The organism is Capsulimonas sp. (assembly GCF_039929585.1).
In the GTDB taxonomy this organism is placed as follows: Bacteria; Armatimonadota; Armatimonadia; order Armatimonadales; family Capsulimonadaceae; genus Capsulimonas.
Genome location: NZ_JBDSQY010000068.1, coordinates 1 through 43056 on the forward strand (window position 1 = coordinate 1; position 43056 = coordinate 43056).

Here is a 43056-nt window from a genome sequence, read left to right on the forward strand (position 1 = left end):
CTGTCACTTCAAGGGAGAATTGCCTCTATGTATAGCCAGCCACAGCTCCAAGTCGTTCGGACGCCTGCGCCTGCGCGCGGCGTCATGTCACAGCTCATGCGCCGGGCGCGCAGCGCCTGGCGACAACGTTCGACAGGAGAATCCGTTGAAGCCAAGACCCGAACGCGGAGCGAAGCGACGCTCCGTCAACCCGCCGTGGTTCCCGTGTGTCCACTGCGGCCAGCCAGTCGTTCCCAATGCCTTCGGTACGGAACACCGTAACCACTGTTCTCTCTGCTTGTGGAGTAAGCACGTCGACAATGCTCCCGGAGACCGCGCCGCGGACTGCGGCGGCGCCATGGAGCCGGTCGCGGTGTGGGTGCGCAAGGGCGGCGAGTGGGCGATCATCCATCGCTGCGTTCGCTGCGGCGCGATGCACTCCAACCGTATCGCCGGCGACGACAGCGAGCTCGTCCTGATCTCGCTCGCCGTGCGCCCCCTCGGCCAGCCGCCGTTCCCGCTGGACCGACTGGGGAAGTGATCTGGTGAGGGACCTAGTCCCCCGCGCTTTAGCGCGCTGGGGGAATAGGTCTCATAGATCCCTACGGCAGTTCGCTCAGCATCCAGTAGTGATTGAGGGCGGCCATCGTTTCGATGAAGCTTGTCAGAGTTACGGGCTTGAGGATATAGCCTGCGACGTTCAGTTCGTAGGCGGCGACTTTGTCGCGGTCCTCGTCGGAGGTAGTCAGGACGACGACGGGGATCTTTTGCAGTTTGGGGTCCTTGCGCACTTCGCGCAGGAACTCGATGCCGTTCATCTTCGGCATATTGAGATCGAGCAGGATTAAACGACGCTCCTCGGGGATCGCGGGCTGCGCGCCGTCCACGCCGCGCAGCATGTCCAGCGCCTCTAAGCCGTTGCCGGCGATATAAAGCGGATTGACGACATTGTTGCGTTTGAAGGAGCGCTGGACGTTCATCACATCCACTTCGTCATCCTCCACCAGCAGAATATTCAGGATCTTATTCGACATTCGCGTGCGTTTCTTTCCGTGGCGATTTCGGCCAGGTAAATCGGAAGGTCGTCCCTTCCCCCGGGGAGGATTCGACGGTCACCCGGCCCCACTGCTCCTCGACGATTTTTTTGACGAGCGACAGTCCAATTCCCGTGTTCTCCATCTTGTCGCGCGCCAGCAGTGTTTGGAAGATCGTAAATATCTTCTCATGGTACTGCGGCTCGATGCCAGGACCATCGTCCGAGACGGAGAACTGAGACATTGTTCCCAAATCTTCCCAGCCGATCGTGATGCGCCCGTCCGGGCGATGATGATGTTTTACCCCATTGCCGATCAGATTTAAGAATACTTGCTGCAGGCGCAGACGCTCCGTCAGAAATGTAGGCATTCCCGAAGCGATCGCGAATTGAAACTCCGGAGGCGCCGACAGCAGGTCGATCGTTTCCCGGACCAGCGCCCCGGTATCCACCCTCTCTGGCTGAACGACGATGCGGCCGACCCGGGCGTATTGCAGCAGACCGTCGATCAATCCTTCCATGCGACTGACTCGGCCGCTAAGACGGCGCAGCTGGTTGGCGATCTCCGGCGTCAGCTGCGTCCCCAGGTCTTCCTGGATCCAATTGGCGATCGTCGCGATGCCGCGCAGCGGCGCCTTTAAGTCGTGGGATGCGACATAGGCGAACTGGTCTAGTTCCGCGTTGCGGCGCTCCAGCTCCGCGTTCTTCGCCTCTAAAGAGCGTCGCTGCTCGTCGAGGATCGTCAGCATGCTCGTGCGGTCCATGGCGTTCCGAACGGCGCGCGAGACTTCCTCGGGACCGGCCTGGCCCTTGATCAGATAGTCCTGCGCGCCGAGCTTCATCGCCGTGAGCGCGACGCTTTGACTGGAGATCCCGGTCAGCAGGACAATGGGGAATATGCCGAACGGCGACGCCTCGCGGAGCGCCTCCAGCAGCTCTACCCCATCCATATCCGGCATCTGGTAATCCAGCAGAACGCAGTCCGGCGCGTGCTCTAAGTATCGCTGAAGCCCTTCCTCGCCGTTTTCCGCTTCAATGAACGTATTGACGTACTCCGTCTCCAACTGCAAATAGCGCCGGAGGATCGCGCGGTCCTCCGGGGTATCGTCGATGATTAATATTTCGCGCGGCATACGGGATATCATTGGGTTTGCCTAAGACTTCGTTCGCGGTCCAGGCTGCTCCGTTCTAACGCGGCCGCGCCAGCGTAAAGTAAAACGTGGTTCCTGAGCCCACGGCGCTGTCGATCCAGATCCGGCCGCCGTGACGCTCGACGATGCGTTTGACGATAGTGAGGCCAGCGCCGCTGCCGCCGCCGTACTTGTCGCGCCCATGAAGCCTCCGGAAGATCTGAAACACGTCGTCCCAGCGCCGCTCCGGAATCCCGATCCCGTTATCCCGGACCCAGAGGACAATAGGAATCGTATCGCCGCCTTCCTCGCCGGGAGGCCGCACGGAGCCGTCGTCGGTGTATCCCAGCTCGATCCAGCCGCCTGCGCCATCGCGGTATTTGAGGGCGTTGCCGATCAGATTTTGGTAGACATGGCCGATGCGCACATGGTCGGCGGGAAGCGTGGGGAGCGGACGAGGAATGCGCAGCTCCATGCCGGGCTGCTCCAGCTGCGTGTGCAGGATCTGCCTGGTCTCGGCGGCGACCTTGTTCAGATCGATCGGCTCGAACTCCATCTCCACACGGCCGACGCGGGAGTATTCCAGGAGGGAATCGATCAATCCCTCCATGCGTCCCGTCAGCGCGGTGAGGGTGGTGAGCTGTTCTTGTCCTTCCTCGGTCAGCGCTTCGGCTTGATCCTCGGCGAGGATGGCCGCGTAGTTTCGGATGCCGCGCAGCGGCTCTTTCAGATCGTGCGAGACGATATAGGCGAAGGCGTCCAGCTCCGCGTTGCTCGATTTCAGTTCGCTGTTCAAACGGCTGACTTCGGCAAAGGCGCGGCGCAGGGAGGCCCCAAGCAGCGCGGCCCGCATCTCCGCCGCCGTCGTCAGGTCGGCGGAGCGCCAGGACAGCGAACGGTCTCGGACGGACTGCTTCCAGATCTCGAACGATTTGCGCGGGTGCAAAACCATCGAGTCGCCTTCCGGATCGACGGGCTTGTGCGGATCGCCGGCCCAATCGACGGTGCGGATAACTTCGGGACGGAACCACAGCAAGCAATCGCCGCGGCTTCGTTCGATAAACAGCGCGAGGATTCCGCTTGCCGTCTCCGCAGGAACCTCCAAGCCGGGCATGTCTCGCGCGAGCGATTCCGTCGCGTAAACTTCCTCTTCAGGCCTCATCTTGAGATGCTCGATGATCTTCTGGATCTCGGCGGCGGCCGGCGTTTGACCAATGGCGTCGATTTCACCGCCGATACAGATCGTGGCGCCCGAAGCGCCGAACAGTTCGAGCAGATCGCTTTCCAGCGCGTGTGGGAATTTGGCTTCCGTGCTCCAGTCGCGCAGGCCGTCCTGAAGCCGCATCCGAATGTCGCGCAGGCGCGCGATATACCCTTGCTCCTCGACATCCTCGCCGGCTGCGATCTGCACCGACAGGATCTGCCCCAGAAACTCGCAGGCGGCGCGTGTTTCGTAAGGGAGAAACCGCGCTGTCTCGTGGTGGCAGGCGATTAGCCCCCAGAGCTTGTCGTCGCGCATGATCGAGACGGACATGGAGGCGCCGACGCCCATGTTCTTGAGATATTGGATATGGATGGGGGAAACCGCGCGCAGGATCGAAAAGCTCAGGTCCAGCGGCGTTTGCGCCGTCTCTGGAGCGGCGAGGAGCGCCGCCGGTGTGCAGCCCACATCGAAGGCCATCCGCAGCCAGTTGCGCGTATAAAGGGCGCGCGCCTGACTGGGAATGTCCGACGCCGGGTAACGCAGTCCCAGCCACGATCCCATGTCCGCGCGCTTCGCCTCGGCGATGACCGCTCCGTTCCATTCTTCGTCGAACCGATATCCCATCACGCGGTCGAAACCCGTAATGCGGCGCACTTCCTCGGCGGCGAACTGGCAGAGGGCCTCCACGCCCGAGGTCCGCTGCAGCCGCGTCAGAGAATCGCGCACAGCGTGGTAGAAACTCAGAAACTCGACGCCGGCTCCTCCAAGCGACGGCTCCAGCTCCAGTATCAGCGCCTGATCGGTTTTATGCACGGCTCCCTCAAATCGCGATGGGCCGGAAGGCGTATTTACGGTGAGCTTGATTGGATATGCGCGGCTGGGGTCTGATGCGCTGAGGCAGGCGCGCAAATGCTGTATCCCTCGAATGCCGATCAATGCACCGCAGTCAGTTCCCAGCAAGGGGGCAGCGGGAATTCCGAAGAGGCTCTCGGTATTATCGCTAATGTGCGTGAGGCGCAGGCCAGGCGCGGAGAATGCGAGCAGCGCCCCGTGCGGCTGGATACGGCCCGGGATGTGGATCGGCTCGCGGTCGCAGTTCGTGAGATCGACGGCGATGTGGAGAGCAGGCGCTTCAGTCATTCATCTTCTTTCTGATTCTTATCTGAAGGCTCCGCGCAGAGCCATGTTTCGAGTGTACGGAACACGCGGCGCGCGGCGCTGGTCATGGCGTCCCGATCGTCGCCGGACAGATCGGCTCCGTCCACCGCCGCGCACAGATCGCGCCAGCGGCGTCCCGTCTGAGCGCCGTAGCCGTCGAAGAACGCCGTCGGCAGCGCGTCTGTTCCATAAGTTTCTTGGATCATGCGCCGGATGATCTGGCCGCCAAGGGTCGACCCCTCAGTCACGTACAGGCATCCCAGAGCTTCGGCGCGCGTCTTGGGGCGAGGCGCATCCGGGCACTCCGGCAGCCGCGAGCACTGGTCCTCCGATAGTCCCATCGCCCGCAGGTCCGAAGCCAGGCTGGGCAGACGTGTGCGCGCCGCCAAATCGATCAGGGGAGGAAGAAACCCCTCCGTCGATTTGAGCGCCGTTTCATAGGGACGATAGAAACCGTAAAAGCGCTCCAATAGCCGCCGGTAGGAATGGGGCGTCGCGCACTGCGCCCGAATGTCGAGCCGGTCTTCCATCTGCTGATGGTCCGGACGTGTCGCGAGGCGGAGAAGTTCGATGGACATATTGTATTTCCAGACGCCGCAAAGCGCCGCTAAGAACTATGTACCACAAAAGAAGTGGACATGAGCCAGGCGTTCGCAAAAAAATCATGACGATTGACCGAAAGATATGACGCCCAAACGCCGATAACTAAAGTGCGTGAGTATTTCTCCCTCCACAATCTGATGGGGAGAGACAGAAGAACGGATGTAGCTGTGGAAATTGCGACGACAATAGATCCGAACTGGGAAGCGGCGCGCTTGGAGCAGCTCCATGCGTATGGAATCCTTGATACTGAGGAAGAAGCGATCTTTGACGATCTGGTGAAGCTCGCCTCGCAAATCTGCGGCGTCCCCATCGCGCTCATTACTCTCGTGGATGAAGGCCGCCAATGGTTCAAGGCCAAAGTTGGAATGGATGCAATCGAGACGCCTCGCGGAACGGCGTTCTGCGCCCATACTATCTTACAAAACGACATTATGATCGTGCCGGACGCCACGCGTGATTTGAGATTTTCCGATAATCCCATGGTGACCGAAGAGCCCCATGTGCGTTTCTATGCCGGAGCCCCGCTGATCACGTCCGCCGGATATGCGCTGGGCACGATCTGCGTGGTCGATGTGCAGCCGCGTACTCTGGAGACGGCGCAGATCCAAGCGCTGAAGGCGCTGAGCCGCCAGGTGGTCACTCTGCTGGAAATGCGTCACGGGCTGCGTCTGGGCGATGCCGCGCTGACCCTGCGCGACGCCGCCGCCGCCGAGCTGCGCGGCGGCCATGCGCGTCAGGAAGCGATTTTCAATTCGGCTTTGGATTGTATCGTGACAGTCGATGTCGCTGGGGCTGTTCTTGATTTCAATCCCGCCGCCGAGCATACATTTGGCTATACGCGAGAGGAAGCAGTAGGGCGGGAAGTCACATCACTGATCTTTCCGGAGAGGCTTGGGGCCGCGTACCGCCAGAATCTGGCGGAATGTGCGGCGTCGGGAACCGGTTCGCTTGTTGGAAAGCGTGTGGAATTGGTCGCGCGACGTAAGGATGGGACGGAATTTCCCGCCGAGCTTTCGCTTTCCGCAATCGATAGTGCGGGAAAACGGGAGTTTTCGGCTTATCTGCGGGATCTTTCCGATCGTGTGGCAAGTTCCGAAGCGCTGCGCGACAGCGATATCCAGTTCCGCGCCGTCTTCGATTGCGCGCTGGATGCGATCCTGGTGTCCACCGGCGGAGAAGTGGTTTACGCCAACTCCTCCCTGCTCAAACTGTTCGGATTCCAGAACGAGGAAGACCTGACCAGCGTGCCTACCTGGAGCCTGATCGCCCCCGAGGATCGGGAGATGGTGGCGACGCGCGGGGCGATGCGCGCGAAAGGGCAGGACGTACTAGCGTCGTACGAGGTGCGATGCGTGCGCGCCGATGGCGGCCTGATCGATGTTGAGCTTTATGCGTCGGTTTATACCTATCAGGGACGCGTCTATTCCGTGGTCAGCCTGCGCGACATCACGGAGCGCAAGCGCATGGAGGAAGCGGTCGCCGAAAGCGAGGAGCGATACCGTCTGCTCGCGGAGTTCGGCTCGGATATCATTACGGTCATCGGTTTCGACGGCGTTATTCTCTACGAAAGCCCCTCCCTCACCCGGGTGCTCGGCTACGACCCGTCGGAGTTTGTCGGGACCGCCGACGCCAGCGTGATCCACCCCGAGGATTTGGAAACCGTCAATCTGGCCTTCCATGACGCCATGTGGAAGGGTGGGTTTTTCGAGCCGCTCACATTCCGTACCCGTCATAAAAACGGTTCCTGGCGGTATTTGGAAATGACCGGCAACACCCTCACCGGACATCCGACGATGGAAGGACTGATCGTCCACTCTCGCGACGTCACCGATCGGCGCATAGCGCAGCTGGAGCTGGAGCGGGCGCACGAATATTTGGAAGCGCGCGTTGAAGAGCGTACGGCGGCCGTGGAGGAGGCGAACGCCAGCCTCCAGGGAGAAATCGCGGAGCGCATGGAGATAGAGCGCGTCCTGCGCGCGACCGAGGAGAAGTACCGAGGCATCTTCGAGAACGCCAGCGAAGGCATTTTTCAGACCACTCCCGATGGGAAATATCTCAGCGCTAATCCCGCGCTTGCGCGGATTTACGGCTATGAAGACGCCGTGCAGCTGGTTGCGGGGCAGCAGGATATTGCGGACGATCTTTATGTGCTCTCGGAACGACGGAGTGAGTTTGTGTCTTTGATCTCGCGGAATGGCTCGATCTCGAACTTCGAATCGCAGGTGATTCGCGTGGACGGAGAAATCGTATGGATTTCGGAGAACGCGCGCGCCGTTCTGGGCGACGATGGCTCCGTTCTCTATTATGAGGGCACGGTCGAGGATATTACTCGGCGCAAAATGCTCGAGGCCGAGCGGGAGGACATGCTGCGCGAGGCGATCGCGCGCGCCGACCATGATCCGCTGACCGGGCTGCTCAATCACCGCGCCTTCCACAAGCGATGGAACGAAGAGGCCGACCGCGCCCAGCGCGACGGTGTGACGCTGGGCGTCGCCATTTTGGACCTGGACAACTTCGCGTTTTTCAATGATGCTTACGGTCACGCCGTCGGCGACGAAGTGCTGCGCCGGGTCGCCCAGACTTTGACCTCATGCTGCCGTGGCTACGATATTCTGGGCCGGTACGGCGGCGACGAGTTCATCATGATCCTGCCCGGTATGGATGTCGATGAGATGTCCGTGCTGGAGGAGCGCCTCAATGACGGTCTGGCGCGCACGGGGTTCCGGCCTCCCGGCGCCGACAACCTGATCCCGCTGACGGTTTCGATCGGATCGGCGGTCTTTCCCGTCGACGGCGCCGGCCGCACCGACGTGCTTGCCTGCGCGGCTGAGCGTCTGGCGCGCGCCAAATCCGGCGAAGGAAGCGCTTCGGAGGCGGTGCTCGCCGCGCTGACGCGCACGGTTGAAGGCTTCCCCATGCTGACGGCCCTTGTCAGCGCCGTGGACAACAAAGACCGCTACACGCGCCGGCATTCGGAAGATGTGCTGATCTACTGTCTGGAAATCGCCGAGGAATTGGGAATGGGCGAAGCCGCGAAGCAGCGGCTGGGGATCGCCGCTCTGCTGCACGATGTCGGCAAGATCGGCGTGCCGGATCATATCCTGCGCAAGCCGGGCAAATTGACCGAAGACGAATTCGAGGCGGTCCGTCAGCATCCCACGATCGGCGCCATCATTGTGGGAGCCGTGCCGGGTCTTGCAGATACACTGGACGCCGTGCGGCATCATCACGAGCGATGGGACGGGGGCGGTTACCCGAGCGGCCTGAGCGGTCAGGAGATTCCCCTGACGGCGCGCGTGATGGCGGTCGCCGACGCCTTCAGCGCCATGACGACCCATCGGCCTTACCGTAAGGGCATGCCGGAGGAGAAGGCGCTCGCCATTCTGACGGACGGCGCCGGGACGCAATGGGATTCTACCTGCGTCCAGGCGTTCCTTAAGGCGCGCCGGCCCAAGGCGCAAGAGGAACCCGGCGTCAATCACTCGGAATAAGGCGTTCGTCTCCAGTTTGCCCGTATTTTCGCCGATAATCAATCTATCCGAAACGTTGCTAGTCAGCACATATTGATGTGCGAGGATCTGTTCTTTGGCCACCACAATCGAAACAAAACTCAAGCAAGAGCGTTTGCTGCGCATTATTGAGGACGAGCTGCAAGACTTGCCGCCGCTGCCTGCCGTCGTCGTGCGCGTCATGCAGACGATCAACGATCCAACGACATCGGCCTCCGATCTCAATCGATTGATCTCCAGCGATCAGGCGATCGCCAGTAAAGTGCTGCGTCTTGTTAACTCTTCGTATTATGGATTTCCGCGCCGGATTACCACGATCACGCATGCTGTCGTCATTCTCGGCTTCAACACCGTGCGCAATCTGGTGACGTCGCTGGGAGTTTTCAACAGCTTCGACGGAAACGGAGCGCCGACCGCCCTGGACCGCCAGATGTTCTGGTCGCACTCCATTGGGGTCGCTGTCGCCGCCGGGGTCATTGCGAAGCGCAAGTCGATCCCGACCAAGCTCGCCGAGGAAGTGTTTGTCGGCGGCCTGCTGCACGACATCGGCAAATTGTTTCTCGACCAGTACTTTCCCGATCAGTACGCCATTGCGATCAAGCTGGCGCGCGCCGCGAAGATTTCCATTTGGGAATCCGAAAAAACAGCGCTGGGGGTAGGGCATCCGCTCGTCGGCAAGCGAATCGCGGAGAAGTGGAACCTGCCGCCTTCGCTCACCTCCATGATTACTCTCCACCATCAGCCGGCGTTCGCGAAAGACCATTTTGAGATTACGGCGATTGTTCACGCCGCCGACCGGATCGCCCACAAATTGAAGCTGGGCTTTGCCGGAGACGATATCGCGCCGACTCTCGCTCCGGAAGTCCAGCAGTGGCTGGCGCTGCCGCCCGCCGTCTGGGAGAGTATTGAAGCAGAGACGCTGCAGAAGTTTGAAAGCGCGAAAGAATTCTTGAAGATGGCCGCAGGCTCCTAACGCCCGGCCAGAGCGCCATGATACGAAGGTGGAACACGGGATATGGCTACGACAATCGAAACCAAGCTCAAACAAGAGGCGCTGCTTGCGGTTATCGCCAATGAGCTGCAGGATTTGCCGCCGCTGCCGGCTGTCGTCGTACGCGTTATGCAGACGATCAACGATCCCCGGACCTCCGCGCAGGACCTCAACCGGCTGATTTCCGCCGACCAGGCGATCGCCTCCAAGATCCTGCGTCTGGTGAACTCCTCCTATTACGGATTCCCGCGTAAGGTCACCACGGTGACCGACGCCGTCGTGATTCTGGGCTTCAACACGGTCCGCGATCTGACGACTTCCATCGGCGCTTTCAACGCCTTCCGCGCCCGGCGCGGCTCTACGGCGCTGGACCGGGAAGCGTTTTGGGCCCACTCAATCGCGGTCGGCGTCGCCGCCGGCGTGATCGGCCGTCAGAAAAAGCTGTCCCCCAAAGCGCAGGAAGAACTGTTCGTCGGCGGTCTGCTGCATGATATGGGCAAACTATTTCTGGACCAGTTCTTTCCGGACCAGTACGCCATTGTGCTGAAGCTGGCGATGGCGGCCAACATTTCGATCTGGGAATCCGAGAAAAAAGCCCTTGGGGTAGGACACGCGCTGGTCAGCAAGCGCATCGCGGAGAAATGGAACCTGCCGCCCGCGCTCACCGCGATGATGGCGCTGCATCACCAGCCGATTACCGCCGGCGAGCATGTCCAGGTCACCGCCGTAATTCACGCCGCTGATATCGTCGCCCGTCGCCTTTCTCTGGGCAATGGCGGCGACCGCATGATCCCCGCGATGTCTCCAGAAGTCGAAAAATGGCTCGGTTTCGGTCCAGACAACTGGAAAGCGATCGATCACGAGACGAAGCGAAAGTTTATGGACTGCCAGGAATTCCTCAAGATGGCGACGGGATAAGCGACACGCGATCATTTTGAGAAGCTCTCAAAAAGCATGAAAATATCCTTCGCTTCATGTTGTCTTCATGATCCCTTGGTAAAATAGAACTCAGCTGAGTAGCCAATCTGCCAAGCGTACTCTATTTTAAACCCAGAGGTCTCCTTCATGAAAGTCAACAAAACCCGCTCTCACTATACCGCGTTAGGTTTTACTCTCATCGAACTACTCGTTGTGATCGCTATTATCGCGATTCTCGCCGCTATACTCTTCCCCGTCTTCGCCAAAGCCCGCGAGAAGGCCCGCCAGATTAGCTGCAACAGCAACCTGCGCCAGATCGGTCTAGGGTTTGCCCAGTATGTGCAGGACAACGACGAGATGTTTCCCGCCATTAACGGCACAAATAATAATATTAATGCCGGCGCATTGCAATATTGGCCTTACGCCATCTACCCTTACGTCAAAAGCGCTGGTGTCTATCGTTGCCCTGACGACATTCAGCCAAACGCTAGTAGTTATGTCGCTAATAATTACTCGTCGCTTCAGTCACTAGCGGCTATTCCTGCTCCATCGGTAACAATATTGGCGGCGGACGGGAGCACCAGTGGAACCGACGCCAACAAAGCGCCAACAAACGCTACGACAGGTAATGGATTGAATGCAGATTATTCCTTGTGGTGTGAAGGATGGCGATTGGTGAACTCAGATCATGGCATTTCTCGCCATACGGGGCGTGCGAATTTTCTGTATTTCGATGGTCATGTGAAGATTAGCCCAGTTCTTCCTGTCCCGGCGAGTGGGGCCGCTCCAACACCAGCCCAAATGGATCAAGCGTTGCCCATCACACCGAATATTGTCCCCGAAGGTCAGTCGATGAGTGGATGCACTGTCTGGGTTCCTTAACACCCCAATACCTTACGTACCAAAGCCCCCTGAAGACTTCATGGAAGTCCTCGGGGGGCTTTGCTTTGCATTGGTCTAGCGCTCCGCGCCCCATTCGTTCTTGGCTTCGGCTCCGCCTGCGAAAAGTTCTTCAATTGCTGCTGTGTCGCTGTTCGCAATCGCCTTCTCCAGCGCGTCCAGCTCTCCACGGAAACTTGCAATCGCGGCCAGGATGGCGTCGCGGTTGGTGAGGCAGATGTCGCGCCAGATGGGGGCGGGGGAGGCGGAGACGCGGGTCATGTCGGCGAAGCTGCCGGCGGAGAGGCGTGGGGTTTGGGGTAGGGTTTGGGTTGCGAGGGCGGCGCTGCGCATGAGGGAGGTGGCCAGGACGTGAGGGAGGTGGCTGGTGACCGCCACCATGGCGTCGTGGGACTTGGGATCAAGTAAGAGCGTCGTCGCGCCAATTTCCTGGGCTAAGGCTGTGACAATGCGCAGGGCGGCGGGATCGGTCGTGTCGGTAGGAGTAATGGCCCAAGTGGCTTCCTGGTAGAGCAGGGCGGTGGCGGCTTCGACGCCGCCGCGCTCGGAGCCGGCCATCGGGTGTCCGCCGACAAAATTTGGGAAGGCTGCGGCGGCTTCGACGATCGTCGTCTTGGTGCTGCCGACATCGGTGACGACGGCGCCGGGCTTGATAGCGCTGAGCACGCCGGGCAGGACTTCGAGGATGTGGCCGATGGTGGAGCAGAGGACGACAACGTCGGCGTCTTCGACGCCCACGGCGATGTCGGTTTGAAAGCTATCGATGGCGCCGAGGGCGACGGCGTGCGAGAGGCGGGCGGCGTCGCGGCCGATACCGATCACCCGATGCGCGAGGCGGCGCTGACGGAGAGCCAGACCGAGGGAGCCGCCCATCAGGCCGACCCCCACGATCGCCACGGTTCCGAAACGGGTGGGAAAGCTTCCTTCTCCACTCATAGGCTTAGAGGCTGCGTCCGACGGCGGCGCAAATCGGAGCGAGATCGGCCATCAGCTTCTCGAATGCGGTCGGCAGCAGCGACTGCGCGCCGTCCTTCAGCGCCTTCTCCGGGTTGTGATGGACTTCGATGATCAGGCCGTCCGCGCCGGCGGCGACCGCCGCGCGGGAGACCGCGCTGACCAGGCTCGCCTTGCCGGTCGCATGCGATGGGTCGGCGATCACGGGCAGGTGCGAAAGCTCTTTCAATGCGGGGATCGCGTTGATGTCGAAGGTGTTGCGCGTGTAGGTCTCGAACGTCCGGATGCCGCGCTCGCAGAGCATGATATTCTTGTTGCCCTGGTTCGCGATGTATTCGGCGGCCTGGAGCCACTCTTCGATCGTCGCCGCCATGCCGCGCTTCAGCATGACCGGGGTCTGGGTCTTGCCGACTTCGTTCAGCAGGCTGAAGTTCGCCATGTTGCGCGTGCCGATCTGGAGAATGTCGGCGTACTGGCAAACCATCTCGACATCGCGAACGTCCATGACTTCCGTGATGATCGGCATGTTCAGCTCTTCGCGCGCCGCCGCCAGCATCTTCAGGGCCGCCTCGCCATGTCCATGGAACGAGTAGGGACTGGTGCTCGGCTTGAACGCGCCGCCGCGCAGGATCGTGGCGCCGGCGGCCTTGACGGCGCGCGCGGCGACCATGAGCTGGTCTTCGGTTTCGACGGTGCACGGACCGGCCATCATGATAATTGCCGTCGGATCGCCGATCTTGATGCCGCGAACATCAATGATCGTGGGTTCTGGATGGAACGCCTTGTTGACGACTTTATACGGCTTGGAGACAGAAACGACTTTCTCGACATAGGCCAGGGCTTCAAACTGCTCCATGACCGCCGCCTTCTGCGTGGGGTCGGCGGGAACGCCGACCGCGCCGACAATGGTGCGCTCGACGCCTTCCGAAAGATGCACGGCGTAGCCGCGATCTTCGAGCATCTGCATTACGTGTGAAAGATTGTCTTTCGTCGCCTGTGACGAGAGGATGATGATCATGGAGTTCCGCCCTGGACAAGATATTAGCGGAAAGTATACCTGTTTTTCGGGGTGGGAGTCAAGATTGGGTGTGAAGCGGGCGGGCGGTATAATTGGTTGAAAGCCTGGATTAGAACCCGGGTATAAAACCCAGGCCTTGGGAGCGCTGCGCGCTAGCCATCCGTTCCGGACGGAAGAGATTATGGCGTTGGCGTTTGTGATTGGAGCGGAGTGGATTGATGGCGTATGTGAAACGTAATACAGTAAACGTTTATTTGCATCTGGTTTGGGCGACCTATCAGAGAAATCCGTTGATCTTGGATACGATGGAGCCTGATATTTATCGCTGCATCGAAGATGTCTGTCAAAAAATGAATTGCCAGGTTTTAGCGATCGGTGGTATGTCGGATCATATGCATTTGGCTATTTCGTTTCCCACGACGATATCTATCGCGCAACTCATGCAGCAAGTAAAAGGCGTTTCCTCGACACTGGTGCGCAATCGTATCGATGAGGGTGAATTCTTTGGATGGCAGGAAGGTTATGGTGTTTTTAGCTTCAGTCAAAAACAATGCGCAAGAGTTATCGGCTATATTCAAAATCAGAAGATGCATCATTCTGCAAACAAACTATGGGCTTCTGTCGAGAACATTGAGGCCCTGTCCCACAATCCTCCGTCCGGAACGGACGGCTAGCGGCGAAGCCGCTCCCAAGGCCCGGGTTTTATACCCGGGTTCTAATCCGGGCATGATAAACGGCGCTATCGTGCATTTTTAATAATGGTCTATTTTAGGATTGCCGTTATTGTAGCGTTGCGAGGGCTGCATTATGTGCGTTCTGTACGCCGCAAAATCCCCCCTCAGCACCCCCGGCACAGAATCGCATAGAGCGCCGCTGGCCCGTGCACCCCGATACTCAGGTCATTCTCAATATCCGACGACCGACTAGGTCCCGTAATAAAATGCACCGACGACGGCACATCGCCATGCGCGAGCGCGGTCACTTTGGCGAGCGCTTCGCCCATGCGATCCACGATCTGCGATTCGCGGACAATCGCGATGTGTGCGGTTGGCAATAAGCTGACGCTGCGGGCGTGCTTTGGGGTGGTCCAGAGCACGAGGGTGCCGGTGTTGGCGATGGCGGCGTCGGTGAGGGTTACGCCGATGTCGGCGCGCTCGGCGGCCTCCGCCAGAGAGGCTTCTTCGGTCTTGGGATTTTCTGCGACCCAGGAACGGGCGTGGCGCTCGTCCCAGAGCCATTCCAAATCGAAGTCGGCGAAATCCTGACGCTCCCAGGTGATAATCGTGTCCGGGGTCAGTTCATCCAGCAGATTTTTGAGCGCCTGGGATGCGGCGGCCGGAGTGTCGACGATCGTGGCGTGCCCGCCGAGGGCGTCGAGCTCGGAGGCAAATCGGGTCACACGATCCACGGTCCCGGCGTCGGCGCCGTAAGGAGCGTTTGCGTAGGTCTCGGAGACGCCGCGCACTTCACGGACGGGCGGCGCGGCGGGCATCGGCCGGCCGAGGCGGTCGGCGATGCGCTGGAAAAGCTGGTCTCGCTCCATTTACTCGGTCTCTTTCTTCGGCTTTTGTCCGCGCGGGGCCTGCGGCGGCTCGGCGGCGAGGTCGGCCCAGCGGTCCCGGAAGGCCTTCTTGGTCGGCTCGGGCAGCGTGCGGTACTTGGTCCAGCCGTGCATCGGTGTGTTCTTCGCCAGGACGGACTCTTCTTTTTCATCGCCCATCATGGTCAATTGCACCCAGCGCGCGGACTTGCCCGCCAGCTTGTATGCGCCCGCGCTCTTGAACCCGGCGGCGAAGCCTTTGTACGCCATGCGTTCGGTGAGCGGCGTGAACCCTGCCTCCACGTAGCGTCGGCGTAGATGTACGAGCATGTCGTGCAGGGGGATTTTGACGGGACAGGCTTCGTGACATGCGCCGCAAAGGCTGGAGGCGTAGGCCAGCTCGCCCCACTGTTTTTTATCTTCCATCAGAAGCGGCGTGATGACCGCGCCGATCGGCCCGCTGTACGTGCCGCCATAGGTATGCCCGCCGACCTGGCGATATACGGGGCAGACGTTGAGACAGGCGCCGCATCGAATACAGTTCAGCACTTCCTGGAACTCGTCGTCGCCCAAAATTGCCGAGCGCCCGTTGTCCAGAATGATAATGTGGACATCCTCGGGACCGTCCACTTCTCCGGCGCGGCGTGGCCCCGAAAGAGCGGTCATGTAGACGGTGATCTTCTGGCCCGTGGCGCTGCGCGGCAGGAGATTGGCCATCACTTCCAAATCTTCCCAGGACGGGATGATCCGCTCCATGCCCATCATCACGATGTGGGTTTTGGGGAGCGTCGTCACCATACGCGCGTTGCCCTCGTTGCTGAAGAGCACGACGGACCCGCTTTCGGCGAGGGCGAAGTTACATCCCGTCAGGCCGATCTCCGCTTCGGCGAAGCGCTGCCGGAGCTTACGCCGCGCGTATCCCGCGAGAACTTTCGTATCGGACGAAAGCTTCTCACCGCTTTCCTTCTCGAACAGCTCTTGAACTTGGAAACGGTTCTTATGGATGGCAGGGATGATAATATGCGACGGCGTTTCATGCGCGAGCTGCACGATCCACTCGCCCAGGTCCGTCTCCAGGCATTCGATGCCCTGTTCTTCGAAGTGGTGATTGAGATGGATCTCTTCCGACACCATGCTCTTGGACTTGGCGACCAGCTTGGTGTTCTTGTCCTTAGCGATCTTCAACGAGATCGCAATCGCCTCTTCCGTGTTCTTCGCGAAATGGACGTGGATCCCGCGCTTCTCGGCGTTTCGGATAAACTGATCCAGATAGTAGTCTAAGTTTTCAATGACGTGCGAGCGGATGGCGCGGCCGCGCTCGCGCCACTCTTCCCAGTCGCCCAGCGCCCCGGTGCTGTCCGCCTTGCGTCCACGCAGGCGGTCGGCGGTGAAGCGCACGGCTTTGCGCAGGAAGTCATCCTGGAAGGCGACGTTCGCTCGCTGTTTGAGTGTGGATTTTGTTTGCGCCATGGTGTATTCCTTGCTATGCGCTGGATGTTGGGACGCCAATGGCGTCGAAAACGAATTAAAACTAAGGCAAGGCGCCTTTGATCTAACTGCTAAACCGATACAAAAACTCCGCCAGGTGCAGCGGCTCCGTTTTCAGTCCCCGCTTCTTCATCTGGCCGCCCATGTTCATCAGGCATCCCATATCGCCGCTCACCAAAAAGTCCGCGTCGGCCTCGCCAATGTGATCGACTTTTTCGTTCACCATCGCGCCGGAGATGTCGCCGAGCTTCACGGAGAAGGCGCCGCCGAAGCCGCAGCAGTCCTCAGCTTTGGCGAGAGGGAGCAGAGTAATCCCCTCGACGTTTTGCAGAAGCGCCATCGGTTCGTTTTTGATCCCGAGAATCCGTGAGCCGTGGCAGGCAGGATGATAAGTGACGGTGTGCGGGCAGACGGCGCCGACGTCGGTAACGCCGAGGACGTTCACCAGGAACTGGGAGAACTCGTAGGTCTTGGCCGCGAGCGCGTCGGCGCGGGCGGACAGCTTGGGATCGTCGGCGAAGAGCTCGTGATAGTAGTGGTGGATCATGCCGCTGCATGAGCCCGAGGGTGAGACGACGTATTCGGCGCCCTCGAAGGCGTTCAGCTGATTCGTCGCCACTTCGCGCGCTTCGCGGACGTAGCCGCTGTTGAACGCGGGCTGCCCGCAGCAGGTTTGCGATTGTGGGAATTCGACTTCGCAGCCATAGCGGCGCAGCAGGCGGACCATACTGACGCCGACATTGGGGTAGAACTGGTCCACCAGACAGGTAATAAACAGAGTGACGCGCATAATACTACTCTACTATTTCGCCGCAGTCACGGTCACGCCCAGCGCGGTGATTTCCTGCACGGTCGCCGGTTCGACGCCCGTGTTCGTGATCACCTCGTCGACATCGCCGAGGCCGCCAAATCGTTTCAGCGCCTTGACGCCGAATTTGCTCTTATCGACCAGCAGATAGGAACGGTCCGCGATCGACATCATCTTTTGCTTTAATGTCGCCTGCGCCTCGTTGACGTCGCTGAGCCCATGTTCGAGATCGACGCCCGTGCACGAGAAGAACAGACGGTTGACGTGATACTCTGCCAGCGCCAGTTCGGCGCGTGCGCCGGTGAACGAAAGCGAGGGCGCGCTCAGCGATCCTCCGGTGCAGATGACCCGAATACGCGGCCGGTTGGCGAGTTCAATACAGACCTGCATCGCGTTGGTCACCACGGTCAGCGGCATATCTGGAAGCAGCTTGGTCATCTGCCACGCGGTCGTGCTGGCGTCGATGATGATTGTGTCGCCCTCTTCGATCAGGCGCACGGCCTCGCGAGCGATTGCCGACTTCTCCGACGCAAAGCTCACCTCACGCTCGGAATACGACGCCTCGCGCCCTCCGCTCCGAATGGACACGGCGCCGCCGTGACTGCGCAGCAGGACACCTTCGGCCTCCAGCTTCTCCAAATCCCGCCGAATAGTTTCTTCGGTGACTTGGAACAGTTTGGCGAGTCCCGCAACGCGGACACTTTTTTCTTTATCGACCAGCGCGATAATCTCGCGATGACGTTCGGCGACTAGCATAGTGGTGTTATGATACCTGATCGTATACGATTGGTTCGGTCCTCGACTACTGGGTGGCATGCCGGCGGCTCTGCGCAGGCATGTATTGCGTACGAAGTGGAACGTTGCGTTTCTTCTCGATCGACGAACATGCCTGCGCAAAGCCGCCGGCATGCCACCTGGTGACGTTTAGGAAGCGGGGTGGATCGTATAACTCTTCCCCGCCTTGGCGGCGAACTCGATCACGCCGTCGCCCAGCGGCTTGGCCTCGACATTGCGACCGTCACACGTCACCGTCACCGGCTGCGCGGTGCGCAGTTGTGTGACGCGATTGGTGTGGCTCTTCAGTGATGCGCTTTGAAGCTTGCCGCCAGCCCAGGTCAGATCGACTTCGTAGCCGCCGCGCGCTTTCAATCCTGTCACCGAGCCTGTCGGCCATACCGAGGGAAGGGCAGGTAGAAGGTCGATCACGCCCGTTTGGCTTTGCAGCAGCATCTCGGCGATGCCGGCGGGGCCGCCGAAGTTGCCGTCGATCTGGAAAGGTGGGTGGGCGTCGAACATGTTCGGATATGTGCCGCCGCCTTCCATATAGTCCATGCCCTGTGAGCCGGCGAGCGTCAATTGGTTGTGCAGCAGCTTGTAGGCGTGGTCGCCATCGAGCAGGCGCGCCCACAGGTTGATGCGCCAGGCCATCGCCCAGCCGGTGCTTTCGTCGCCGCGTCCATTGAGCGAGACTTTTGCGGCTTCGGCCAAGGCGGGCGTCGTGCGCGGCGAGAACTGGTTGCCAGGGTACAGGCCGACCAGATGCGAGACGTGGCGGTGCTTGTCGGTCGGATCGTCGCGGTCCACCATCCACTCCTGAAGCTGACCCCACTTGCCGATTTTGGGGACCAGCAGCTTGTCGCGCATGCCCTGGATCTTGGCGCGATAATCGGCGTCCACGTTCAAATCTTTGCTGGCGGCGACATAGTTATTGAAAACGTCCCAGACCAACTCTTGATCGAAGGAGACGCCGTCTTCATTCGGGCCGTGCTCTGGCGACCAGCCGTTGGGGATGACGAGCGTTCCGTCGGGCTGCGCTTTCAGACGGTCTTCCCAGTAATTGCAAACTTCTTTCAGGATCGGATAGAGCTTCGCAAGATAGGCTTTGTCTTGTGTATAAGCGTAGTGATCCCAAAGGTTCTGGCAAAGCCAGGCATTGGCGGCAGGGATCCAGGACCAGGTCGAGCCGCCGAAGACGCCGTTTTCGGCGCGCGTGGTCCAGCCGCGCACATGATACTCTTCTTGTGTCTGCTTGGTGCGAACGCCGCGTGTGCTGTCCACCCACTGGAACATCGGATCGAAGCTTTCGGACAGATTGGCCAGGTCCGTGAACCAATAATTCATCTGGACGTTGATGTCCGCATGATAATCCGAGCGCCACGGCGGATTATTGCTGTCGTTCCAGATGCCCTGAAGGTTGGTCGGCAGTCCGCCGGGGCGCGACGACGAGATCATCAGATAGCGGCCGTACTGGAAGAACAGCGACTCTAATTCCGGATCGTGTCCTTTGGAGTAGGCGGCGAGACGGGCCGCCGTATCCTGAGCGGCGACGCTCGTGTCCGAAGCGCCCAGATCAATCGTCATTTTCTGGAAAAGCTTCTCATAGTTGGCGATATGCGCCTTGCGCAGAGAATCAAAACTTATCTTTGCCGCCGAATCGACTTGAGCGGCAACGCGCGCATGAGGATCGTCGCCGCGCCAGCCCTTGCCGGCGTTTTGCAGGAAGTCCGTGCCGGCGCCTAAAATAATCGTGACGCTGTCCGCGTGATCCACATGGATCCCCGCCGCGTCTTCGCGCACCGCGCCGCCCTTATTTTGGACAAGCGCCTGCGCCTCGTACTTCATATGGTTGTCGAGCGCGCCGACATCGGTCAGACGACTTGCCGTTGCGGTGATCTTGCCGCTGTGCATGTCTGTCATACGGATCAGGCCAGTGTACTGGCCGGGCTTGCTTGCCGTGAAGCGCACGACGAGCACTTCGGCGGGATGGCTGGAAAAAGCTTCGCGGGTGTAGTGCACGCCGTTCAAGTCATAGCTGACCTTGTGAACGGCGTGCGCAATGTCTAACTCGCGGCGATAGTTCGTCGCGGCGTCGTGTCCGAGATCGAAGAACAGATCGCCAAATGCTTGATACGCGCCCGTCTCGTGCTCATCGCCGGTCCAGAGGCTGTCCTCGTTGAACTGGATGTGTTCGCTGTCCAGACCGCCGAACAGCATGCCGCCGAGGCGGCCGTTGCCGATCGGCAGGGCTTCAGTCATCCAGACCTTGGCCGGCTGTGGATACCAAAGGGTGAGCGGCTTGGCGTCGGGTTTCCGACGCGCGGCCTCGCATCCCGTGGTTAGCAGCGTGGCGCAGAGCGCCCCGAAAACAGCGATGAGTACGGTACGGGTCATATCAGCATTTAACCTCACTGTTAGTGCGTCGATATCTCAGACTAGATTACCGTGAGAATGCGGCGGGGACGCCGCCGTCTACTGTAATGAAGCAGCCTGTGGTCTTTGCGGCCTGCGAGCCGGCCAGGAAGGCGATCGAGTTTGCGATATCTTCCGGCAGAATGTTCACCAGAAGCGTGGTGCGCTTGCGGTAGTACTCTTCCAGCTGATCCGGGTTGATGTTGTAGGCGGCGGCGCGCTCGTTGCGCCATCCGGAGTTCCAGATCGCCGAGCCCGAAAGGACGGCGTCGGGAAGGACCGTGTTCACCCGGATGCCGAACTCGCCGCCCTCGGCGGCGATGCAGCGGGCCAGGTGCAGCTCGGCGGCCTTTGCGGTGCTGTAAGCGGCCGCGTTCTTACCGGCGTAGACGCTGTTCTTGGAGCCGACGAACACCATCGATCCGCCCGTGGCCTGCGCCTTCATAATCTTGAAGGCTTCGCGGGCCACCAGGAAGTAGCCGGTGCTCAGCACGTTGTTGTTCAGGTTCCACTCCTTGAGTGTTGTCTGATCGAACGGGCTGGAAGTCGCGAGGCCGGCGTTGTTGACGATGACGTCCACCCCGCCGTAGGCGAGAATGGCGTCTTGGTAAGCCTTCAGAACCTGCTCTTCGTCGGTGACGTCCAGCTTGACGGCGACCGCGCGGCCTGCGCCGGCCTTCTTGTTCAGCTCATCGGCGGCGGCCTGCGCCGTCTCCAGATTGATGTCGGCGAGCACGACGTGCGCGCCGCTCTTGACCAGCACACGCGCCGTGGCGCTGCCGATGCCGCCGCCGCCGCCCGTGATGAAGGCGATCTGGCGAGAGAACTCGACTTCCGCGGGCGCCAGGCTCATCTTGTAGAGCTCCAGCGGCCAGTACTCGACCGCGAAGGACTCAGCGGGCGAGAGGGAGATGAAGTTGCCGAGCGCGGTGCTGCCGGTCATGACGGCGATGGCGCGATTGTAAAGGGCGGTGCTGACTTCCGAAACGGCCTTCGTCTTGCCGGTGCTGACCAGACCGATGCCGGGGATCAAGATCACGCGCGGCGGCGGGGCCGACATCACGTCGCCTTCGATCTTGTTCGTATCGAAGTACGACTTGTAATCGATATTGTAAGCGGCAATGCCGGTCGCGAGAGCGGCTTTTAATGCTTCGACGTCGCCGGTGGCCGGGTTCCAGTCGACGAGCAGGGGAGTGCGTTTGGTGTGGACGAGGTGGTCTGGGCAGGCGGCGCCAATTTCGCCCAGCTTGCCGGCGTCCTGGCTGTTGACGAACTGGAGGACCTTCTCGTTGTCGTCGTAGTTTAGGATCATGCGGGCGTCTTTGCCGACTAAGCCGCGGATGACTGGGAAGACCTGCGCGGCGATCTCGCGGCGCTTGTCGGCGTCCAGCGCCTGATGCTTGGCGCCGCCGAACAGGCCGTCGCCCAATTTCGTGACGCGCTCGGCGATGTAGTCTTCAGCCTGCTGGATCGTCGCAATCGTCTTATGATACGCTTCTTCCGAAGTCTCGCCCCAGGTGACGAGGCCATGCTTCGCCATCAGGACCAGTTCGGCGTTCGGGTTATCTTTGACGCCCTGCGCGATTTGCTTGGACAAAGTAAAGCCAGGTCGGATATAATCGACCCAGACGAACTTGTCGCCCCAGATCTCCTTGGCAACTTCCTTGCCGTTGTCGGCGCAGCAGATGCTGATAATGGCGTCGGGATGCGCGTGATCCACATGGGGATAAGGGAGGAAGGCATGCAGCAGGGTTTCGATCGACATACGCGGATGCTTCGGATCGATCATGCACTGCGTGAGGTAAGCGACCATCTCTTCGTCGACCATCTCTTCACGCTCAAAGAGGGGCAGAACGTCGTCGAGGTCCAGCGCGGTGAAGTTCTTCGCGGTGGCGTCGGCCAGGTCCGAGCCGCTGCCCTTGACCCACATAATATTGACGGGACGGCCACGGAAGTCCGTGCCGGTCGTCTTGAAGGACGTGTTGCCGCCGCCCCAGTTGCAGACGGTCCGGTCTTGTCCCAAGAGATTCGAGCGATATCTGAGTTCTTCAACGCCCTGAAGCGGCTGCGCTACGGCGTTATCCCACCGGTTGATCGGCATACAAAATCCTCCAAAATCCCCACACTAATGTTTGGGTTTGTGTTTGATTATATCTGATTTTATATAAACTGTCAACAAACTATTCAAAAATCAAAAGGAAATTATGGATAAACGGGCGGAATGTATGACATAATAGGTTAGTGCATTCTGGATGACTTATGGACGACTAAGGAGCAATTGAGTGGCGTCTCAACGATTTTTGGCGGTGGATTTGGGGGCGGAGAGCGGGCGCGGGGTGGTGGCGGAGTTCGATGGAGAACGCGTGGCCCTCAGCGAGATCGGTCGCTTTGAGACGGGGCGCGGCCGCGAGGACCTGGGCCCGGACGGTGTGCGCCGCTGGGACTTTGCGCGCATCGGCGGTGAAGTTGAGGCTCTCTTGACCAAGGCGAGCGGTGACGGCGCTCTGCATGGCGTCGGCGTGGACAGCTGGGGCGTGGACCACGGCTTTCTGAACGCCGACGGCGTTTTGCTGGCGCCGCCGGTCGCGTATCGCGATCTCTCCCACGCCGCCGCACATGAAGATGTCCTGTCGCGCATCACCCGCGAGGAGCTATGGGACGCCACCGGCATTCAGCCTCTTTCTTTTAATACCCTTTACCAGATTGCCGCGCGTCAGAAAGACAGCCCGGAAGTTTTGGACCGCGCGCGCCGGCTTCTTTTGATCCCCGATCTGCTGCACAACGTCCTGACCGGCAAGCGCTCCTTAGTCGTTGAGGGCACGAACGCCAGCACCACGCAGATGCAGCGCCCCGGCGTCGGCGGCTGGAACACGGATCTGTTGGATCGCCTCGGCCTTCCCTCACACTTTCTCGGCGAAGTCGTTTCTCCTGGATCGCGTGTCGGCGAGACGCTTGGTGGGATTCCTGTTTATGCGCCAGGCACGCACGACACCGCAAGCGCCGTCGCCGCCACGCCCGTGAAGTCGGGGGAGCGGTGGGCCTTTCTTTCCTCCGGCACCTGGTCTCTGCTTGGCGCCGAACTTCCCGCTCCGGTGCTGAGCCGCGAAGCCATGAAGCGGGGATTCAGCAATGAAGGCGGCGTTGCGGGAACGACACGTTTCCTGAAAAACATCATGGGGCTCTGGCTGGTGCAGGAATGTCGACGCTCGCTGGCGAAAACCACCGGACGACAATTTACTTATCCTGAGTTGGTCACGCTCGCGGAAGCCGCGCGCCCCGACGGTCCGCTCATCGACGCCGTCGCCCCGCGATTTCTGGCCCCCGCCGACATGGCGGAAGAGATTCGAGCCGCCTGCGCTGAAACCGGCCAAACGCTGCCGGCCGACGCCGGGGCTTTGATCCGCTGCTGCCTGGAAAGCCTGGCGATGGCGTATCGACTGTCCCTGCGCGATCTCGGACGCTTGCTCGGCGAGGAGTTCGACGTGCTCCATGTGATCGGCGGCGGTTCGCAGAATCTTTTGCTCAACCAATGGACCGCCGACGCCTGCGGCGTGACTGTCAAGTCAGGCCCGTCCGAAGCCACAGCGCTCGGCAACGCCCTCGGCCAGCTGGTGGCCTCCGGAGCCGTAACCGACTGGACACAGGCGCGCGAAGTCTCCCGCCGCTCGGCCGATGTCTCGACGTTTGTCCCTGACCCGGCGCGGCAGGCGCAGTGGGCGCAGCGGGAACGTGAGATTGTGAAGCTTTGGGCGAAGTAGTGAAGGGAATCGGATAGCCCCTCCGCCCCAATTCGTGTGGGTGTTTGGCCCCTCCGCCCCGGGAGAAGATGGCCCCTCCGCCCCAATTCTGGGGGACCAGATTTCGGAGAGTGGCATTTTCCGGCCCCCCAGAATTGGGGCGGAGGGGCTATCCTAAATCTGTGGGGCGGAGGGGCCAAACACCCACACGAATTGGGGGGAAGCTTCTCGCGAAGCGCGGGGATAGGTTACTTCGCCTCGCCGCTCCCCAGCGTCGGGTTCGGCGCGAATGGGTCTTTGAAGTCCTTTGCGATCCTTGCCGTGGCGTAGACCTGACCGGGGCTGGCGAACGGGGGCGAGAACGATGTACGACCGAGGAGCACGAACGCGGGGCCATTGAAGTTTTGTGACGTGGAGACTTCGGTCTTCGCGCTTTCGAAGGTGCGGCGAACGAGGATATTGGCGAATACCGAACCGCTGGCGTTGACGTGAGGACGGACCGTGACCAGCAAATCCCCGAACGTCGCCGAATGGTAAGTCGCGGAACCCAGCGCGTCTTCGGCGACTGTGACGCTCAGCGAAGCCCCCTTATCGCCTACACCGCCGGCCTTCGTCCCAGCAGATGTCTTCCCCACCCCGACCGAGGCGCTTGCCGCAGGCGCGCCCGTGATGCTCGGGGCCGGCGCGGCGCCGGCGTCCAATCTCCACTCGACATTGACCGTGATCAGACGCGCCCCAAAGGCGCTGACCGGCGACAGAGCAGAAGCCAGCAAACCAGCGAGGACCATGGAACGAAAGCAAGTATGGAAGCGCATATGATTGTTACTCCAGAAGCGAGACGCTCGTTTTTCCAAACAGCAGAGAGACGAATTGTATAGTCGGTCACAAAAAAGCGGACGTGAGGTAATAATACCTCCGTCCGCTTGCTTTTCGATTCCACAATTCAGTCGACTATTCGGAATTACCAGGCGTAGTCTTCCGGCGATGTCTTGTATCCTGGGAACAGCTCATTGAGTTTGCCGTTCGTCTCGTCGGAGATCTTGATCTCCAATGCGCGCAGAGAGCCGTCGAGCTGATCCAGCGTGCGCGGCCCAATGATCGGCGCGGTGATGACCGGGTTTTGCAGCATCCACGCCAGCGCCACGTCCGCCGGCTTTTCGCCCAGCTCCGCGCAGAGCGCTTCCCACTTCTCCAATTGCGGCCGCCGCGCTTCGATCTGTTTCTGCATATCTTCCGACGCGCGGCGCCCCTCGGTAATCTTTTGCAGCACCCCGCCCAGTAATCCGCCGCCAAGCGGCGACCACGGGATCACACCCAGGCCGTAGAACTCAGCCGCCGGAATGACCTCGCGCTCAATATCGCGCTGCACCAGGCTGTACTTGCTCTGCTCGGAGACCAAGCCCAGGAAATTGCGGCGCCGCGCCGCTTCGTTCGCCTGCGCGATATGCCATCCGGCGAAGTTGCTGCTGCCGAAGTAAAGCACCTTGCCTTGCTGGTAAGCCAGTTCAAAAGCCTCCCAGATCTCCTCCCAGCTCGAATCGCGCCAGACATGGTGCATTTGATACAAATCGATGTAGTCCGTCTGAAGGCGCTGCAGGCTCTTGTCGAGCGCCCGCCGAATATGCAGCTTGCTCAAACGCGACGTGTTCGGCCACTCGCCCATCCCCATCGATACATCGCCCATGTCTCCATAGACTTTCGTCGCGATCACCGTCTTCTCGCGGCGGCCTCCACCCTGCGCGAACCAGCGACCAATGATCTGCTCGGTCACGCCCTCGCCCTTCTTCCATCCGTACACATCGGCGGTATCGAAGAAGTTGATCCCGTGCTCCAGAGCGCGGTCCATAATGGCGAAGCTATCCGGCTCCGGAGTAACGGGGCCGAAGTTCATCGTGCCCAGACAAAGGCGGCTGACTTTCAGGCCCGTGCGGCCCAGGTTCGTATATTGCATTCTCAAATTCTCCTCATCGGCGTCACCGACCCAATTCGGCATACTCAGGCGGATTCCTGCCAACACCATTGACAATTGTCTGACGCTACTACATAATGTAAAATAAACACTAACAATGATCTGCCTTTGATACTTCTACTATGAGTAATTTTATGAGCGAGAAATTTACCCGTGGGTTCCTGCGTATCTGGATAACAGCGGCGACGATGAGCGCCAGCGCCTGGCTTTGGCGTCATTTCCCATTAGGTCTTCTCATGATCGCCACAACAGCGCTGTTGATCCGTCGAGCAATCTTGAAAGAACGACGGCGACGACAAAAGGAGGGGTATTGGCTGGAATTTCTTAGTCCCGGGGTCCTGAGAGGCGACGACGATGAGTTCGCCGTGGTGTATCATGAAGGCGGCAAGCAAAAGTTTTTCACCGGCAAAATACGGCAGCGCGAACAGGTTATGGAACGAGTTCGCCAATCGTCAATCACAAAACAGCGATGCAAGCATATCCCAAAACACGAACAAGCTTTCCCGCAGCCCAGGGCTGGATCGTTCTAAAGAACCACCACGCCGTTCCTATGTCAGTACTGATCGAACCCTGGGGCATGGGTTTAGAGCTATCTCCCGGCGAAAGCTGCCATGTGCTTCTTGGGGCAAACGGAGATCACGAGCCGTCGATTGAAATCACAGACAGTTTTTTCATCGTTCACGGCGGTGATGCAATTTACCAGCATGGAGAAGAAGTTTATGACTTCTCCAATCAGCATTGAACGCAGCGCCGTCACCAGTCACAAATTCGGATGTGGAGTAAATCCTATGAAAGTCATCGTTTCTTATTACTCGACGCGACACGCCCCACATGTCCCGTGATTAGCAGCCAGTTTTCCACTCGCTTATCGCCATGTGTGACAGCGAAGCACAAGCCAGAAGAAATGTCCTTCGTGTCTTCGAGTGTCACACGCACGATTACATCAGCTTGACCATGCGGCGGAATGGTAGGAGCGGAAACAGTGGCGGTCGTGCATTCGCATCCTGTCGTCACAATCGACAAGCCAACAGGAAAGCTGTGCGGATTGGTCAATTGAAACGTATGCATCAAAGGGCGGTCGCCGGGAATCGCTCCCGCGTCATAAATCAGTCCTCCCGCAACCTGCACATCAGGAGTTTCATTGCGTCTCATCTTGGTAGAAATCCCTAAGCCGAAAAGCAATAAAAGGACTGCAAGCAGCAGAATGGAAATTCGGATATTCATTATTTCACTCGTTCGATACTGACTGTCTCGCCATCGAAACGAGCGTAGAATTCGTTTCTCGGCATTAGCACATTACCGCGCTGCGGGTCTTCGATCAGAAAGTAGCCCCCCCACTCGCCCACGACCACGATCCAATGTCCTGCAGGACGCATTAAATGGACTATGACTGGTATGCCCGTGCGACTGACACGATCTAAAAGCTCATCTGGCGACAGCATGCTGGAGGCTACTGTCTCACCATGCGCCTTGAGCGCTCGGATCAATTCATCGCTCCCCGCGCCGCGGGCGTTTTCGGAGCCGAGTTCCCTCATAACCTCCGCTTCGGTCACGGGTTTGTTTTTATAATCCGAAAGCAACGCCGCCACGCATGCTTCTCCGCAGGAATAATCTGTTATCTGATGCGCCAAGGACTGTTGGAGCCAAGTACGGATGCGCGGGGGCAAGTTACGAGCCTCACGGATTTCCGCTGTGATTTGCTCTGCGCTTTTCGCAGGTGGCTCCTGGACGGGACGAGGCGCCGTGGGACGCGATCCTTTCACCTCAGAGTGAAAATGGGTCTGATGGTATTTGGGATCGTCCCTCCAATCCACGACAGCGTCAAAGTGACGATTGAGCATTAGCTCCAGCGGGGTGATCCGCGCCATCACCTTCGGATTACCGTGATCTTTCACACTCACTCGCGAGCCATTCGCAAATCGAAATCCGGAGATATCAATGGCCTGCCCATACGCATGGGCGGAAATGACCTTCGCTTCCTGGCGCGTGCTTCGGTCATTATAGACGCCCAAATGATCGATCCCCACCACATGCAGATGCTGATGCGCATCCTCCAGAAAGCCCGCCAATCTATTCTTCAATGAGAGGGATGCTTGAGCAATGGGCAGCGGCTCATTGGGATTCGCAAAGAAGTAAAGCTTAACGCCATGCCAATCGGCGGGGATTTGGCAGGTCGCCCCTCGATCCCAGGCGTCCTTATCTGGGTAGGTCAGCATATTCAGCGGATACCAGGAAGCCAGATCGCACTCTTCTTGAGTATATCGTTTCGGAAAAAAGTAGCGCATGCGACTAAGCGCCGTATGCTGCCCCGCGACAAGCCGCTGCGGATCGATATGTTCATGCATGGGGTCAGGGACGATCCCCACGAGAATTGCACTCTCCGCCAAAGTTAATTGAGCAGGCGTCTTATGGAAATAGTAGCTCGCCGCCGCCGTGATTCCGCGCTGCCCCATGCCGTAATCAATCGTGTTCAAGTAGAGCTCAAGAATGCGCGATTTTGGCAGCGTTCGTTCTAGCTCCGAGGTATAGGCCGCCTCTTCAATTTTGCGCCATATGGTTCGGTCATTCGTTAGGAACAGGTTCTTGGCGAGCTGCTGGGTGATTGTGCTGCCGCCTTCTTTAATCTGCCCCTCGCGCAGATCCGCACGCAGAGCATGGTGCATTGCGATCCAATCAAAGCCATGATGCCTATTGAACGCATGGTCTTCCATCGCGATCGTTGCGTCCTGCATCAACGGCGACACGCCTTGCAGAGAAACAAACTGGGAGGACCGCGAAGGAGCGCGATTGCCGCCATACGGCGCCACCGCCCTGCGGAGCAAGTAATCGCAGGAAACAAAAATCACTGTCACGACGAGAGCGGCGCCGATCAAAACGGATCGGGAATGTCGAGTATTCACAAGGGATCGAGAAGGCTGACGTCTCTGCTCCCGGGATACGGACTTCATGGGCGGCAAAGCGACGCCGCCCAGAATGGCGATGGACGAAAAGAATAACCACGTCTCCAGGAGACCATGGGCATTCAAAAGACGCACACCCGGGGCCGAAAAAAGGACGGCAAGTATGCAGGCGGGAACAAAGAAGAGCACACACTCCACAATCACCTGTTTCCGTGTACGCTGACACCGCAGACTCAATGACAAAGCCGCCACGCCAAGTATCAGCGCCAAGATCACCAAGACGCAAAGCAGCGGCGCGATACACCATCCGAACTCTTGCCCCAGTCTTGCGCCAAGGGGCAAGATAAGTGCGTAATCTGCCGTCCCCATTCCGTTTCCCAACCACATCCGCTCATCGGCGACGGGAGGCAGCGTGGACTGAAATCTTTGACAGCAGGCGATTGCGACCAAAACGGCCACAACCAATTCGACGGTCACTATAAAGACGACGCTATTCGGATACTTCTTTCTCTTGACATCTTCCTGTACAATCCCACTTCCCAGCAGGCTGCTTCGTAAGATTGGGAAAGCGCTGTACAGCCAGAAAGCGACAATAATTTCCGAGAAGACGCCCAAAAACACAGCGTAAGGATACGGAGCCGACGACGAAAACAGGAAATCCTTGGCCACGAACATCAGGCAGGCAAGAAAACAAGCCTCATATCCCTGACTGAGAACAGAGATCCATGGCCTCGCCCGTCCTGTTTTCGTATTTTCGCGATTTGAATGTTTGGTTTCTGTGCAGGACATTGATTTTTGCAAAAATGAACAAGCGCATTCCGATACTATTGCAGCGCCAATTTCACTGCGTCTTCCAGGGCGACATCCCCCTCACGATATCCAACTTGACCGGCGACGATCTTGCCCTCTGTATCGATAACATAAGCTGTAGGGATTGCGGACGCTTTATATAACTGAGAGGCGATGCTATCAAGTCGATTGGCGGCCGTATCTTTTAAAAACACAAGTGAGGAGTATTGTGGATGTTTGGAAACCCAATCCAGAAACGCATTTTTTTGATCCCAGACATTTACGCAAATGACAATTAGTCCTTGATTTTTATATTTCTCGGCCAGAAATTGTGTATGTGGCATCGCTTTTTGACAAGGAGCACACCATGTCGCCCAGAAATCCACCACCACCACCTTACCTCGATAGTCCGAGAGCTTCACGGCCTGTCCTTCTTTTGTGTAGGCGGTAAAATCCGGCGCGGGCGTTCCCTGGACCAGTAAGTTCGTATTTCTGGTCATCGCACTTGCTAAGTCGGTCTTCTTGTAATCACTCGGGATGCTAAAAAAACCATTCTCGATGGGAGTCGTGCTGATCGACCTTGCCATCATGGTCATATTGAGTTCAGCAGGCATATCCTTTCCCGAAATGACCATCTTAATCTTCAGAGGGATTCCTAAGACTGGCTGTGTGGGATTTTTAAATGTAGCCATATCCCGTGAGGAAAAATCCTGGGCAATATATTCATCCATTCTCATTACCGAGCCGCTATCTCGTGATGTTATTATGTAATGCCGGGTCTTATGCCCCAGAATAATCACCATTTCTTTTGTGTCAACGACTTTGTTATTGAGACTATTGATCTTGCCTTGTGCCGGTAAAACGTTGTACTTCCCACCACTAAATGGTATCTCGGAGTATGATTTCGACATATTATTGCATGCAAACATCTTCCCGGCTTTAATATCGAGGATAGAAGTCATAAGATATGTGTCGGTCCGAACTTTGTTATTACTGACATACACTTTATAATCCAGCATTTTCGCCATCTGCTCTTTTGTCTTGGCATCCATGGTTTTGTACTGCTGTTCCATGGCTCCGCCAGGAATAACATGCATGTCCAGCGTGACATCGGCCAGAACGCAAGCAGAGGCGGCGATGAAAGCCGTCACCGTGGTAAAGACGGTGAGATAAGTAGTTCGCATGATCCAAACTCCGTTTTCTTGTCTATATTCGACACCAGCAAGGTGTTTGCCGCCGAAGAACTCGAAATGAGCGTCAATCCAATAAGAAGCCCCACAAGCATATTCATTGTGTCGTGGTCTGCTGAGGGTACGCCAAACAGCGTGTCTGTGAAGCCTGCGGTTAACAAGGCCACCCATGCGGCGGAGATGCTGAGCGGAATAGGCTCACGACGCCGGCTCAGAGCCCGGAAGATCCCATATCCGAACCAGCACATCAATATCAATCCTATAGCGCCCATCTTGTCCAAAAAGAATAAAAACTGGTTGTATGGGTGATTTACCAATTTTATTGTCGGAAGATCAACATAGGGTATTTTTTTCTCTACGGGAAAGTTGATATCCGAGAGCAAGAGGCCAAATACAGGATGCTTTATAAAGGATGCAGCGCCCGCTCGAAACAATGTTTGACGGCTTGCTATGGAGCGCGTCGATGAGCTGCTGGAAACATGATCGTGAACGCGCACAAACATCACAACAGTGAGAAAGAGCAGCGTTGATAGGATCATAAAAAGACGTTTTCTTGCCGAAAATGGACATTGCGCAAACAGCCAAATCAATCCAGCGGCAATGCCGAGCGCCGCTCCGCGATACCACGTCATTGTAAAACCAATCACCAGGAAAAGGAGACAGGATAATCCCAGGATCCGAAGGGAGCGGACCTTCGACATACAAATCGATGCCGCCAAAGGAATAGTCACGACAAAAATGCCATACATTTCCGATAGATCAGAAAATGTTCCTGCGGACCGTATGACATTTCCAGAAACGATGACATGAACATGATGGAAGGAATAGTACACCATAAAGAGAGATTGAACGGCGCCTAATAAACATATGATCAGTATGACATTCGAAATGTTAAGAATGCGGCTCGCCAGAAGTCCAATGCAAAATGCGATCAGTAAAGACACTTCGCCAGTATTTAAACCTCCCGTGTATAGCTTGTAAACAGCCGCATAGATATACACGGCAAAAAAAGCGATGAGGCCGCAATAAAGCTGAATAGACGATGAGCCGATAGACTCACGAAGGATTCGCAGCATTAAAATTGCGGCGGCGGAGATGACAAGTATGGTAATTATCGTTTGAGAAACATAGAGGTAAGAATACCCAACTAAGAACTTGGCGGAGCAATTATAAAAATAAGTATTTGGTAAAAAATAGCCAATAATTAACCAGACACATAAAACAATATCCGTCAATTTCGCTAGCAATGGGTGAGTGAGACACTTATTCATTGAATTTTGGTGTACGGTAAAATTCCGTGACGCATTATCTGCGCCGATTCCATTCCAGCGCTAACACTGGCGTGATAAGAGTAAAGCCAGGGATCGTAAGGGCGACAATAGAAATGGCCGCGACGACGGAAAGATGTCCTGCGGACGAAATGACATACAACATGATGGACGTCAGCAGCAGCACGGCTAGCCAGACAGCTCCACCTCGCAACCCGGCGACCGAACTCAGCAATTTCCGACGTATCATCCCTATAAGAATCAGGCATAGAAAAGCCGCACGCAACGCCGCCAGTCCGACAATGCCCGATTGGGCTAACCGCAAAATGTCGTGGCTGCCTTTGGAAAACTGCATGACAACCAGGAGAATCAGAATGCAGACACAAAAAGAAAAGATGGGACGAACCCAGGAACGTCCCGTCAGCGTCAGTCCCACATTGATCATCAGGCACTTCCATGAGACAAGCAAAATCAGGGCAAGGCTAAGCGCTGCTCCCAATGCTTCGCCGCCCTCCAAGGTCATCGGAGGAGCGGAGACCGTCAGCAAGATCGCGGTAAAAACGACGCAAATAGATGCCGGAATCAAGATCTTCAGAAGTGTGATAAAAGCAATGGCGGACGCATATTCCGTATTTCGCATGGGGCGGACGGCGCAGAAAGTACGCAGGCCGCCGTCAGCGGTAAGCAGCTTGATGTCGGAAAAGGTAAGAACTCCTGAAAATGACGCGAACACCATGAGTTTCAGGCAGACGATGGGGTCAATCCAACTCGCCAAGAGCAAGCCGACCAAGCATGCAATGAGCGGCATCCCGATGATCTGCCAGAACATATCATTCAGTTCAAACCAGCAATAGGCGAGCATTCGCGAAGGAAATTTCTTTCGCGGAGCGTCCACGGATGTTTTGGCAATCACGTGCGGATCGACAGGACGATTTGTAACGAAGAATTTATCACCGCGACGGTTCATTTCAACAATGGCTGCGGATCCATACGCCGCCAAGAGCACCACAAAAATGCATACTCCCGCCCCCTCCCATACTGGCGTTGATGCTGCCCGGCTGTCAGCAAAAGCGAGAAGGTAAGGAGCACAAATGAGAAGGTTGAATGCGGAAGACAGCACACCGGAAAGCCACATCAAGGAAAGCAGCAGCGGGACTTGAGCGGCAAGAGCCATGTTGGTTCGGAGAAGATCCACCTGGAATCCCAGTGGGTTAAGAACCAACGTTACAAGACAGCTCCAAAGAAGAATCACGTGACAGGACGCAAACACGATCACAACTCCGGTAAGCTGCGAGGCTTTGAGCGGGCGCAGGAATACCAGTGTCGACAGGAGGGAGCCATTTTCCTTGAGGCTCCCTCCAAGCCGTGCGAACCGTATCGAGCTAAACGCGAAAAACACCTGCAGCCCAATCACCAGGAACCGGGCCGATCCGTTATTCTTCATTTCTCGAACAATCGTCGGCAAATCATCGAGAATTGTGGAAAGCGGAATGATATGCGTGCGCAGGATTATCATCATGACGCTCAATGTCAGCCAGCAGGAAATAATCCATGGGGAATTGAGTGCAATGATCAGGCGATATATCCCAAAGATTCGATTCACGTCCTCCCGCGAGCGCATCATTCCGACTTGAGCGACGCGAGATGATCCGTCATATCGAGGTCGGAATACGCCATGAAGATTTCTTCCAAATTGACTGGCTCGACGCATGAGGCATTCACACCATTCTTTTCAATTGTAAAGTCCATGTCTGTCGGCGATCCGAAGCATACTGCGGAGTATCCGTCCACGCTACTCTGAGCGGCGATCACTCGGACGCCACTGTGAGAGAGATCGGGACTATGCTGAGGCAGACGAATACGGAAGTGGGCGTTTTTGATGCGGGGCAGAGTATCACACAAGACCAATACACCACTGCGGATCATCGCGACATGATCGCAAGTCTGCTCTACCTCATGCAGCGAATGGGAAGAAAACAAGACTGTCCGGCCCTCATCCGCGATCGTACGAACGATCGCGTTCAGCAAATCGCGACGCAGTATGGGATCCAGCCCGGCGGATGGCTCGTCCAGCACTAGTAAATCCGGCCGATAGGCGAGAGCAAAGATCAGGCTGACCCGTGTCTTCTGTCCCTTGGACAGTTCTTTAATCCGCGCCTTCGGCTCAATGCCGAAGCTGCGCCGCAACTGCTCGGCATACTCACGATCCCAGGATGGATAGAACGACTCCATGTATGCCGTCAAGTCGCGTACGCGCATCCAGGGGGGAAGATCATTTTCCTCGGGAAGGTAGCCGATTCTTGAAAGCACCTCCACAGGGTCCGCCACAGGGTCTTTTCCAAAAACACGAACGGTTCCTTGCTGAGGCGAGAGCAGACCCACCAGGTGCTTGATGAATGTGCTCTTGCCCGCGCCATTTTCCCCGATCAAACCGAATACGGAGCCGGTATTGATCTTCAGGCTGACATTATCCAAGGCGGTTTTCGCGCCATATCTGCGCGTCAGGCCGCTGACTTCCAGGACAGAACCCATTTTTCGGGAGACCTCTCCGGCGATTTCGCGGAAATATTCGATGAGACTGCTCGAAGCGTTACAGCACCGCCGCGTAAGCCGGAATAACAACAGGCTCACGGAAATTCGGGCCGTAGTAGAGAATGACTTTCGAATCGAGTAGGTTATTCTCCAGATTTTTTGGATCCAGCACCGCCACCACGGAAATCATCTTATTGGAGACTCGTTTCAGGTTAATTTTTACACTGCGGGGACAAAAGCCGATGCGTACGCGGTCGACAGGATAAAGAGTGGAAACGCGAAGCTCACGCGTCACGGCTTTCCCATCGCTGACGCCGCCGAAATTCAGCATCGCCGGCGTCGAAACATAGTTACCGCGAACGCGATAGGTGATTGGAACAACCAGGGCAGGTGCGTTGTCGCATTCCAAGCGGGCTTCCGCAGCCACTTCCCCTGGCATCATATTGTCTGCGGATCCCGAAATCACGATCCCACCCGCCGTTTGCTTGAAACTATGCTCCTGAAGGTTCTTGCAGATAAGCCGAGGGTTCTTGATCATTTTGTTGTCAATGCGACGAACCTCAAACTTGACTGTTGATTTTTGCCCAAGCAATGCATCTTTAGGAAAAAGGCTCATGGGAGCAATGTAGACGGGTGAGCTAAATCCTTGAATTGGGATTTCTAAATGGGACGCATACCCGCTGAACCAAACGCTGATCATTTTGTTGATCTCGCCGGTTCTTTTGAAGGTATCGTAGCGCACACGCAGCGTTGCCTGGCCGTGCGGCGAGATCTCATGAACGGCGTTCACCGTCGTACAGCCGCAGCTGGGTATGATGCGCTGAATTTTCAAAATATTTCCTGAATTGTTCTTCAGCGAAATTGTTTTTATGGCGACGGACCCGGAATCAATCGTTCCTAACTGTATTGACCTTGGAACCAGCTGTACGACTGTCGCCAAATTGGAGGCGTTACGGTCGCCCGCAGATGCTCGATGTGATAACTGCACAAGACACGCTCCGGCGATCACGATCAGCGAGCAAATACAGATAACGGCGATGGGTTTCTTTTTCATTGTATGCCAATTTAGGGAATGATGTCAATGAGACGCCGCTCGGTTATACCGATTGATCATCTTTATGCGCCGTCGAGAGCTGCTTGAGCGCCCATCGCGCCGTAGTTCGGACCTCCTTAACCGGAGAGTCAACGAGCGGCAATATCGCGGGGACCCCCTTTGCTCTGTCAAGCGCCACAATCATTCGTATGCTTAAGATTTTGTCCACTCCAACTTTATCCTTGGAAGTTAGCGCGCCGATTGCCTCGTCGTACAGGATGTCCTTTCGCGACTCGGCAGGCTTTGTGCAAGTCGCGACGGTTTCCAGAGCCACCAATGTCAGGGCGTGGCGATCACTCTCGGTCTGTGACGAAGATCCTGGCAGCGAGTTATCGGCGTTCAATTTCATCAGCCAATCAAAATCACTATCGGTAATGGCGTGCGTCTTAAACATGCCATTAACTACCGTATTCAGTTTTAGAAAATTCGTCTTACTCATAATGCGCCGATTCTCTAAACCGACGGCCGCTGACGCCATTCTTGCACTAGGCCCCGCCACGGGAGACGGTCGATGACGAAAAGTAATGAGTGACAAAACGCCGATGTTCATAATCACAAAACAAATAATGAGTCGCCGCGCCATAATTCCAGACCTCCCTATTCGAGTGTGTTCTTAACTTCACTCTGATCTCTTTTCAGTTAACGCTCCAGCAAATCTCGTTCCAGACCGCTATGAGGTTAGCTCTCTAAGATATTATCGACTAACAGAAATACGCATCACACGCCACGCAGCAAGCTGCGACGGATGCGATAGCGGCGCCGCTCAAAACCAGCGGAACAGCTGCGGTGCCGCCAGTAGTAATGCTAATGGTGGCGCATCCGGCGCCGACTGCAACGGCGCATGCCGCAGAGCAAGCCCATGTACACCAGCTGCTGGCGGCCATAGCGGAGAGACCTTGCGCTTGCGCCGCTGCCGGCGTTTCCGGATTCGTGGTCTCGTCCATTGTGACTGCCACGCATTGCTCATCCGCATAAGCTGGAACAGATGTCAAGATTGATATCTGAAATGCAAAACCTAAAACGAGCATGGCAAGGGCTAAAGGCTGAAATTTTCGAAGTGTCTTCATAGTAATCCGGTCTCCTTTTGTCTATGGCTGATCGATAGCGATCTGGAACGTCAAGATGGTGGAATGGAAGCGGCATATTCGCCGAAGGCTTAATGATTTAATGGCCTTAATAAGAAGTGGCGTCTGGGCTCTCCGATCACTTCATAGAACCCGTATCCCAAAATCTCACTCTGATCGTTGATGGATACCGCCGCCGTACAGTGCGCGGTTTTCGTTCGCGGTGTTTTATCACCAGTAGAGATGGTCCAGAGGTTGCGCATGCCGTGTTTCGCATCCCAGATGAAACCCACGCCGCCGGCGTAATTCACATTCGTATCCAGGCGGCTCTCTCCCACGATCTGACCCAGATCGTTGATCCCTAAAGCACGCGAGTACACGTCGCCCGGCAGACGCCCTAAGTCCAGTATTCGTCCGTTTTGCCAGAGGCAGGCAGTCACCGCACCTCCCTGATGCTGAGAGGATCCAACAACCTGTCCAGCGTCATTAATCGCGTTGACGACACTTGTTTGCCCCCCTGGAAACGTCCCTAGATCGTGCATCACCCCATCCTGCCACAGCATCGCATGAGTCTGTCCTGACTTAGTCAGAAGCCAGCCCGCGACCTGACCGCGATTGTTGATGGCGTAGGCGCGGCTGCTGACATATCCATGCGGCACGCCCAAATCGCGCATCCGGCCGTGCGACCACAGGAATGCATGGCTGACGACGCGGAATTCCGTTTCCCCCTCAGGAGCATTATTATTCCAGGCATATCCAGCCACATCACCACGATCGTTAATGGCGCGCGCCGCGCAATTCGTAAAGCCAGGAAGGACACCCAAGTTTTGGATGTCGCCGCGCCGATCCCAGCGCGCCGCCCAGTTCGACGAAGAGCCGGCAATCTGCCCCGAGTTATTAAGCGACCAAGCCTGAGTGGAAGTGTTATACGCACTGATCGGAGTGGCGCCTTTTAAGGACGAAACATAAGGGAACATTCCGCTTGCCACCATATACGATGCATATGCGCCTTGATTGTTAAGGACGCCGTTATGCATCTCCCAGCCGCCGACCGCAGGCAATCCTGCCGCCGAATAAGGAGTATATTTGTAATTTGCTGGGGATTCGGCGAACCGGATGGGAGCGGCCGCCTCAATCAGCGACAGATTGTCCACACGGATTGGACTGCCCAGAAGGAACTCCATCTGGGCCTCGTTCAATCCTGCGGGCATGACGCCAAACGCCTCCCGCGACGCCTGAGCGATGCCGCTGGTTCGTCGATCTGTCCCACCGCCGATATATCCGTAATCCTGCAAATTGACATAAAGTTCGTAGATGCGCGGCATGGATGCGTCGGAACTCAGCTGCATACCAAGCAGCGTCGCGGCCGCCGATCGCAGGGGATTCCGCGAATAGTCTGATCCCGTGATCCGAGCCGCGATATACGCGGGAGCGGACAGCGGCGTGTTCAACTGGGCTCCGAAGCATCGCCGGATCAGTGCGTGTCCCTCCGGCCAGGTCATGGCGAAAGGCACGTTAGCCGAAAGGACCTTTGCAGCGGAAGGGGGTAGATCTTTCCAGGCGACAGAGGCGCCAGGAGAAGATCCGCCGGCAAGAGCGCGCGAGTACATCCTGACGCCTGCCCCAATCGCGAATACGACACACGCCGCCAGTGCGATCACCCTCCATCGCCAAGGAGACGCCGCGCGCCGTGGCGTCTGCGACGTACGGGAAATACCAAACAGCGCGCCAATGGAAATGGCGGTAGTCAGCAGTACGCCGGGATTGGAAAAGGACAGTCCCCAATAAAGTGTGCCGATCATCGCGACGGAAGCGGCGCAGAACAGGTCCATCTTCGCCTCGCCGTTTTCTCTTCCGTGCGTTTCCATGACGGGGCCGTCGTATGTTGATTCCTGTGATGAGACTGACGCCTGCTTTCCAAGGACGCCCGCCGCGCGGCGAACGCCCCAAATCAGCGCGGCGCCGATCAGAAGCCATGTAATGAGTCCCTGCTCTCCAATAAATTCCAGTCCGCTCTCGCTAGGAAACCGCTCCATCCCCGATCCGAGCATCAGAATGCGAAAATCATTGGGTTGAGAAACAGGCGGATTGATCTCTGTTCGCAGCATGGACACGATTGGAAAGAGACAGATTGCCCCCAATACGCAGAACTGCCCCCACTGGCGCACTCTTGACGTGCTTCCTACTTTGCGAATTAAAATTACCGCAGGCAGCAGCCAAAGCCCTGAAAAGATTGACGGCGCATGTGCGTCGCCGTTCGGTGCAAGCAGCAAGCCCATGATTCCAGCCATCAGCGCCAGGGCTTGCAGCATGGCGATCGAAAGCGGAGAAAACTCTTGGCCAATCCCTACATGGTCCGAGAGCCGGCGGCTCACGGACGGACTCGCCAGCGAATTTCCCGCGCTGAAGCCGTACCTGCGCTTTGTGGAGCGAGCATGGCGTTTCTCGATTATCGCCGCCAAGTCGATCTTCCAGGTCAAGAATGACCGGATCGATTTGGCGATCGCCTTTGCAATCCCCCGAAAATCCACTTTCTTATTCAGCCGTTCAGAGAAACGGTCCAATTTCTGATTCCCAGGTTCGTCGCGGAGCCTTCGCGCATATGCGATAAGATCAGGCAGCGTTACGGCGCAAACCAGGGCGGAAACGCACCATAATCCCTGCCCAAGATATGCGGATCTGGCGCCGCTCCACACCACTTCCAGACCGAGACAAATGAGAAGCAGAACGACAAACCCGATGGGGCGAAGGATCGTTCCTCGCAGTTTGATCGACGGCCGCTTCTCCGCAGCGACATTAGCGCCTGTCTCAGACTCATTCACATGGAGACGATCGGCGGACGCCTTATTCGAAGGCCACAGCAACTCCAGAACGCCGATCACGAAAAATGGCGCCACGCAAGCCAGGATCCAGTTCAAAATCAGTGCGCCGGAGGGAGGCGAGCCGTTTTGGGAATCACCAAACACGAGAGTGGCCAAGCGCGATGCGAAAGGAGACGCAATGTAAAGCGCGCAAAAGATCATGGCTACAAACGACGCCGGAATAAGCGCGATTTTTTGCCGCAGTGAGATCCATCGAATGAGGCGCAGGCACGCCAGGATAGCAAGACTAAACAGCAGAATCGACGGCTGCTGGGCGGCGGATTGCGTTCTCGCGTCAAAGATCAGCGCAGCGCACGCCGCCAGAGACGCGGAAACCGCGATCGCCCATCGCACCTGTGGCGAAATCGGGGCCGACGCCCCGGACCGGACGCTCACAACAAGCGTTCTCCGATCGACCGGCTCCGTCAAAGCCCGTCTTACGCTCCTCCCGATCGAAACAAGATTGATCCGCGACGGCCATCCTGCACGCATCATCGTTCGCGGCAGAGCGAGTGCAAGCGTAAAGACGGGAACCATAGGGCTGGCATGATACAAAGCGAGCGTATACGCGGACGGCATCGGCAAGTACGCCAAGACGCAGATCACGGCTCCCGCAACGGTCAGCAAATCCCACAGACGGCTGGCGGAGAGCTTTGACCCAGCAGCCAGGGCTCCGATCAAAATTGCAATTGTGTCAATTAGCGATACAGCATAAGGATACTGCGCAACGCTCGACGTCAGCCAGTCCCGCAGGCACAGCCAAAGGAGCAGCAGGACGGCGCTTGCCGCTGCGGCCTTCCGTGCGAACGCGAGCCCTCTCCGCTCATCCACGGAAAATGGCGTTAAGGAGCTATGAGCCGTTCTTTGCTGAGGCGAAGTAATTACTGCCACCAGTCGTCCCCCCGATCGTCGAAGTATCTCGCGAAGGGCAGCGCCTCCTTCACGGGCGCATAGTCTCCATCTTTCACTTCCGGCAGTTCCGGGCTCACTCCGGAATGCCCATCGAGGTACAGAAACACAAGATGGCGATCGTGGCGAGGAAGCTTTTGCTCTGGCGACGTGATTCGCTTGATATCACCCGCCAGGGTGTAATCGGTGTTCAGCCCATGCCCCGTGATCGCCATGCTCGGATCCGCATCGCCGCCTTCGAGCAGCATGCCTTCCGTCAGCAGCACAAAGCGCGAGGGAAGACTAATGGAGGACGCTTTACGGGTTGGGCTGTTCGCGCTATCGGCTTTGACATCGATGACCCAACTGTTAATCAGATAGCTGCAAGCATTCTTGTGTGTGTCGTTGACACACTTATAGCGATGGCGGTCCTTGACATACGGGTAGATCGCATAGGGCCAGTACTGAAGCTGGCCCGTATTGATATGTGTGTTAATCCCGCCCTGCCAGGCCATGGGATAAAGACCGTCATTGTCCGCCACGTACTGGTTGATCGCGGCTCCCAGGTGCTGCATGTTGGCGACACAACTGCTCTCCTTCCCCCGTTCCTTGAGCTTCCCTGACACAGGAACAGCGACGGCAATCAGGATAGCAAATGTAGCGATTAACAGGATCAGTTCTAGCCACGTGACGCCACGCTGTAAGCGTTGATTACGAGAGGAAAACATCAATGGGCAATCCTTTCAAAAAAGCAATAATCGCATAACGCAATTATTGTCACTTGCTTGTAGATGTAATAGCTAAAGCGCGTCTCATACTATTCCGGGCAATCCGCGCCTGTCGGTGTCTGCGCCTGCAGATGCTGTGTTGCGAGCTGATCGTCGGAATACCACTTGACATGGCCATCCACGAAACTCAAGTTGCTTCCGCCCGTATGACGCGTGTCCGCGATATTGTTCTGGAAACGAAAATACCCATCGTCGGTGCCGCGACCGAACTCATGCGCCGCCTCTTCGCCAAGCAGCATCATTCCCGAAGTATTGTCGATCTGCGCCAGCGACTTGCCAGGATAAAGATGAGCGTCATTTATCGGCTGCATCGTGCAGGAATTAATGGCGTAGGAGTTTCCGCTCACTCGTCCCTCGGCATCGTCTGGGCAAACATATACCTGCGCGTTCTTAACATAGGGAAAGAGATTGCCCAGCTTGACATCGAAACGCCCTCCGGGATCGTTCACGGGAAAAGTATTGAATGCAACCCAGCCGCCGACTTTATCATTCACCCCGTCCCCACAACAGTAGGTGCTTGGCAGCAGTTCATCGTTGTCGAGAGTATATTGCTGAAACGCCATCCCAAGCTGGCGCAAATTGCCTGCACAGGTCGTCTGGCGCGCCTTCTCCCGCACTTTGGCAAAAGCGGGGAAAAGAATAGACGCAACAATGGCGATAATCGCTATCACAACTAACAATTCGATGATTGTGAAAGCTTTTGCGACTGTCTTCCTCATCGTGTGTAAACCATCATCATATCGCGTTTCACCTAAGGTGGACTGATAAGAAGAGCGACTAGACTTGAAGCCCACGTACGCATGAACATCAATACTGGTCTTATGCTACTTATTTTTTGTAGAATTTTAGACACCAAGGGAGTGGAGCTGGTTACCCGAGGTTTGCTTGTCTGGGAGCATTGTACCACGCACGAATTCAAAATACAATGAATCTGAAAATAAATATTTAAGCATCATCTATACTCTGCGTTTTGTACCTATGCGCGTTGTGTTTTGTACCTGTTTTGTTTAAAAATCGATAACAATTGATACAATTAGTCGACTATTTTAACAAAATTGGAGATCGCGCTCCCATATAATAAAACGCTTGAATAAACAGACAGCAAGCGAACTTAAACTTTATCAATATGGCTAGGCTTCATGGATCGCAATCCATTCGGATGGATCCGATAGGTTCTGCTGCGCTGTCATCTCTGGCAAGGGCAAATACTAAAGCTCTGGCAAGAACAAATTCCGGGGCTCTGCGAAAGCGATCTGATCATCCGCATGTCATATTGCGACACCGCATTCAGAAATATCAGACGAAAATCATCCGCCTTCTCATAGAGACGCTCGCCTGTGCAGCATAATGGATAAAGCCTAGCGTACAACCGTAGATCATATCTATTGTGATCCAATAAGCCAAAAAAAAATCATTTTATTTTTAGGCCTATTGACTTTCTCTCGATCCGATAACGTGCTTTCACTGAGACATTAACTCTGACATACAGCCTTTCAAGATTTGCGGCTCGTTGCTCAGTCTGTCATCGGCCTTCTTGAGCAAGGCCCCCAGTTCC

35 protein-coding genes are annotated in these 43056 nt (G+C 57.1%); 9 read left to right on the top strand and 26 right to left on the bottom strand.

Going from position 1 to position 43056, the window contains the following annotated elements; genetic code table 11:
- The first annotated feature begins 145 nt into the window (after positions 1–145).
- Positions 146–520, top strand: a complete 375-nt coding sequence (locus tag ABIZ35_RS04610; RefSeq protein WP_348218695.1) for an RNHCP domain-containing protein — start codon at positions 146–148, stop codon at positions 518–520.
- A gap of 61 nt (positions 521–581) precedes the next feature.
- Here the strand turns inward: ABIZ35_RS04610 and ABIZ35_RS04615 are convergent, their stop codons facing one another.
- The 4 genes from ABIZ35_RS04615 to ABIZ35_RS04630 are packed head-to-tail and all read right to left on the bottom strand — an operon-like array spanning position 582 to position 5082.
- The gene (locus tag ABIZ35_RS04615) at positions 582–1013 is read right to left on the bottom strand and encodes a response regulator (protein WP_348218696.1); all 432 of its coding nucleotides are present in this window, start codon (positions 1011–1013) and stop codon (positions 582–584) included.
- On the bottom strand, positions 1003–2145 hold the full coding sequence (locus tag ABIZ35_RS04620; protein ID WP_348218697.1) for an ATP-binding protein: 1143 nt from the start codon (positions 2143–2145) through the stop codon (positions 1003–1005). Before ABIZ35_RS04620 ends, ABIZ35_RS04615 begins: the two co-directional genes overlap by 11 nt.
- Before the next feature lie 55 nt (positions 2146–2200).
- Positions 2201–4486 (bottom strand): ATP-binding protein, encoded by a 2286-nt coding sequence (locus tag ABIZ35_RS04625; protein WP_348218698.1) that lies wholly within the window; start codon positions 4484–4486, stop codon positions 2201–2203.
- Complete coding sequence (locus tag ABIZ35_RS04630; RefSeq protein ID WP_348218699.1) at positions 4483–5082, bottom strand: biliverdin-producing heme oxygenase; 600 nt, start codon at positions 5080–5082, stop codon at positions 4483–4485. Before ABIZ35_RS04630 ends, ABIZ35_RS04625 begins: the two co-directional genes overlap by 4 nt.
- 192 nt (positions 5083–5274) lie before the next feature.
- Here ABIZ35_RS04630 and ABIZ35_RS04635 point away from each other — a divergent pair, with 192 nt between their 5' ends.
- The 4 genes from ABIZ35_RS04635 (at position 5275) to ABIZ35_RS04650 (ending at position 11407) form a co-directional block, all read left to right on the top strand.
- Entirely contained in the window at positions 5275–8598 is a 3324-nt protein-coding gene (locus ABIZ35_RS04635) for a PAS domain S-box protein (protein WP_348218700.1), read from the top strand.
- A gap of 94 nt (positions 8599–8692) precedes the next feature.
- Positions 8693–9589: an HDOD domain-containing protein gene (locus ABIZ35_RS04640; RefSeq protein WP_348218701.1), complete on the top strand. Its 897-nt coding sequence runs from the start codon at positions 8693–8695 to the stop codon at positions 9587–9589.
- A 42-nt stretch (positions 9590–9631) separates the two neighbouring features.
- A complete protein-coding gene (locus ABIZ35_RS04645; RefSeq protein WP_348218702.1) occupies positions 9632–10525 on the top strand; it encodes an HDOD domain-containing protein in 894 nt (297 codons plus the stop codon).
- Positions 10526–10672: 147 nt separating this feature from the next.
- Positions 10673–11407: a DUF1559 domain-containing protein gene (locus ABIZ35_RS04650; protein WP_348218703.1), complete on the top strand. Its 735-nt coding sequence runs from the start codon at positions 10673–10675 to the stop codon at positions 11405–11407.
- Positions 11408–11482: 75 nt separating this feature from the next.
- Here the strand turns inward: ABIZ35_RS04650 and ABIZ35_RS04655 are convergent, their stop codons facing one another.
- A complete protein-coding gene (locus ABIZ35_RS04655; RefSeq protein WP_348218704.1) occupies positions 11483–12361 on the bottom strand; it encodes a prephenate dehydrogenase/arogenate dehydrogenase family protein in 879 nt (292 codons plus the stop codon).
- A 4-nt stretch (positions 12362–12365) separates the two neighbouring features.
- Positions 12366–13397, bottom strand: coding sequence for a 3-deoxy-7-phosphoheptulonate synthase (gene aroF, locus ABIZ35_RS04660; RefSeq protein WP_348218705.1), 1032 nt, complete (start codon positions 13395–13397; stop codon positions 12366–12368).
- 218 nt (positions 13398–13615) lie between these two features.
- Between aroF and tnpA the strand changes: the two genes are divergently transcribed.
- The gene (gene tnpA, locus ABIZ35_RS04665; RefSeq protein WP_348218706.1) at positions 13616–14071 is read left to right on the top strand and encodes an IS200/IS605 family transposase; all 456 of its coding nucleotides are present in this window, start codon (positions 13616–13618) and stop codon (positions 14069–14071) included.
- 164 nt (positions 14072–14235) lie between these two features.
- On the opposite strand, the gene ABIZ35_RS04670 is transcribed toward tnpA, so the two are convergent.
- The 6 genes from ABIZ35_RS04670 to ABIZ35_RS04695 all read right to left on the bottom strand — a co-directional run bounded on the left by ABIZ35_RS04670 (position 14236) and on the right by ABIZ35_RS04695 (position 22523).
- On the bottom strand, positions 14236–14940 hold the full coding sequence (locus tag ABIZ35_RS04670; RefSeq protein WP_348218707.1) for a lactate utilization protein: 705 nt from the start codon (positions 14938–14940) through the stop codon (positions 14236–14238).
- Positions 14941–16407, bottom strand: a complete 1467-nt coding sequence (locus ABIZ35_RS04675) for a LutB/LldF family L-lactate oxidation iron-sulfur protein (protein WP_348218708.1) — start codon at positions 16405–16407, stop codon at positions 14941–14943. It lies immediately after the preceding gene.
- A gap of 82 nt (positions 16408–16489) precedes the next feature.
- On the bottom strand, positions 16490–17215 hold the full coding sequence (locus tag ABIZ35_RS04680) for a (Fe-S)-binding protein (protein ID WP_348218709.1): 726 nt from the start codon (positions 17213–17215) through the stop codon (positions 16490–16492).
- Between the two features lie 12 nt (positions 17216–17227).
- Positions 17228–17989 carry a DeoR/GlpR family DNA-binding transcription regulator gene (locus ABIZ35_RS04685; protein ID WP_348218710.1) on the bottom strand — a complete coding sequence of 254 codons (762 nt, stop codon included), beginning with the start codon at positions 17987–17989 and terminating at the stop codon, positions 17228–17230.
- A gap of 168 nt (positions 17990–18157) precedes the next feature.
- Positions 18158–20404 (bottom strand): glycoside hydrolase family 95 protein, encoded by a 2247-nt coding sequence (locus ABIZ35_RS04690; RefSeq protein WP_348218711.1) that lies wholly within the window; start codon positions 20402–20404, stop codon positions 18158–18160.
- Between the two features lie 46 nt (positions 20405–20450).
- The gene (locus ABIZ35_RS04695; RefSeq protein WP_348218712.1) at positions 20451–22523 is read right to left on the bottom strand and encodes a bifunctional aldolase/short-chain dehydrogenase; all 2073 of its coding nucleotides are present in this window, start codon (positions 22521–22523) and stop codon (positions 20451–20453) included.
- Between the two features lie 181 nt (positions 22524–22704).
- On the opposite strand from ABIZ35_RS04695, the gene ABIZ35_RS04700 reads away from it, so the two are divergent.
- Positions 22705–24180, top strand: coding sequence for a rhamnulokinase family protein (locus tag ABIZ35_RS04700; RefSeq protein ID WP_348218713.1), 1476 nt, complete (start codon positions 22705–22707; stop codon positions 24178–24180).
- Between the two features lie 227 nt (positions 24181–24407).
- On the opposite strand, the gene ABIZ35_RS04705 is transcribed toward ABIZ35_RS04700, so the two are convergent.
- Positions 24408–24974: a hypothetical protein gene (locus ABIZ35_RS04705; protein ID WP_348218714.1), complete on the bottom strand. Its 567-nt coding sequence runs from the start codon at positions 24972–24974 to the stop codon at positions 24408–24410.
- A gap of 146 nt (positions 24975–25120) precedes the next feature.
- A complete protein-coding gene (locus ABIZ35_RS04710) occupies positions 25121–26110 on the bottom strand; it encodes an aldo/keto reductase (protein WP_348218715.1) in 990 nt (329 codons plus the stop codon).
- A 152-nt stretch (positions 26111–26262) separates the two neighbouring features.
- On the opposite strand from ABIZ35_RS04710, the gene ABIZ35_RS04715 reads away from it, so the two are divergent.
- Both ABIZ35_RS04715 and ABIZ35_RS04720 read left to right on the top strand, forming a co-directional pair.
- Positions 26263–26658: a hypothetical protein gene (locus ABIZ35_RS04715; protein ID WP_348218716.1), complete on the top strand. Its 396-nt coding sequence runs from the start codon at positions 26263–26265 to the stop codon at positions 26656–26658.
- Between the two features lie 20 nt (positions 26659–26678).
- On the top strand, positions 26679–26870 hold the full coding sequence (locus ABIZ35_RS04720) for a hypothetical protein (protein WP_348218717.1): 192 nt from the start codon (positions 26679–26681) through the stop codon (positions 26868–26870).
- A gap of 53 nt (positions 26871–26923) precedes the next feature.
- Here the strand turns inward: ABIZ35_RS04720 and ABIZ35_RS04725 are convergent, their stop codons facing one another.
- The 12 genes from ABIZ35_RS04725 to ABIZ35_RS04780 form a co-directional block, all read right to left on the bottom strand.
- Entirely contained in the window at positions 26924–27352 is a 429-nt protein-coding gene (locus ABIZ35_RS04725) for a DUF1573 domain-containing protein (RefSeq protein WP_348218718.1), read from the bottom strand.
- Positions 27352–29028, bottom strand: coding sequence for a transglycosylase domain-containing protein (locus tag ABIZ35_RS04730; RefSeq protein WP_348218719.1), 1677 nt, complete (start codon positions 29026–29028; stop codon positions 27352–27354). The genes ABIZ35_RS04725 and ABIZ35_RS04730 overlap by 1 nt, the downstream gene beginning before the upstream one ends.
- 824 nt (positions 29029–29852) lie before the next feature.
- The gene (locus ABIZ35_RS04735; protein WP_348218720.1) at positions 29853–31001 is read right to left on the bottom strand and encodes a TlpA disulfide reductase family protein; all 1149 of its coding nucleotides are present in this window, start codon (positions 30999–31001) and stop codon (positions 29853–29855) included.
- Positions 30965–32242, bottom strand: a complete 1278-nt coding sequence (locus ABIZ35_RS04740; protein ID WP_348218721.1) for an O-antigen ligase family protein — start codon at positions 32240–32242, stop codon at positions 30965–30967. Before ABIZ35_RS04740 ends, ABIZ35_RS04735 begins: the two co-directional genes overlap by 37 nt.
- Positions 32243–32312: 70 nt before the next feature.
- Positions 32313–33878: a hypothetical protein gene (locus ABIZ35_RS04745; protein WP_348218722.1), complete on the bottom strand. Its 1566-nt coding sequence runs from the start codon at positions 33876–33878 to the stop codon at positions 32313–32315.
- A gap of 17 nt (positions 33879–33895) precedes the next feature.
- Entirely contained in the window at positions 33896–34807 is a 912-nt protein-coding gene (locus ABIZ35_RS04750; protein ID WP_348218723.1) for an ABC transporter ATP-binding protein, read from the bottom strand.
- Positions 34808–34865: 58 nt separating this feature from the next.
- Complete coding sequence (locus ABIZ35_RS04755) at positions 34866–35861, bottom strand: DUF1573 domain-containing protein (protein WP_348218724.1); 996 nt, start codon at positions 35859–35861, stop codon at positions 34866–34868.
- Between the two features lie 43 nt (positions 35862–35904).
- Positions 35905–36483 (bottom strand): hypothetical protein, encoded by a 579-nt coding sequence (locus tag ABIZ35_RS04760; RefSeq protein ID WP_348218725.1) that lies wholly within the window; start codon positions 36481–36483, stop codon positions 35905–35907.
- Positions 36484–36601: 118 nt separating this feature from the next.
- The gene (locus ABIZ35_RS04765; RefSeq protein ID WP_348218726.1) at positions 36602–36967 is read right to left on the bottom strand and encodes a hypothetical protein; all 366 of its coding nucleotides are present in this window, start codon (positions 36965–36967) and stop codon (positions 36602–36604) included.
- Between the two features lie 89 nt (positions 36968–37056).
- Entirely contained in the window at positions 37057–40716 is a 3660-nt protein-coding gene (locus tag ABIZ35_RS04770) for a hypothetical protein (RefSeq protein ID WP_348218727.1), read from the bottom strand.
- Positions 40707–41441: a type II secretion system protein gene (locus tag ABIZ35_RS04775; protein WP_348218728.1), complete on the bottom strand. Its 735-nt coding sequence runs from the start codon at positions 41439–41441 to the stop codon at positions 40707–40709. The genes ABIZ35_RS04770 and ABIZ35_RS04775 overlap by 10 nt, the downstream gene beginning before the upstream one ends.
- Positions 41442–41530: 89 nt before the next feature.
- Positions 41531–42220: a DUF1559 domain-containing protein gene (locus ABIZ35_RS04780; protein ID WP_348218729.1), complete on the bottom strand. Its 690-nt coding sequence runs from the start codon at positions 42218–42220 to the stop codon at positions 41531–41533.
- Positions 42221–43056 lie beyond the last annotated feature (836 nt).

What these genes read in the sequence shown, in the direction of transcription:
- ABIZ35_RS04680 (WP_348218709.1), bottom strand. Translation starts at nt 17,215, where the DNA reads ATGCGCGTCACTCTGTTTATTACCTGTCTGGTGGACCAGTTCTACCCC.
- ABIZ35_RS04765 (WP_348218726.1), bottom strand. Translation starts at nt 36,967, where the DNA reads ATGAAGACACTTCGAAAATTTCAGCCTTTAGCCCTTGCCATGCTCGTT.
- ABIZ35_RS04725 (WP_348218718.1), bottom strand. Translation starts at nt 27,352, where the DNA reads ATGAATATCCGAATTTCCATTCTGCTGCTTGCAGTCCTTTTATTGCTT.
- ABIZ35_RS04760 (WP_348218725.1), bottom strand. Translation starts at nt 36,483, where the DNA reads ATGGCGCGGCGACTCATTATTTGTTTTGTGATTATGAACATCGGCGTT.
- ABIZ35_RS04755 (WP_348218724.1), bottom strand. Translation starts at nt 35,861, where the DNA reads ATGAAAAAGAAACCCATCGCCGTTATCTGTATTTGCTCGCTGATCGTG.
- ABIZ35_RS04710 (WP_348218715.1), bottom strand. Translation starts at nt 26,110, where the DNA reads ATGCAATATACGAACCTGGGCCGCACGGGCCTGAAAGTCAGCCGCCTT.
- ABIZ35_RS04675 (WP_348218708.1), bottom strand. Translation starts at nt 16,407, where the DNA reads ATGGCGCAAACAAAATCCACACTCAAACAGCGAGCGAACGTCGCCTTC.
- ABIZ35_RS04695 (WP_348218712.1), bottom strand. Translation starts at nt 22,523, where the DNA reads ATGCCGATCAACCGGTGGGATAACGCCGTAGCGCAGCCGCTTCAGGGC.
- ABIZ35_RS04670 (WP_348218707.1), bottom strand. Translation starts at nt 14,940, where the DNA reads ATGGAGCGAGACCAGCTTTTCCAGCGCATCGCCGACCGCCTCGGCCGG.
- ABIZ35_RS04750 (WP_348218723.1), bottom strand. Translation starts at nt 34,807, where the DNA reads ATGGGTTCTGTCCTGGAAGTCAGCGGCCTGACGCGCAGATATGGCGCG.
- ABIZ35_RS04630 (WP_348218699.1), bottom strand. Translation starts at nt 5,082, where the DNA reads ATGTCCATCGAACTTCTCCGCCTCGCGACACGTCCGGACCATCAGCAG.
- aroF (WP_348218705.1), bottom strand. Translation starts at nt 13,397, where the DNA reads ATGATCATCATCCTCTCGTCACAGGCGACGAAAGACAATCTTTCACAC.
- ABIZ35_RS04720 (WP_348218717.1), top strand. Translation starts at nt 26,679, where the DNA reads ATGTCAGTACTGATCGAACCCTGGGGCATGGGTTTAGAGCTATCTCCC.
- ABIZ35_RS04705 (WP_348218714.1), bottom strand. Translation starts at nt 24,974, where the DNA reads ATGCGCTTCCATACTTGCTTTCGTTCCATGGTCCTCGCTGGTTTGCTG.
- ABIZ35_RS04690 (WP_348218711.1), bottom strand. Translation starts at nt 20,404, where the DNA reads ATGACCCGTACCGTACTCATCGCTGTTTTCGGGGCGCTCTGCGCCACG.
- ABIZ35_RS04715 (WP_348218716.1), top strand. Translation starts at nt 26,263, where the DNA reads ATGAGCGAGAAATTTACCCGTGGGTTCCTGCGTATCTGGATAACAGCG.
- ABIZ35_RS04780 (WP_348218729.1), bottom strand. Translation starts at nt 42,220, where the DNA reads ATGAGGAAGACAGTCGCAAAAGCTTTCACAATCATCGAATTGTTAGTT.
- ABIZ35_RS04650 (WP_348218703.1), top strand. Translation starts at nt 10,673, where the DNA reads ATGAAAGTCAACAAAACCCGCTCTCACTATACCGCGTTAGGTTTTACT.
- ABIZ35_RS04655 (WP_348218704.1), bottom strand. Translation starts at nt 12,361, where the DNA reads ATGAGTGGAGAAGGAAGCTTTCCCACCCGTTTCGGAACCGTGGCGATC.
- ABIZ35_RS04615 (WP_348218696.1), bottom strand. Translation starts at nt 1,013, where the DNA reads ATGTCGAATAAGATCCTGAATATTCTGCTGGTGGAGGATGACGAAGTG.
- ABIZ35_RS04620 (WP_348218697.1), bottom strand. Translation starts at nt 2,145, where the DNA reads ATGCCGCGCGAAATATTAATCATCGACGATACCCCGGAGGACCGCGCG.
- ABIZ35_RS04685 (WP_348218710.1), bottom strand. Translation starts at nt 17,989, where the DNA reads ATGCTAGTCGCCGAACGTCATCGCGAGATTATCGCGCTGGTCGATAAA.
- ABIZ35_RS04735 (WP_348218720.1), bottom strand. Translation starts at nt 31,001, where the DNA reads ATGCGAACTACTTATCTCACCGTCTTTACCACGGTGACGGCTTTCATC.
- ABIZ35_RS04625 (WP_348218698.1), bottom strand. Translation starts at nt 4,486, where the DNA reads ATGACTGAAGCGCCTGCTCTCCACATCGCCGTCGATCTCACGAACTGC.
- tnpA (WP_348218706.1), top strand. Translation starts at nt 13,616, where the DNA reads ATGGCGTATGTGAAACGTAATACAGTAAACGTTTATTTGCATCTGGTT.
- ABIZ35_RS04645 (WP_348218702.1), top strand. Translation starts at nt 9,632, where the DNA reads ATGGCTACGACAATCGAAACCAAGCTCAAACAAGAGGCGCTGCTTGCG.
- ABIZ35_RS04775 (WP_348218728.1), bottom strand. Translation starts at nt 41,441, where the DNA reads ATGTTTTCCTCTCGTAATCAACGCTTACAGCGTGGCGTCACGTGGCTA.